This is a genomic window from Algoriphagus sp. A40 (assembly GCF_002002735.1).
GTDB lineage: Bacteria > Bacteroidota > Bacteroidia > Cytophagales > Cyclobacteriaceae > Algoriphagus.
Genome location: NZ_MUNY01000044.1, coordinates 57,672 through 115,342, shown reverse-complemented (window position 1 = coordinate 115,342; position 57,671 = coordinate 57,672). Strand labels below are relative to the sequence as shown.

Sequence of the window (57,671 nt, the reverse complement as noted above, 5' to 3'; positions counted from 1 at the left end):
CGGAACTCACTGAAAAAGTGACTCTCTCGCCTCAGGAGCCATTTTTTCCAGAGGAATTTCAACCCTTTCTTTTGGCTCAGTTTGAAAAAACACCAATGGGGGAAGTCCGATTTTTACCTGTAAATCAATGAAAAAGCGACTTGAGCTGACTGCTTACAAAAATGGAATCCTATCTGGAGACAGGGTAATTCTCAGTCAGGCCATCACTTTGGTGGAAAGTACGCTAGAGTCTGATCAGGATTTGGCCACTGAGCTTGTCCAAACCCTGATGGTCCATTCAGGCAATTCAATCCGAATCGGAATTACCGGAGTGCCTGGGGTGGGTAAAAGCACCTTCATCGAGGCTTTTGGGAAAATGCTTTTGGACCAAGGGAAAAAAGTGGCAGTTCTGGCTATCGATCCCAGTAGTCAGCTGACCAAGGGAAGCATCTTGGGAGATAAAACCCGCATGGAAAATCTGGCTTCCGACAAACGGGCCTTCATCCGTCCAAGTCCTTCAGGAACAACCTTGGGAGGTGTTAGCGGAAAAACAAGAGAGGCGATGCTGCTTTGCGAAGCGGCAGGTTTTGATGTGATTTTGGTAGAGACCGTCGGCGTAGGACAAAGCGAAACAGCAGTCAAAAACATGGTGGACTTTTTCCTATTGCTCATGTTGGCAGGCGCTGGCGATGAACTTCAGGGAATCAAAAAAGGAATCATGGAGATGGCAGACGCCTTGGTCATTCACAAAGCCGATGGCGATAATTTCGAGCCAGCAAAAAAGGCCAAAGTCACTTATCAAAATGCCCTGCACCTTTTTCCTGTTTCTCAGAAAAACTGGATTCCAAAGGTCCTGCTGGCTTCCTCTACGACAGGTTTGGGTTTGGAGAAAGTCGCTGAGCTGGTTATCCAATACGAAACACAAATGAAAGAAAATGGCTTTTGGGAATCCAACCGGGCTGCTCAGCGGCTGAATTGGTTGGAGGATCAGATTCAGTTTTTGCTGGGGCTTGCCTTCCTGAAAAATCCGGAGGTAAAGCAGGTATTGGAATCGGAAAAACAAAATATTCAATCCGGGAAACTCAATCCCGGAACATTGGCTAAAAGCTTGATCTCATTGTTTCATTCCAATCATAAATCTTAATGAGAAACCTGATTTTACTTCTTTTTTTTGCTGCTATTTGTTGCACTCCAAAAGCTCAAAACACAGAAAATACTTTTGAAAATCCGCTCACTTTCCAAATGGATTCTTTACAGAAAGAAACCTGTGTCGGCGAAAACTGTGCAAAATTGAGACTTTCTTGGCCAGTAGCGTCAGGTCCAGAATCTGCAGAAAAAATTAACCTGGCAATTCGGGATCAAATGGCCTTGCTGATTCAAACCGGAGAAGATCCAGCTGAATTTGATTCTTTGGTTCAGAGGTATTTCAAGTCCTTTGAAGATTTCAAATCTGAATTTTCGGATTCCCATGGAGGATGGGAAATAGAAGCGGAGGGAAAGGTTTCCTATGAATCCGACAGTACCTTGAGTATTTACTTTACTCAATCCAGTTTTCTTGGAGGAGCTCATCCCAACAGCACCGTTTCATTTATGAATTTTAACGCTAACTCTGGGGAGTTCCTAAGTTTGGATCAGTTGGTCTTGGATGAAGATTCACTTTTGGAACTCGCCGAGAGGAAATTCAAGGAATTTCACGAGGTAGCAGAGGTAGTTTCCATTCAGGATGACGGTCGTTTTTTTCTCCCTGAAACCGGATTTTTTCTACCCAATGCCATGGGATTTAAAGACGGGAAGTTTTGGATAATCTATGTGCCTTATGAAATCGGGCCGTACGTGATGGGATACACGGAATTGGAATTTACACCGGAAGAGCTTAAGGGTATTGTTAGGTGGTAATAGAAGATTTGAGATTTGAGATTTGAAATTCGAGATTGCGTCGATTTCAAATCTCAAATCTCAATTTTCAAATCAATACGATCTCATTTTGAATTTCTTCTTCAGTTCGTTGACTGAATTGCGGAATCCGGAGTCGGTTTCGATCATGTCATTCACAGTTTGTACCGCATGGATTACCGTGCTGTGATCCCTGCCGCCAAAATGGTAACCGATGGATTTGAGCGAATGATTGGTGAATTCCTTGGAAAAATACATCGCTACCTGACGCGCAATCACGATTTCTTTCTTGCGTGTTTTTGCCTTCAGCTCGTCGGTGTGGATACCGTAGTATTCTGAAACTGATTTTTGGATAAACTCAATTCCAACTTCCGTCTCGATGTCCTTGATAAAGTTCTTGATAACGGTTTTGGCAAGCTCCAGGCTGATTTCGACCCGATTGAGGGAAGCGTGAGCAATCAGTGAAATCAGGATTCCTTCCAGCTCCCGGACGTTAGTGTCCACAGAATAAGCCAGATATTCGACCACATCGTCGGGAATCAAAATTCCTTCGGATTGCATCTTTCTCCGAATGATCGCTACTCTGGTTTCAAAGTCCGGCATCTGCAAATCCGCAGTCAGGCCCCATTTGAAACGGGAAAGTAAACGTTCCTCAAGTCCTTTCAAATCCCTTGGAGGACAATCTGAAGTCATGATGATCTGCTTCTTGTTCTGGTGCAAATGGTTGAATATGTGGAAAAACATTTCCTGGGTCCGGTCTTTTCCGGCCAAAAACTGAATGTCATCGATAATCAGTACATCCACCTGCATGTAAAAATTGGTAAAACTCTTCACGTTGCCATCTTTGATGGAGTCCATGAATTGGTTCACGAATTTTTCGGAAGAAACATAAAGCACAAATTTGTCTTCAGGACCGTTTTTAATTTCGTTGCCGATGGCCTGAACTAAGTGTGTTTTTCCCAGTCCTACACCCCCGTAAACCATCAGGGGATTAAAAGAGGTGATACCCGGCTTGGTGGCAACAGCAAATCCTGCCGATCGGGCAAGTCTATTACAATCACCCTCGATGTAAGTACTGAAAGTATAATTCTGGTTCAGGTTGCTTTTGGTAAGCATATCTGCATCCAAAGATTGCATTTCAAACGGCGTTCTTACCTCGGAAGGAGGTAGCGGCTTTTTGCCGGAGGCATTTCCCTGCGGGAAAGAAACCACATAAGGCTGATTGTTGGAATTGCCCTTGTCAACCACCACAGCGTATTCCAGGCGGCCGTTTTGACCCAGGGTATTTTTTATAGCCAGTTTAAGAACCTGCACGTAATTGTCCTCCAGCCATTCGTAAAAGAACTGACTCGGAACCTGGATCGTCAAACTGGACCCTTCTAACTTGACAGGATTGATCGGTTTAAACCAAGTTGAAAAGCTCTGCTCGTTGACGTGTTGTTCTATAACACGCAAACACTCATTCCATACGGCGCTAGCTTCCAAACTCATTTAGAAAAGATTTGCTGGTAATTCTGTACACCCTGAGCGAAAGCAGGGGCGTCAAATTTGTGGAAAATTAACTTAAATAAAAAATCAATTTGGGCTTGAAAAAGTCAATAATTAGAGAATTTTAGCCAGCAGCCGAATTAAATTTTGTCACGAAATTTATTCCGAAACCATTCAATTTTGCACAGATCAATCGAAGAAATTTTCTACCGGGGAATCATCCAAGGCCTTCATTTTCATTTAGCTGCTGAATGCCAGTCGATTAGAATAGTTGACTTTGATGTTTATTTTCATGTGAATTTCCAAAGGCATTTCCCAAGGCATTCCTTATTTTTGATCTTACCTCATTTTGAGATTTTCCCAGCCCTACGATGACCCCAAAAATTTTTAGTGAGTTTTCACCCTCAAATAAGGAGGCTTGGAAAAAACAGGCGATCTGGGATTTGCGGGGAAAAGATTTTGACGAAAGTTTAAAGTCTCTGCTTTGGGATAAAATAGAAATTGAGCCTTTTTATACCCGGGAGGATTTAATTGATCTTCCAAAGCTGCCCCAATCCAGCTTTGAAACCCCGTCGAGTTTACCTGGTTTTCCTCCCAGAAACTGGGTGAATTTTGTTGCTGCATTTCCGGATACCGCCAATAAAGAAATCCTGAATTTCCTTCAAAACGGAGCAACTGGGCTGATTTTGCACCTGAGAGGAGATGAAAATCTGGATGAAATGCTGAAAGGAGTAATGCCGGAATTCATCAGTATTTTGGTCAAGCCGCTCGGAGATCCGGATTTGGTTTTGGGTTCATTTATGGAATGGGTCCGAAAAATCGGCTTGGACAAACAGAATCTAATCGGCGCATTCCTTTGGTCTCCGATGGATATGCTTTTTGAGGAAGGAAAAAGCTGGGAAGAAGCTTTGTCGACCTTCAGAAAGGTAAACGCCATCGTTCAGGATTTTCAAAACTTTCATTCCTTTACATTTCGATTTGGAAGGTACACTGATTCGGGAGCTACAGGATTGGAGGAGTTGATTTTTGGATTTGGAGAAATCATCGACCTGATCGCTAATTCGGGAATTGAACCGGAAGTGATCCTCAGGAAAGGTGCTTTCTATTCTTCTGTTGCAGAATCCCATTTTCCTGAAATTGCCAAACTTAAAGCCCTGAGGTTTTTTGCTTCAGACCTAGCATTTCAATATGGGGTCATTCTGGAGCCGGCTGAACTAACCGTTTATGCCCAAACATCCGATTGGTCAAAGTCGATTTTGGATGCAGATACCAATCTCATCGGCCAAACCTACGAAGCGATGGCTGCTGTCTTCGGTGGAGTAAACGGACTTTGGATAAAGCCATTTCAAATAGAAATAGCAAGTGATCTTGAGCTGAGGATCGCCCGAAATGTTTCCTCCATTTTAGTCCATGAATCCTATTTGGACAAAGTCGTTGATCCTGCTGCGGGTTCATTTTACTTGGATAAGTTGATTTTCCAAATCATGGAACAAGTCAGATTAGGACTTCAGAATTTGGAGGAAAAAGGGGGCTGGCTGGCTGCCTTTGATTCCCGTGAGATCCACGGCATAGTCCGGGAAAGCCGGCTTAAAATACAAAATGCGGTGCTTGCTGGCCAGATTTCCAAAATCGGAGTCAATAAATATCCGACCGATGAAAAAGTGAAAAACAGCATTATGTTTTCTCCGATTCAGGAAAATGAATTCGAATTGAAACCCAGCCGAGCGGCTTATTTGGTAGAACTTCAAAACCAAGCAAAAGCATGAAGCCGGACTTTAAAAACTGGAAAACGAGAGGAGTTGATTCTTCGAAAATTAAAGAGTCAGCAGTTTGGGAATCACCTGAGCTGATTTCAATTCCGGATAGATTTGACTCAGCTATAATTGCCAAACTCAGTCACGTGGATTTCTCGGCGGGAATTCCTCCATTTCTCCGTGGGCCATACAGCACGATGTATATCCAGCGAGCGTGGACGATCCGTCAGTATGCGGGCTTTTCTACAGCTGAGGAGTCCAATGCCTTTTACCGAAAAAATCTAGCTGGCGGTCAAAAGGGCCTTTCCGTGGCCTTCGATTTGGCGACGCATCGGGGCTATGATTCTGACCATCCGAGAGTGCAGGGAGATGTGGGAAAAGCAGGTGTCGCCATCGACACGGTGGAGGACATGAAGATTCTTTTTGATCAGATTCCATTGGATCAAATGTCTGTCTCGATGACGATGAACGGGGCGGTGATTCCGATTCTGGCTTTTTTCATCGTTGCTGCCGAGGAGCAAGGGGTGAAGCCAGAGCAACTTTCCGGTACCATTCAGAATGACATTCTGAAGGAATTTATGGTGCGCAATACCTACATCTATCCGCCACAACCGAGCATGAGGCTGATTGCTGATATTTTTGAGTTTACTTCGAAGCAAATGCCCAAGTTCAACTCAATCTCAATCTCCGGCTATCACATGCAGGAAGCTGGGGCGACGGCAGATTTGGAGTTGGCTTATACCTTGGCAGATGGATTGGAATATCTGAGAACTGGAATTAAAGCCGGATTGGATATTGATGATTTTGCACCGAGGATTTCCTTCTTCTGGGCGATTGGTATGAATTACTTTATGGAAATCGCTAAGATGCGGGCAGGTCGTCTGCTCTGGTCCAAGATCGTAAAGCAATTCAATCCCAAAGATCCCAAATCCCTAGCTTTGAGAACTCACTGTCAGACTTCCGGTTGGTCTCTGACCGAGCAGGATCCATTCAATAACGTCACCAGAACAGCCATCGAGGCTTTGGCGGCAGCAATGGGACATACCCAGTCTTTGCACACCAATTCTTTGGACGAGGCCATTGCTTTGCCGACTGACTTTTCAGCCCGAATTGCGAGAAATACCCAGTTGGTTTTGCAGGAAGAAACTGGGATTACGGCTGTGGTAGATCCATGGGGCGGATCTTATTATGTGGAATATCTGACGGATCAGCTTGCGCAAAGAGCCTGGTCTTTAATCGAAGAGGTGGAAGGTTTGGGAGGGATGGCCAAAGCCATAGAAACAGGACTTCCTAAACTGAGAATAGAAGAAGCTGCCGCAAAAAAGCAAGCCAGAATCGACAGCGGACGGGATGTTATCGTTGGCGTAAACCGCTATCAGGTGGAGGAAGAAAATCAATTTGAAGTCCGGGACGTGGACAATCAGGCCGTGCGAAATTCCCAGATCGCCCGCCTGAATGCAGTCAAATCCTCCAGAGATCAAACAGAAGTGGACAACAGCCTGAAAGCAATCACCCAAGCCGCCCAGTCAGGTCAGGGAAATTTGCTGGCCTTGGCGGTGGACGCAGCCCGAAAAAGGGCTACTTTAGGTGAAATCTCCGAAGCAATGGAAAAGGTGTTCGGTCGCCACAAGGCCCAAACCCAGGCCATTTCGGGTGTCTATGCAGCAGAAGTGAAAAATCAGGATTCATTCAAAAAAGCTCAGGAACTTTCAGATCGATTTGCAGAATTGGAAGGACGTCGACCCAGGATTCTTGTTGCCAAAATGGGCCAGGATGGCCATGACCGGGGAGCCAAAGTCATTGCGACCGGTTTTGCCGATCTGGGTTTTGACGTGGATATCGGGCCGCTTTTTCAGACACCACAGGAAGTGGCCGAGCAAGCTGTAGAAAATGACGTCCATATCGTCGGTGCCTCTTCTTTGGCTGCAGGCCACAAGACCTTGGTTCCCCAGTTGATTCAGGCATTGAAGGAATTGGGACGGGCAGATATCATGGTCGTGGCTGGAGGAGTGATTCCCCAAAAGGATTATGGCTTTCTGTTTGACGCTGGAGTGACCGCTGTTTTTGGGCCCGGAACTGTTCTTTCCGAGGCGGCGATTCAAGTTTTAGAAAAGTTGATGAAATCCTCTTTATGAAAAACCGCCAGATTTTTGCCTTGCCAATTGCGCTGTGGACACTTTTTTCCTGTCAAGAAAAAGATTCCGAACCTATCCTAGCTGACCAAATCGAGCATCACCTCAGAACAGAAGTTTTGGATAAATGGTACCCAATGGCGATGGATACGGTGGACGGAGGCTTTTTGAGCTCTTTTACTTACGACTTTAAGCCGGTGGGAGATCAGGAAAAGATGATTGTGACCCAATCCCGGCATGTATGGACCAATGCCAAAGCCGCCCTTCGATATCCTGATCAGGAACACTTTGCCCGAGGTGCTGCACATGGTTTTGAATTCCTGAAAAACAAGATGTGGGATGCCAAAAACGGCGGATTTTATTGGTTGGTTGACAAGCAAGGAAATGTAAAAGGAGATTCGACCAAGACTGCGTACGGCAATGCCTTTGCAATTTTTGGGCTGGCGGCATATTATGGGCAATCGGATGATCCCGAAGCTTTGGAGCTGGCAAAAGCCGGATTTTATTGGCTGGATTCCAATGCCCACGACCCTGTTCACAAGGGTTATTTCCAGCATCTGGATGTGAGGGGAAATCCGATAGTCAGACCTTCGGACATCGAGACCACCTCTGAAATTGGATACAAAGACCAAAATTCATCCATTCACCTGCTGGAAGCATTTACCGAACTCTATCAGGTTTGGCCGGATTCCGTGGTGAGGGCTAGATTGGAGGAGATGCTTTTGTTGATCAGAGATCAAATCGTTACCGAAAAAGGGTATTTGACGCTGTTTCTGCTCCCTGATTGGACTCCGGTGAGTTTTGCAGATTCCTCCGAAAGTGTGATTGAATCCCATCATCGCCTGGACCATGTATCTTTTGGGCATGACGTGGAGACTGCGTTTCTGCTGCTGGAGGCTTCCCATGTTTTGGGTTGGGAAAATGATACCACGACCCATCGCATCGCAAAAAAGATGGTGGACCATGCCTTGGCCAAAGGCTGGGATGAAGAGAAGGGCGGATTTTACGATGAAGCCTACTATTTCAAAGGTGAGCCGGATATCCGCGTGACGCATGATACCAAAAACTGGTGGGCTCAGGCGGAGGGGTTGAACTCACTTTTGCTGTTTCATGAACTTTATCCCGAAGACCCAATGGATTATTACGGCAAATTTCTGAAACTCTGGGCTTACACGGATACCAATCTCATTGATCATACTTATGGCGACTGGTATTCAGGCGGAATAGACCGGCAGCCCGAATTACGTCAGGCAAATAAGGGAAATATCTGGAAAGGAATATACCATCACTACAGATCCTTGGATGCTGTAATTCAGCGGCTCAGAGAAATGGAAGAGCTAAATAAACACTAAACTCCCTCACCGATTTCCATCTCAAGCAAGGCATAACTCAGACTTTTTCCATGGGCATCCATCGCTAGCGAAGTGGTCACTCCGCTGGTCAGTGCTTCAAAACAGGTGAACTGAAGGGCTTTCAATTCGGGCAAGACATATCGGATGATCTCCCCTTTTACTTGGAAACCGAAATGAGCTTTTACTTTTTCCGCCGTGATGTTTTCAACCAGAAAATCAAAATCACCTTCTTGAAAAGGAATCAGAGAAAGGATCAGCGTATTTCCTTTATCCCCTGCACGGCTGTGGGCGATGTCTGCAAGTTTTCGTTTCATGATTCCAGGATTTGAACGGTGGATTTTATCAAGTTTCGATCCATCAAAATCGAAACAACTCCGATCACTTCATGGACATACTTTCTGGCACCTCCTCCTCCGGCAGGTCCATTGGTATAGAGTGCTTCCACTTCTTCGCCGACCAGTTGCGCAAGAGATTGGTCTTTGGTTTTTGCGGCTATTCTTAGTCGGATTTCATAAGGTTCGGATTCATATGAAAGTGTTGTTCCGTGGAGCGAACTTAAACCGATGTAGTCGATTCGGAATTCTTCAAACCGATCTGCAATCCGTTTTTCAATAATTTCCCCGGCCAGCTTTGCACGTTCCTTAGCATTTGCTCCGGCATAGGAGATTTCTCCTTCTCCGATATATCCTGCTTCATAGCCGATGCTGACTTTCAGGGTTTCTGGCTTTGGATTTCCTGAACCTCCATTTACCTGAATTTGATTTTTTCCAAGCTCCTGAAATCTCACCGATCGGAAATCAGCGACTACATCTGGAGTGTAATATTTTCCCGGATCGATCACTTCATAGAGAAGTTGTTCTTTGGCGGTCTGGACGGTGATGGCTCCTCCTGTTTCATGAACTTTGGAAATCACTCCAGATCCGTCCCGGTTAATGTCTACCATGGGATGTCCCAGAATGTGCATGTCGGGGATTGGCTTGCTGACTGGATCGGCGAAATAGCCTCCGGTGATCTGTCCGGCGCATTCCAGCAAGTGGCCGATGACGGTGCCTTTTCCCATCAAGTCAAAATCCGTCGGATTCCAACCAAATTCATTGATCATGGGAGCCAAAAACAAAGAGGGATCAGCCACTCTTCCGGTCAAAATGATGTTGGCGTCAGTTTGTAATGCCGGCAAAATCGCATCAATCCCCAGGTAAGCATTTGCAGAAACCAGCTTTCCGTAGGAACTGAGAGGCTTTTTCCCTTCCATCGAAAGCTCCTCACCTGAAATCCGGTCGAAGACATCGTCTCCAAGAATCACGGCCACTTTTACTTTCAGTCCTTGGTTGCGGGCGATTTCGATGATTTTCTTGGCACCTTCGATGGGGTTGGCAGCACCCATATTGGTGATCAATCGTGTCTTGTTCCTGAGCAATAGCGGGAGCAAGCCTTCGATTCTCCGCTCCAACAGGACATCGTAGCCCTTGTTCGGATCTAGTTTTTTTCTTTTTTGTGCCAAAGCTATGGTCCGCTCTGCCAGGCATTCCAGAACCAAATAGTCCAGATTTCCCTTTTCGCACAGGATCAATGCCGGTTCGATCCGATCCCCCGAAAACCCCGCACCGCAGCCAATTCTGATTTTTTCCTTCATGCTAAACCGTGATTATCCCCATCAAAACGGATACAAATAGAATTATCATTGTGACCAAGAATGCCAATGGAATGGTCTTTTTTTGATGCTCTCCAAGATCCACTCCGGCAAGTCCGATCAACAGAAAAGTAGAACCAGTCAGCGGACTTATCGGAAATCCGGTGGTCATCTGTCCCATAATTGCTGCTTGCCCCACTTCCAAACTGCTCACGCCAAAATGTCCTGCCGTGGAAGCCAAAAGCGGCAGAATCCCGAAATAGAAAGAATCCGGATCAAATAGCAGGCTTGCCGGCATCGCCAAAATCCCAGTCAAAAGCGGTAGCTGTTTTCCCAGTTGTTCCGGCAAAAAGGTTGTAACGGTTCCTGCCATAGCTTCCATCATTCCAGTTCCTTGAAGGATCCCGGTGAAACATCCTGCCGCAAACAGAATGCTTGCCATCAGCATGGCTTCTTTTGCATGGGCGTCAATCCGGTTTTTCTGGTCTTCTACCTTGGGGTAGTTAATCAGAAGAGCCAACGCAAAAGCTAGCATAAAAATAACAAAGGGAGGCGCCCAACCTAAAACCATGATGGTGATAGCCAAAAGGATCAAAAGAATATTTACCCAGAAAAGCCTCGGTCTTGTAAGTTCACTGAATTGGGTTAACGCTTCATTTTTGAATTCAGAAGCAATGGTGCCGATTCTGCTTTTTTCACCTTTTCCCAGAAAAAAAGCAATCAGCAAAACAGTACCCAGTCCGAATAAGAAGGGGATTATAATTGGATTGAAAAGTTCTGTAACCGAAACATTGAGAGCTGTCGCTGCACGGATGGTGGGCCCGCCCCAAGGGAGAATATTCATGGTGCCGGCAGCCAAAGCCACAATGCAAGCAAGGGTAATCCTTCGCATCCCCAATTGATCGTAAATCGGGACCATTGCGGGAATTACCACCAAAAATGTCACCGCCCCCGAACCGTCCAAGTGGATCATCATGGCCAAAACGGCTGTTGCAATGGCGATTTTTACAGGGTCATTTCCTGCAATTTTCAAAAGTTGGTTAATGATTGGCTGAAAAGTACCTGCATCCAACAAAATCCCAAAAAAGAGAATTGCAAATACAAACATCACTCCCGTAGGAGCGATAGCCAAAAGTCCTTCGCTGATCATTCCTGGAAGTTCTGTGGTTTTTCCGGCTGCTATACCCGTCATTACGGGTACTAAAATCAAGGCTACTACAGGAGAGGACTTTTTGGTGATAACCAGGAAAAGCAACAAAACGATGGTGAATAGGCCAAGGAATGCCAGCATTGCTTATCGATTAAGGCTTTCCATAAATTTCATCTGCTCCCAGTAAGGCAAAGCCCGGGTTTTGACCTCTGCTCCCAGCTCGATTACGAGCGGATTTTCCGGATCAAAAACCGGCCATTCCGGAATGCCTTCGCCATTTGGATTTCCTGTTTTCACAAAGTTGACCCAATAGCTAGACATGGTTTTTTCCAGCGCATAATCTGCCTGCTCAAAGGGTCGATTCCAGTTTCTCAGGGTGTGAAAAGCATAGCTGAATTCTGCAGAATGGAATGCCCCGTAATTGGGTTCACCAGGAGGAACTCGCGTGAAATAATAGACATAGGCCTTGTCTTGTCCTTTTTCGGATTGCATCCTGGCCCAAGTGTAATTCTGAAATCCGAAACCCAACACACCGATGGTTTTCAGGGTTTCTTCCAGTTCGACCTCATTTCCGGCAGGGAAAAGCTGCAGGTATTCCCCGGCCCTTCCTCCATATTGTTTTTTGGCATTGGCCTTGAATTCTTCCGGTGTGTTGGGTTGATTTCCGGAGACCCGATCATCTGCATTCCAACCGGTCAAAAGCGGTACATCGGAGAATTTCCCTTCTTCAAAAGCTTGTCTTACACTCGGTAAAATCTTTCCATCCACCACTGGACCAAATCGACCCTGGATTTTCAAAAGGCTGTCTGCTGGGATTTTACGCAATTCACCAAGGGAAATACCCAAGGTGTCGGTCAGTTGTTTTCCCCTCTCTTCAGCACCCTGAAGCCCGGATACCAAACCCGAACCACGGTTAAACATGCCCCCGCTTTGTGCGATGGCTTTGTGAAAAAGTCCCTTTGCCTTCGGTGAGACTACCAAAGCGTTGACACTGAAAGCACCGGCAGACTGGCCTGCGATGGTAACATTTTCCGGATCACCTCCAAAAGCTGCAATGTTCCTTTTTACCCACTCCAAAGCGGCAATCTGATCCAGTATTCCGTAGTTTCCGGAGGTTTGGTCGGGGCTTTCCGCAGTCAGTTCGGGATGGGCCAAAAAGCCCAGCATCCCGACCCGATAATTGAGATTAACCACCACGATCCCGGCCTTGGCAAGGTCCTCTCCGTCATAAAGCGGAACAGTATTGCCCCCTGAATTGAACCCTCCGCCGTAGATCCAGACCATCACGGGGCGTTTTTCGTCGGCCTTTTCCGCCGCTGTCCAAACATTGAGGTAGAGGCAATCTTCTGAAATAGGTTCCGCCGGAATGAGGAATTCGGCAGACCAGGCAAAGAATGGAACCGGAGGTTTTTGCATCGGAGCGGCAGGATTTTCGGTGCAGGCTTTGACTCCTTCCCAAGCAGCAACCGGCTGAGGAGCTTTCCACCTGAGTTCTCCCAATGGTGGTGCCGCGAATGGAATACCTTTGAAGATTTTCACCAGGCCGCTCGAATCTGTTTTTCCGGAAATCAAACCGGAATCTATCCTTAGGGATTCAATGGAAACAAGGTTTTCGGCTTCTTTTTTTCCGCAGGAAAAAAGGGAGGAAATAGAGAGGAGAAGGAAAAAATAATACGGTTTTATCATGGGTTAATGGGTTTTGAAGCTGTATAAAAAGGGAGCTTTGTGGCTTTTGCCGGTGAACAATTTTTCGTGTCTTTCCAAAATATCCAAGCTGAGCATCTTGCGTTGGAAGCTTGTGCGGCGGAGTTTTTCACCCAAAATGGCTTCATACACTGCCTGAAGTTCATTCATGGTAAACCGAGGGGGAAGCAGGTTTCCGCCGATCAGGTTGCGGTCCAGGTTTTCACGGAGTGTTTGCAGGGCTTTTTTGACAATTTTACCATGGTCAAAAATCAGTTCAGGCAATTGCTCGATATCGTACCAAGCGATGGAATCCGAGAGGGTATCGGGAGTTAAATCCACCTTTTCGTGGTCGATCAAGGCGTAATAAGCGATTGAAAAAAAGCGGTCCAGCATCCAATAGTTTTCCGGAACGGCATACCCATTTGCTTCAAGAATGGTTTTCATCACTTCAGGTCGATATCGGGCAACATCTCCAAATGCGTGAAACTGCTGTAAATAGATTTCATTAAGTCCTGTTCGCTCAAAAAGGCCCCTTTTCACCGCATCTTCCAAGTTTTCAGTCCTTCCCACAAAGCCTCCCGGTAGCGCTTGCCAGCCAGTTGCATGGTATTCCATCAGGAGAATTTTGAGTTTTCCCTTGGAAAAGCCAAAGACTACAGAATCAAAAGCGATATGGGGTATGAATTGGGATTGGTCAGGTAGAGGCATGCTGGATGATAATTCTGGTCTAAGTAAATAGGATTTTTCGGTAAGAGCAATTATTATTGTCTCAAAGTGATACAATAGGACCTAAAGTTAAATTACCCATGAAACGTCTATTCCTCAATTTGGCCCTGGTTTTCTTCAGTGCCACCCTCGTTTTTTCCCAAAGTGACAATTCCATGCCAGTCCAAACCACCCTCAAAAATGGGGTAATCGAAGGAAATTATAACGTGACAAACGGAATCTCCACCTACTTCGGGATTCCTTTTGCCAAGCCTCCGGTAGGAGATTTACGCTGGAAAGCACCTGTGCCAGCTGCATCTTGGAGCGGGGTAAAAGAAACAAAGGAATTCGGGCCAAGACCCGTCCAGGGATTGGTCTTCGGAGATATGAACAGCTGGTCAGCTGGCGTGTCTGAGGACTGTCTGACACTGAATGTGTGGACGCCGGCCAAGCGAAACTCAAAAGATCTTCCTGTTCTGTTGTATTTCTACGGAGGCGGATTTGTAGCTGGCGATGCTTCTGAGCCTAGATACAATGGAGAAAGTATGTCCAAAAAAGGAGTAGTAGTCGTGACAGTAAACTACCGATTGGGGATATTTGGATTTTTGGCACATCCCGAGTTGAGTGCTGAGGCATCTTATAAAGCCTCCGGAAATTATGGTTTATTGGATCAGGCTTTGGCCTTGCAATGGGTGAAAGATAACATCGCCGCCTTTGGAGGTAATCCAAACCAAGTGACTATCGCAGGGGAATCGGCGGGTTCGATCTCTGTTTCCTACCAAATGGCCTCCCCAATTTCCAAAAATCTGATCCATGGAGCAATCGGTGAAAGTGGCGCTGGGATCCATCCAACTTTGGCTCCTGTGTCTCTGGCTGAAGCAGAGAAAACCGGGAAGGAATTTATTGAAAAGGCTGGCTTAGGCTCCATGGCAGAGTTGAGAAAAATGTCAGCGAAGGACCTTCTGGAAATTTATCAGGAAGACGGAAGATTCGGATTTCCGGTTGTAATTGACAATTATTTTCTACCCAAATCCCTTCCAGAGATCTTCCGTTCAGGAGAACAGGCGCAGGTTCCGTTGCTTTTGGGCTGGAATTCAGCTGAAATTCCCGGACAGGCCTTTATGCAGGGACAGCCTTATACTAAAGATGCATTCATCACTAAAGTGAAAGAGGCGTACCCAGATCAGGCAAATGAGGTTTTGGCTTTGTACGCCCACGAGACGCCTGAGCAGGTGGAGATTTCCGCGACGGAATTGGCTTCGGACCGCTTTATTTCCTACAGCACCTGGAAGTGGTTTGACCTGCACAGAAACCACAGCAAGCTACCGGTTTATCGGTATTTGTTCAGCAAACTTTCCCCGCCTTTAGTAGATAAAAACCTTACAGCAGGACTGGCAGGAGGGACCGTTCGAAGTGAAAATCCAAGTCCGGCACCCAAGCAGGTCGGTGCCCGTCATGCTGCTGAAATCGAATATGCCATGGGAAATCTTCACTTGGTCAAGGAGTTTGCCTGGACTCAGGAAGATTTCAAAGCTTCTGAAACGATGCTAAATTACTTTACCAACTTTGTGAAAACCGGGAATCCAAACGGAGAGGGCGTTCCTGCCTGGTCTGCAGCCAAGCCTGGAGATCAAAATCCGCCTGTGTTGATTATAGATACTGGATCCAAGGAAATAAAATCGGCTACAGATGCCAGATATAGATTCCATGACCGATTTTACAAGAATAGCAACTGATAGTTGTTGATCATCCAAACAGTAGATTTAAGCTTAACACGCATTTCTGTTTGTTTAAAAGGCCAGGAAACTGGCCTTTTTCATTTTTCTAGTTGAAATACTTTTTTTCCATCGACGATGGTCTTTTCCACTTTTACTTCATGGATTCTCATTGGATCCAGGGTGAAAATGTCCTCCGAAAGCACGATTAGATCTGCCAAAAAGCCAGGTTTGATGAGGCCTTTTTTGTTTTCTTCAAAGGAAGAGAAGGCTCCCATTGAAGTATAGGCCTTCATGGCTTCATAAATGCTGATCTTTTCTCTTGGAATCCATCCCTCCTCCGGGAAACCGGATGGATCCCGTCTGTTGACCGCAACATGGATGCCCCTGATCGGATCCAAACTGATGCAGGCAGGCCAGTCAGAACTGAAGACCAATTTGGCTCCGCTGTTCAGAATCGAATTCCAGGCAAATGACCAAAGAAGCCGTTCCTCACCGATGGCCTTGGACCAGACTCCCACTGTTGCAGGATCTGCGTGAATGGGCTCCATGCTAGCCAAGATTCCTGATTTTGAAAATCTTGGAATGTCGTCAGGGGAGATAGTCTCGATATGCTCGATCCGGTGCCTTCTTTCCAGGGTAGGGTTTTCTTTGACAGCATTTTCATAAGCCGAAAACACTTCTCTTACTCCCCGGTCACCAATTGCGTGGGTGTAAAGCCGGAACCCCTCAGCGTCCAGTTTTTTTACCAAAGCATTATATTTTTCGGAGGGAATATTGAGCAATCCCAAGGCAAGCTCATCCTCTGGTAGCAAATCAGAATAGTGCTCCAGCATGGCAGCAGTGTGGGATTCTATGACTCCGTCGATCATGAATTTGATGGCGTCGGCGCGGATCCAGGGATTTGCTGTACCGATGCTGTCTTTCAAAAAGTTGAAGCGGTCAAGCTCTTCGGGAGTAGTATTTTCTCCGACAGAAAAGCTGGCTGCATAGCGGATGGTAAGTTCGTTTTTGGCCAACAAATCCAGGAAAAGTTTCAACTCTTTCTCGCTTCCGCTGGCATTTTGCATGCTCGTGATGCCGAGGGAAGCAGCGAGTTCCATTCCTTTTTGGAGAGCCTGAATCTCGTCCTCGTAGCTTGGTTGTGGTACCAGATTTCCAACTAGACTCATCGCTCCTTCCTTCAAAGCTCCTGTCGGATTGCCCGAGGCATCTTTGACTACTTCTCCGAAACCTTCAAAAACTGTGGAGGAAGTAATTCCCGCCATTTCCAAAGCTTTTGGATTGGCATAAGCGCTGTGACCGTCGTAAGCTTTGATAAAAACCGGTTTGTCGATGTCAAGCGCTTTCATGGTTTGGTGATCTGGAAGGCCGGTTTCAAAGTAAGTGTACTGCCAACCGCGGCCTGTGATCCATTCCTTTTCTGGGTTATTCTGGATGAAACTGGCAGTAATTTCAAAGACCTCTTCCAAAGAGGTAGTGGCAAGTAAATCTACTTGGGTCAAACCCATGGATCCGCTCAGGAAATGTATGTGGGCGTCATTGAATCCTGCTGTCACCAACTTGCCCTGAAGGTCAATTATCTCTGTTTCAGGTCCCGCCAAGGCTGAAATGGTTTCTGAATTTCCGGTCTCTGAAATTACATTTCCTTCGATTGCCAAAGCTTCCACAAAAGTGTCCGGGCCTTCCCCAGTCCAGATTTTGCCATTTATCAGAATCAGGGACGGAGGGTTTGTAGTGGGATTGCAACTCGAGAAAAAGAGAATGAGCAGAAAAAGGAGCAGAAGGTTTCGCATAAGGTAAAATAGGGGATTCATTCCAAAGTCGGGAAATAAAAAAAGTGCAGAAAATCCTGCACTTTTCATTTTTTTGGATGGGTTTACTCCGCCGTGACCGGGTCAATAATGGTGGCGACTTCTGCAACGGAATTGGCCGGAAATCCGCCCTGCTTGGCATGTTCTCTGACCATCTCTTCGTTTGGAGCGATGTAAACGCAGTAAATTTTATCCCTGGTGACATAGCTGTGAAGCCATTGAATCTGGGATCCCATTTTGCTCAAAACTCCACAGGAAACCTGTGAAATTCCTTTCAATTGTTCAGCGCTGAGTTTTCCCGCACCGGGAATTTCTCGCTCGATTACATACTTTGGCATTTAGGTGAAATTTTGGAATGCCTACTCGTTTGGCTTTTCGGCTTCGCCCCGTTTTTTAAAGTGGTTTCTGGGTTCCACTTTGATCAAAAACTTAATGAAAGTAGTTAAAACTCTGTAGGTTAAAAAGTGGATTTTCTAATTCCCCCTTGTGGGGTTCATGTTCCGAATTGCGGAAATTTTCCATGATTTTTTGATGAAAACCACTGTAAAGCTGCTCCAAAGGTTTCGCTCGCTTCCATTTGGATCGGTCAGGACGTACCTACAATCCACTAGGGCGATTTCATCACTGAGGTATTTGATCTTTTCGACATGGAGTTTGCGGATTCCCGGATTTGCGGTGGAGCTTCGCAGCATGCCGTCCACAGCTTCGCGGATGCCATTTCTCCATTCCCCGTTGGAGACGAGTTGATCCACATCTTCGGTCAGGATTTCTTTGAGAAGGACGGTATCGCGGGTTTCCCTGGCTTGGGAATATTGCTCGATCAGCTGGTGGATTTTGAGAGCGTCCTCTTTTTCTCCTGGTTTTATTTGGGAGAAAGCAAGGGTGGGAACGAGGAAGAGAAGAAAGGTCAGGATTTTCATTTTTTGGAGCTTGAGACAGGATTTAAAGTAAGGATTATTTTGTGAAAAACACCTGATTTAGCCCATTTAGGAACTTTTGATTTGCCAAAATTGTCGATTTTGGTTTTGATAAAATGTAAATTAGGCTGAATGACCGGCGCAATTAATGTAAATTAGGCTGGTTAACCAGCGCAATTAATGTAAATTAGGCGGTTTGTTTGACGCAATTAATGTAAATTGCGACGGTCAAAGGAAGTGTTTCCTGATTAAGAAGTAATAAGGAGTATGGAAATCCCAAGATTTGTAGCGAAAAAGATCTTAAGTCAGATCGGTAAACAAAAAGTGCTGATGCTCTATGGAAGTAGACGCACTGGGAAAACTACGATCATTCAGGAGATCCATAGACAGCATCAAGACCAGACATTATTTCTATTGGGCGAAGATGCTCAGGTTGCCGAAGTTCTTCAGAATCGAACCGTGGCGAACTACAAACAGCTGATTGGTGAAAACAAACTGGTGATTATCGATGAAGCACAGGCGGTTCCGAATATTGGTAAAATACTGAAACTCATGATTGATTCCATTCCGGGAATCACCATCATCGCTACGGGCAGCAGTAGTTTGGATTTGGTAAATGATGCGGGCGAACCTTTGGTTGGAAGGCAGCTTATCCATCAGCTTTTTCCTTTGGCGCAGGTCGAGTTTTCTCAAAAGGAAAATATGCTTGAAACTCTAGGCCAATTAGAAAACCGGCTGATTTACGGGGGATATCCGGAGTTGATTCACTTACCAAGGCTGGAGGAAAAAGAGGAATACCTCAAGTCTCTGATCAATTCCTATTTGCTGAAAGACTTGCTGGCATTGACCAATATCAAAGGGGCGGACGTGCTGTTTCGCCTGCTGAAATTGCTTGCATTTCAGGTGGGAAGTCAGGTCAGTACCGTTGAATTGGGGAATAGCTTGCAGCTAAATAAAGAAACTGTGGATCGCTATTTGGATTTGCTTTCCAAGGTCTTTGTGATTTTTCCGCTCAATGGATTCAGTCAGAATCTCCGAAAAGAAGTCAGTAAATCCAAAAAGTGGTATTTCTATGACAATGGCATTCGAAATGCTTTGATCAATAATTTCAGTCCGATTTTATTCCGAAATGATATCGGCCAACTTTGGGAGCAGTGGATGATCACCGAGCGGATGAAGTTTAATTCTTCGCAGAATTACTTCCCTCAATATTACTTCTGGAGGACCTATGACGGACAGGAAATTGACCTGCTGGAAGTAAACAGTCAGCAGCAAATCCAAGGCTTGGAATTTAAGTGGGGAACGAAAAAATCAAAAGTACCTGCGGCATTTGCAAAAGGCTATCCTGATGCAAAATGGAATGAGGTTTCTAAGGAGAATTTTTGGGAGTGGGTGATTGGATAAGGGTTTAAACTAGTGATAAAAAATAAAACCTCCTCTTAAACAAGAGGTTGTATTTAAATGCTCAGAAAAGGAATTGGTAAGTTTTGGTAACAGAAATAGAAATCAACCCTATTTATAACTAAATTTAGCTATGAGAAAAATTGCTACTCTTTTTGTTCCTATCCTGATTTTTCTGAATGGATGTAAGGAAGAGGAAAGGCCTAATGTTCCTTATGGTTTGTACTTGGCAGAATCCGTCACTACGCCAATTCCTTTAGATTTCACGAATTCAGGTCAGCAAACCACCGAGCATATAGATAGAATGCCTTTTGGCGGCAAGGATGGTTATAGGATTAATTGGCGTTTAAACAAATCAACGCCAGTAATGGACTTCGATTATTTTTCAGTGATAGAACAAGTGGACAAAGTTTCAATGGAGAGAGAAATTATTTGGCTTTGGGGGAATATTAGGAAAATAGTAGGTTCTGGAGAGGGAAATAACTTAGAATTGACGTGGTACGGAGGCGATCAAGGTTTTACAAATGACCCAAAGCAATTTGATTACAAGTTTGGAGTAAAAAGTTTAGAATATTTTCAAGAAAACAGAATGATCCGCCTTGTAGCCCAGCAGGAGGTGTATGACTTTTTTTTAGAGAAATTTGTTGAGGTCGAAATAACCTACTCGTTTACCTACAGCGGCCCCTTAAATTACTTTTCAAATTAGTGCAATGAAAAAACCACCCGTCTCCAGGTGGTTCGAATTTCAAATTTCAAATCTTTATGCTGAGCGAAGTCGAAGCATCAAATCTCAAATCAAACTACATCTTCTCCCCTCAGCTTCACTACAGCACCTTCAAGAATGTCGCTGATGCGGATCTGGCAAGATAGGCGGGAAGTAGGGTAGTATTCCGGCAGGTTTTCGAGTTGGTCCAGTTCGGGATCGGTGGCATCACCCAGACCGTCCTTTCCCTCCAAAACTTCAATGTGGCAGGTGCCGCAAAGCGCCATGCCTCCACAAGTCGCCAAAACTGGGAAATCCGAAGCTTTCAGGATCTCCATGAGATTGAAGCCCATATCGTCCGGAGCTTCGACTTCCTGTCTATTTCCGTCGTGATCTTCTACAGTGAATTTTACCATGATGCAAAGATAGGTTTTAGAAGGCGTTGACTCCGTTTACAGTGGTGTATTTGAAGCTCAGTTTCTGATCTGGATACACATATTTGAAAGCCGAGTGCATCATAATCGCTGCCTCGTGGAATCCACAAAGAATCAGCTTCAGCTTGCCCGGATAAGTGTTGATATCGCCGATAGCATAAATTCTTTCCACTCCTGTGGAGTAGTCTCGGGTATCCACTTCTATGGCGTTTTTGTCAATGCTCAGACCCCAGTCTGCGATTGGACCCAACTTTGGACTCAGCCCGAAAAGTGGAATCAGGTAATCCGCATCGATGGTCAAATCCTGCTTCCATTTGTCCTCGAGGATTACTTTTTCCAATTTTCCATTACCGTTTACTTCCTTCAGATTGGCGGAAAGGATCAGATCCAGTTTACCTCTGTTTGCCAGGTCAAATACTTTGGCAGCAGAATCAGGAGTGCCGCGGAAAGTCTCGTTTCTGTGGACCAAAGTGACTCTCTTGGCCACTTTTGCAAGGAAAATAGACCAGTCCAAAGCAGAATCACCACCGCCTGCAATCACGACATTTTTGTCACGGAAAGTTTCCGGGTTTTTCACCATGTAGTTGATGCCTTTGCCTTCAAATTTCTCCAAGTTGGTCAACACGGGCTTTCTAGGCTCAAAACAACCCAATCCACCGGCAATGATAATCACCTGTGCATGAACATGCGTTTTGTCACTTGTGGTGACAATGAAACTTCCGTCTGCCTGCTTGTCCAGATGATCCACGCGCTCGCCGAGGGTAAAAGTTGGCTGGAAAGGCTTGGCTTGCTCCATCAGGTTATCCACCAAGTCCTGCGCATTTACTTCCGGATAGCCGGGAATATCGTAGATCGGTTTTTGGGGATAAATCTCCGAAAGCTGACCTCCCACCTGCGGTAGGGCATCTATCAGGTGGCAACGCATCTTGAGCAACCCTGCTTCAAATACAGCAAAAAGTCCCACCGGACCAGCTCCGATGATGCAAAGGTCAGTATTGATCGTGTTTGTGTTCATGGCTTTGGGAGCTTAAACTCCGATAAATTCCAAAATGTTCGTACAAATATAATTAGTATACTAAATACTTTTACTCTTCAATAACCTGGCCATCCAAATTTTGGTAAATAGTGTCCAGGATGCGTTTGAATTCCTCAAAATCCTTGGCTGTCAGGTTTTCCCAAGCCTTTTCGCGAATCTCCAGAATCTTGGGTCTCAGCTCGCTGACTTTGTCAAGTCCGGATTCGGTCAGATGAAGCTGGAAGCTCCTTCGGTCTTGGGGATGCGCAATCCGCTCCACGTATCCTTTTTTGCAGAGCAAATCAATAATCCGGGTGAGCGTAGGGTTGTCTTTAAAAACCAAGTTTGCAAGCTCAGTTTGGCTCAAAAGTTCGTTTTCAGAAAGATTTTTAAGCACCAGCCATTGATCGACTGTCACGTCAAACTCACCGGTTTTGAACTGATGCTGAGCGTACTGCTTCACCTTTCGGGCCGTTCGGTCGAGAAGGAATGAGTAGCGTGCAAATAGTTCTTGTGTCATACCAATAGTTAGTGTGACAAATATATAAATAAAATTTATCTGCAAATAAATAGCCTATAAAAATTATAGGGAAAGTTGGAATTGTTTTTCAAAACCCTTTAAGGCAATCTGGCTCTCACAATTTTCAAGGTCCGTTTACCATCCGGAATTGGGAAGCCATTTCAATTATCAAAAGGCAATTGTCGGAGTGGATGGAATTCTAAAAAGCGACCATTAAAAGGTGGGTCATTTTACGGAAAAGGTTTTCCCAGGAACATTCAAAAATCCCCTTTTATAGCATTTGGGGTCAGTTTATCGGAAGCTCCACCTGAAAAGTGGTTTTTCCTGAAATCGAATTCACACTGATATTTCCTCCGTGGCGGCTGAGAATTTGGCTGACCAAATCGAGCCCAATCCCTGTTCCTTTTCCCATTTGTTTTGTGGTAAAATAAGGTTGAAAAATTTTCTCCCTGATTTCTTCCGGAATCCCCGAACCATTATCTGTGATGGTGGTAATTGCCATTTCTTTATTGGGAGTGATTTTTATTTCCAGTTTGGGATTCGGTGCTTTTTCCATGGCATCCACTGCATTGTCGATGAGGTTGGTCCAGATTTGATTGAGTTCACCCGGAAATCCCATTATGGTGATGGGCGGATCTGAAATTGTGAAGTCAACTTCTACCCGGGAAGCTTTTATTTTATGAGCCAAAAGGGAAAGTGTCTCCTCTATGCCTGTAGAAAGATTTAGGGATGTCTTCACAGGAGCCTGATCCAGGTGGGTGTAAGATTTTACCGCTTTGATCAGGCGGTTTATCCGTTCGGTTGCATTTTTAATATTGGCAACTAAAGCCTGGGATTGGAGTAAAAACTGAACCCATCCCAACCATGTTTCCACTACCTGTGGGTTCAATTTTTTGATCCAAAAGCTGATTTCCTCTGGATCAATTCCAAAATCAGTAAAAACCTCTGCAGCTTCCTCCGGGTTGGTCATCCCCCAAGTTTTTAGCTTTTCCTTCCAGTCATTTTCGAGAGTTCTGGTATCGGCAGGATTCCAGCCTGCAGGCCGGACTGAATGTTTCCATTTATCAATTGCTGCCAGAAGTTTAGGTTTTTCTTCCGCAACCAAACCCGAATAGGAAACCACCAGTTCATTCAGAAATTCTGAGCCTAAAAGGCGGGCGATTTCGTCATTATCCCGATGGATCGACGCAATCGGGCTGTTCAGTTCATGGGAAAGTCCCGCAGAAAGCTTTCCCAAGGTCAGGATCTTTTCATTTTGTAGTGCTTGGGAGGTGAAATTTCCTGTCCGGGAAACCAAGATTTGAACCAATTCTTCCGTCAGTTCAGGATTTTGGAGAATTAGCTCTCTGATTTTGGATTTTGGGAAGGATAAGACTTCAGTCTGAGAGGTGGCAATACAATATGAAACGGATTTCTGGATACGGGAATAAGGTAAATAGCCCAAAATTCCCCCTTTTTGATAATTGAGTATGGTTTTTCGATTTCCGCCCTGAACAAAAAACAAATCTACTGCCCCTTCTAGGATAATGAACAGCCGGTCAGCCTGCATTTCCGGTTCAAAAAGGTACTCACCTTCCTGAAGGGATCGAAATTCCGAGTTTTTCAAAAGCCATTCAACCTGGGAATCAGGTACAGGTAAGAGCTCAGGGATTGACCGAAGCGTTTCGAAAGCCGATTTTATATAGCTGCCCATGGGAATAAAATATAGTTTGTCAAAATTCCGAAATGAGCCTTCAGAGTTGGTTCATCTCCGGGTTTTAAAAGGGAGAAAAGTTCTTCAAAATAATGAATTGTCTATTTTTATCCTGATCTTACTAACATTAAGATTGGTATTTTTTACTAGTGTTAGGTATATACCCTCTATTTAATAGGAGAACTATATTAATTTTTTATTTTGGATTGGCTTTTTATCTTTAGACCAAATCACCCAACCTAAATAACAAACCAATGAAGTGGAATTCTGTAATTGATAAAGCCCTTGAAGTTTTACGAACGTCTGACCGAGGTTATGTCCTGATGGACATGTATAACAATATCCTGACTCCAGAAGAGGCGGCCTTCAACAAAGTACAAGTCACACCTTACAACGCCCTGAAGTTTATCCAAACTCAGTTTTCAGCAATGGGCTTAGATATTTCAGATAAAAATGTCCGAGTAAAACTTATTGCCTTGTTGGAGGAGTTTGACAGACTTCAGAAGGAAAGAATAAAAAGTTGAAATTTGGAATGCGGCAAAAGTGGAGGACTCCTTCCCAATAGTTCGAGGTTTAAAATTCGATTTGTGAAGTTTGAAATTCCTGTCTCCTGAAGGTGGGTTTGTTTGAAGGAAATGGGCTTGTTTAAAGCCTATTAAATCCAAGATCAAAAATCGCAATTGTTAGCTTTCTGGCTTAAATTCCAGAATGAAAAAATACACCCTGTTTTTAATTCTGCTTTTTGGCTTTCTACCCTTCGCATTTTCCCAAAATGATCCCCTAAAAATCGGTGTTGCAGGGCTCCATCATGGTCACGTGGGCTGGGTATTGGAAGCAAACCAACGACCTGATTTCGAAATTGTCGGTATTGCCGAACCCAACCGGGAATTGGCCGAGCGGTATGCGAAGCAGCATGGGATTTCCATGGATATTGTCTTTGATACGGTGGAGGAAATGGTCGAAAAGACCAAGCCGGAAGCAGTGACCGGCTTTGGAGCGACTTTTCATCATCTGGAAATCGTCCGGGTATGCGCACCCAAAGGCATCCACGTCATGGTCGAAAAGCCTTTGGCAGTCAGTCTGGAGCATGCGACAGAAATGGCTGCACTTGCCGAAAAGCATCAAATCCACCTACTCACCAATTACGAAACCAGCTGGTATTCCAGCAATGAAAAGGCCAATGAACTGCTGCACTCTGGACAGATCGGCGAGGTCCGCAAAATAGTCGTAAGAGACGGCCACCGTGGACCCAAACAAATCGGTGTCGGACCGGAATTTCTCGAATGGCTAACCGATCCGAACCTGAACGGAGCTGGAGCTTTGATGGATTTTGGCTGCTACGGCGCCAACCTCAGCACTTGGCTTTTGGACGGGCTGCGGCCCATCTCAGTCACTGCCATCACACAGCAGTTAAATCCCTCCGACAATCCCAAAGTGGACGACGAAGCCACGATCATTCTTGCCTATCCCAATTCCCAAACCATAATCGAAGCTTCCTGGAACTGGCCCATTGGTCGAAAAGATATGGAAGTCTACGGGCAGACCGGGGCAATTTTTGCCGATGACGGCAGCCATCTTCGAGTTCGAATGGCTGAGGGGTACAGCGGATTTGAGGAGGAAAAAATGGATCTGCCTGAGCGAAAAGCCCCATTCGACGATCCTTTTTCGGTCCTGTTCGCGGTGGTCCGGGGTGAGCTTCAATTGGAAGCTTTTGATCCCTATTCTCTGGAAAATAACCTGCTTGTAATGGAAATTCTTCAAGCCGCCAAGGAAAGTGCAGCTTCAGGTAAGATTGTTTTTCTACCCAAAAAATAAGCCCATGAAAGCCCTGAAAATCTTATGCTTGCTGCTGTTTTTTGCCGGTTCTGCCGCAGCGCAGCAGCAGACTTATTGCAATCCCATCAACCTGGATTACGGCTACACGCCCATTCCCAATTTTTCGGAATGGGGGCGACACCGGGCCACTGCTGATCCGGTGATTGTCAATTACAAAGGGACTTTTATCCTTTTTTCCACTAACCAATGGGGCTATTGGACGAGCGAGGACATGTACAATTGGGAGTTTCATTCCCGACTTTTTCTCCAACCCTGGAACAAAGTCTATGATGAACTTTGCGCTCCGGCAGTTGGAATCGTGGGCGACACGGTCTTGGTGATGGGATCAACTTATGAGAAGGATTTTACCATTTGGATGAGCACTGATCCAAAGGCCAACGAATGGAAACCTTTGGTTGAAAAGTTTGAAATCGGAGGCTGGGATCCGGACTTTTTCACGGACGATGATGGCCGTTTGTACATGTACAATGGCAGCTCCAACCGCTATCCACTCTACGGGGTCGAGCTCGATCGGAAAACCATGCAACCCATCGGCACACGCAAGGAAATGTACCTGCTCGAACCCGACAAATACGGTTGGCAGCGTTTTGGGGAGCACATGGATAATACCTTCCTCGATCCTTTTATGGAAGGAGCCCATGTGACCAAGCACAATGGGAAGTATTACTTGCAATATGGCGCACCGGGTACGGAGTTTAGCGGCTATTCTGATGGGGTGGTGGTTGGACCAACTCCTTTAGGGCCGTTTACACCGCAATCAGATCCCCTGAGCATGAAGTTGGGGGGATTTGCCAGAGGGGCTGGGCATGGCAGTACGTTCAAAGACAATCAGGGATTATACTGGCATATCAGTTCGATCATGATTTCGGTAAAAAATACCTTCGAAAGGAGACTGGGAATCTGGCCGACAGGCTTTGACAAAGACGATGTAATGTGGAGCAATCTGGCTTTTGGGGATTATCCCCACTACCTCCCTGGCACGGAAAAGGCCGGTCAGTTCACGGGCTGGATGCTGCTGAACTACGACAAACCACTGCAAGTATCCTCAACTTTGGGTGGCTTTTCCCCCAACAAAGCCAATGATGAAGACCTTAAAACCTACTGGAGCGCTGCTTCAGGCGACAAAGGTGAGTGGATCCAAAGTGACCTCGGACAGCTTAGCACGGTCCATGCCGTTCAGATCAACTATGCCGATCAGGATGTGGCGGATGATAGGTTGGGAAAAAGAACGGATCAGTTTCACCAGTACATTCTTTATCATTCCTTGGACGGGAAAAAGTGGGAAGTCTTGGTGGACAAAAGTAAAAACCTCACTGACATCCCACACGAATATGTGGAGTTGAAAAAACCGGTGAAAACCCGATACCTCAAGCTGGAAAACATCCACATGCCGACTGGAAAATTTGCACTTAGCGGATTCCGGATTTTCGGAAATGGTGGTGGAGCCAAGCCGGAGAAAGTGAAGCAGTTTATGGTCTTTCGTACCGAAAAGGACAAGCGCAGTGCCTTTATCAAATGGTCACCCATGGCCGATGCCTATGCCTATCATATTTCCTACGGTGTAGCACCTGACAAGCTTTACAATACGATCATGGTCCTTGGAAACAACGAATACTGGCTGAAAACCATGGACCGAACCAAGCCTTACTATTTCACCATCGAAGCCATCAGCGAAAACGGAGTTAGCGAAAAGTACGAAGTGCAGCGGGTGGAGTGAGGGATGAAATTAGAACCAAGAGCCAAGAACCAAGAGCCAAGTATCAAGTACCAAGAACTAAGTACCAAGAGACAAGGATCAAGGATCAAGGATTAAGAAACAAGAGCCAAGAACCATGAGCCAAGATAGAAGGGAATGGAACAAAGAACCTGAACTCGACAACCGGACAACATGACAACCAGACACCCTTAACCCTTAACGCTTAACCCTTAACGTTTAACCCTTAACCCTTAACTTTACCCTTCCATGAAATACTGCCTGTCACTATTTCTCCTGCTGTGTTTCGGATTTGGGTTGCAAGCCCAAAACCAGACCGAACAGCGCATCATTCAGTTGATGGAGACCTATCCGGTGATGGGCCTATCGGTAGCGGTGGTCAAAGATGGGGAGCTGGTTTATTCCAACGCTTTTGGATGGAAAGAAGAGGGAACCAGACCGCTTCAAACCACGGATATTTTCCGGATTGCTTCCATTTCCAAGTCCTTTTCCGCCACCTCGATTATGCAACTGGTAGAAAATAAAAAGCTCAGTCTGGACGATGAGGTGAGTGATTTGGTTGGCTTTGAGGTTCGCAATCCCAAATTCCCGAACACGCCCATCACCCTGAAAATGCTGCTGTCCCATACCTCCAGCATCAATGATTCCGAGGGTTATTTCACACTCGATGTCTTCAATCCCGCCAAGAACCCAAACTGGCAAAAAGTTTACAACGACTACGAACCCGGCAAAGGCTACCAGTACTGCAACCTGAATTTCAACATGACTGGGGCCATCATCGAAAGGGCTTCGGGAGAAAGGTTTGACCATTACGTGAGAAATCACATTCTCGAACCGCTGAATTTGTATGGGGGTTACAATGTCAGCGAACTGGATGCCTCCAGTTTTGCCGGGATTTATGCCTATTTGCCGGATTCGTCCAAGTTTTCTTACTCTCCGGCAGCTTATGCGCCGAGGAAAGAAGAGATCGCCAACTACGTTTTGGGATATAGCGCGCCGATTTTTTCTCCGACAGGAGGCATGAAAATTTCAGCTGAGGATCTGGCAAAATACATGGTCATGCACATGAATTTTGGCAAGGGGGAAAAAGAGCGGATTATCTCCAAAAAGAGCGCCCAGCTCATGCAAACTCCGGTTTCGGTAGATGAAAACTATGGATTGGCGCTTTTGAAAACAAAGACGCTGATTCCCGGTATTGAACTGACCGGACATACAGGTTCGGCCTACGGTTTGTATAGCGCGATGTTTTTTGATCCAGAGGAAAAGTTTGGCTTCGTAGTCATCAGCAATGGCTGCGATCCGGCATACCAGGATGGCTTCAATCGGGTCATCCGTCAGTCGGTGGAAATTCTCTATGAAGAATGGATCAAGCCATGATTAATTGCTGACCCCAAAAAACGAGCTCAGGGATGGCAGAATATCAATGGCCCAGTGCACCAAAATCAGCAAAGGAAGGTTGCGGTACCTCGCCCAATGCCATCCGAAAAAGCAACTGACGAGAAATACCGGCAGCCCCGTCCCCAACAGCACCGAACCGAGGTCTCCGGCTTGACCCTCCACACCATTTGCCAGAAAAAACCGGCTCGGGAGGTGCCATGCGGTAAACAGCAATCCTGAAATGACAACGGCCAATTGAGCATTCCAGATCTTTTCCAAGCGCGTCTGAAGCATGCCCCGAAAAAACAATTCTTCCGGCAGTCCGGCGATCAGTAGGGGCAAAAAGGTCCCGACGAACAGCCTCAGTCCTGCATCTTCAATAACGGGCAGCTGCTCTGTGATTTTTGAAATATACCTGAGATTCAGAGAAAAACCCAGGGCAATCAGGAGGCCTCCTTTTATCAGGACCGAAGGTTTGGGACGGATGCCAAGCAGCAAATCCCGCATGGAATAGTTCCAAATGCGAAAAAAGAGAAAAGCAGGTAGGAGTAACAGGAAACCGAATTTGAATACCGCCGAGTACCAAAAATCCTGGACAAAATCTTTGGCTCCCAGGAGGGGCAGTGGGAATTTTAAAATCAAAAATCCAATCCCAAATGCCAGAATCACATAAAATATGGCATACGCTAACAAAAATTTGCTTTCCTGTCTGAGGTTTCGAAATGCAATCTCCCGGGCTGGTACCCGCTGCCAAGTCAGGAAGGAAAGAATTTTACTCATCGTTTGTAAGGGTATTTTTTCTTCAACTCCACCAGGATTTCCTCCAATCCATTGAGCCTGATTTCATAGAGTGTATTGAGCCACATACCCAGTTTGCCCTCGGGAAAACCTTTTCCCTTTAGCCAGACCAAGTAGTGCTCAGGGATATCGGCCAGCAGGCGACCTTTGTATTTTCCAAAGGGCATGGTTTTGGTCACCAGATCGATGAGGATTTCAGGATTCATGGGTCGAATTTAGAAGGATTCCTATTGAAATAGCCTGGGCAATCCCAACCTGAATGAGCAAAATCTTGTATTATTTTTTGGGATTAGAAAAATAACTAATCCATCTCGCTTGGAACTAATTTGGGAATTTGAGTTACTTTGGGGATTAATCACCCTTTTTAGTTATTACGTTGAAAAATACCGTTTCCCCGGTTCAGGACAGGTTTGGAAAATATATTTCGCTCCTGGTATTCGTCCTGTTCATTAATTCGCCTGTATTTGGGCAGGTTCCCGCCAAGAAAGACTACATCGTCGTCGGAGACAGTGCCCTGAGTCAGGGCGTTATTCAGGACATACCCTCCGAATCCAATACATCAATCTACTTTGCAAGGACAAAGAAGCTTGGCTTTACCAAATTTACCATTGAGGAGCTGACGGAATTTAGAGTCTCGGAGCGTTTGTTTTTCAGGAAAGAAATCCCGCAAAACAACGGTCAACATGTGGTTTTTTTGGAAAAATTGCCTCATCCGGTAACCGATGCTGTTTTCTGGAAGCTAAACGGAGACAAGCCCATTTTCTATATCGAGACTCCCGCCGGTATGGAGATTCTGGGAGATTCCTATCGTGCACAGCTTTCCAATCGGTTGGGGAATCCAAGGCTGGATCCCTTGCTTGAAATCACGCAACTGAATGACCTTTCGCTCCAGTATCTTGCCCGCACGGCCAATACGATCAAAAAGCCACGGACTTTTTCGCGGATTTTTGTAATCACTCCCTTTGTGGGATACATCAGCCAGACTGTCGGCCTGACCATTCCCGATTCGGATCATGAAGGAGAGATTTCTTCCTCTTCTCCGGTTTTTGGACTGAATGGGGAGGCTTTTTTAACCTTCAAAAGAAACCTGTCCCTAAACGTGGGAGTCACCTGGAGCCAGTTTGATGCTCAGAAATACTTCGTATATGAATATGGGGCAAACCGCTATGAGTCGGATGTGTTTCTGGATTTTAGTCTGATCCAGATTCCTGTCACTGCGAAGTATTACTGGGATCTCAGCCCCAACCGATACCGGCTTTATGTGGAGATGGGGTATTCTTATGCGATTCCTGATTATGAAAAGCTTGGGGTCTACCAAGGCAAATTCGAGCGCGATGAAGTGGTGACTTCGGTGAGAAATTTTGAGATGTCTGATAGTTTTTCAGGATTTACCTGGGGGATAGGGGTCGAAAAATACCTCAACAAACATCAGGGACTCGTCTTCGGTCTTCGCGGGTTCAAAGTAGACGGCGCATCTGAGGAATTTGTAAAAGGTTTGACTTTTCACCTGGGATATAAATTTTAATCGGACATGAGAAGAGCGAGTTGGATTTGGATGGTTGCGATACTGGGGATCTTTTCCTGCGAACAAGAAGAGTTTATTACCGACAGAACCTATCCGTTTTTGGAAAGCATCAGCGTAAGTGATGTGGATGAGACTGGGGCTACGGTCAATTTTGAAGTAAAGGCAAACGCCGGGGCAATAGATGAATATGGGCTGGAGTACATAGAGACCGAAAAACTGAAATACAACCAGGACAACCCGGTCTATTATACAGTTTCGGGGACCGGATCTCCGGGAGAGGCTTTGGTGGCGATCCGGCTTGAAGATAGATTGGTCAAAGGAATCAATTATTCAGTCAGGCCTTTCGCCCGCTACGGAGACAAGACGGTCTATGGCGATGTTTTGCTTTTTGACAGCCAGGGAGTTCGCCCACCACTCATTACTGAAGTTTCAGATTCCGAATTGACCCAATTCCATACTCTGACCATTTCCGGTAAATATTTCAATCCCTCTCCGGAATACCTGGAGGTAAAGATTCCCGAACTGGAGGGGATATTTACAGTGGAAATACTGGAGCAATCATCTACGCAAATCAAAATCAAGGTTTGGCTCAGCGCTTCGGAATATACCCTTCCCCAGGGAAAATTTGATTTGATTGTCACCAGCGGAGGGAAATCAACAGTTTTGCAGGACTACTTCAGCATCGTGCTTCCCAAGATAGAAACCCTGTCTGACGTAGAGGGATTTGTCGGGCAATCTTTTGATGTATATTTCAATAAACTGACTTCTTTATCGATTTTGGAGTTTCGTCTCCTGCTGCCTGGTTCCGGATATTATCCGCTACATCCTACCGAAATAGCTCCAAATACTCTTCGTTTTTCTATTGGCAATTTGCCTCCCGGAGACTATACGTTTTCGCTGTCAGGAAGAGGTTTTTCGGACGAGTACCCACAAAAAATCAAGGTGGTTAATTCCTGGGCGCCATTTAAGGACCGTTTTCCTATTTCCACACTTTACGATTGGAACTGGGTAGGTGTTGGCGATGAAATGCTATTCTGGAAAAATGAGATTGGGGACTTTCAGAAATTCTATTCCCTTCCACTGAATGCGGAGGAATTCGAGCCCTTGCCTCCATTGCCAAACAATCAGGGCTTTCGGGGAAATTACCTGATCCAGGCAGTTCAAAACAGGTATCTGTATTTTGGTCTAGGGCCGACGAAAGACTTCAGCAGATTTGATACCCAAACCAGGCAATGGGAAACGCTTTCGGATTTCCCCTTTGGATCCATTGGCGTGGAAAAGTCCTTTTATTTCCAGGGTAAAATCTATATCCAACCTTATGGAGGTTCTAATTTTGTGGTGTATGACACCAACTCCAATGCCTGGACATGGACATCCATCGAAATTCCGGAGGACTTTAAAGGCACTTTATACCAGGATTCCAATGGGGAAGGAGTCTATTATGTGCCCCGAGAGCAAAACCAATTGATAAAGTATGTACCGGGGGTTTCCCGCGAGGTGGTTGCTGACCTTCCGGGTTATTCTTCCAGCGGAACCCACTATGTATCGATCATGGGAAATGAGGTTTTCCTTTTTCACGGAGCCTATGAATATTTCAGGGTAAACCTCGGTAGCCGTGAAGTATTTCCTGTCCAAACCCTCAACGGACAGCAAAATTTGGTTGCCAGACCTTGGGTGACCTCTAAGGGAATGATGATGGCCTTTCCAAAATACCAGCATGACAACGAAATGATGGTTTATAATTGGATTGGCAGATACTGATTTTGGAAGTCAAACTTTTTTAGGAACCTGGAACTTGGTTTTTGGAATCATTTCCACAGCCATTCGGTTTTCCCTACAATCCTAAAAAAAGAAGGGAAAAAAATCGATGGAAATCGGAATTGACAGTTTTGCGGCTTTTGTGACCGACTCGGAAGGTAATCCGGTAGGCAGGGCACAGGATGCTATGGGTGAATTGCTCCAGCGGATCAAACTGGCTGATGAAAAAGGCTTGGATGTATTTGCGATAGGGGAGCACCACCGCAGGGAATTTTTGGACTCTGCTACTTCGGTGATCCTAGCGGCCGCTGCAGGAATGACTAAAAACATCCGCCTCAGCAGTGCCGTGACGGTACTCAGTGCTGCAGATCCGGTTCGGGTATTTCAGCAGTTTGCCACCCTTGATCTGGTGTCTCAGGGTCGGGCCGAGTTGGTGGTGGGGAGAGGATCTTTCACAGAAGCTTTCCCACTTTTTGGGCTGAATCTCCAGGATTATGACAAATTGTTTGCGGAAAACCTCGGGCTTTTGCTCCAGATCCGGGAGCAGGAAGTGGTCACTTGGTCGGGCAAGTTCCGACCTGCTCTGAACAAGCAGCCTATCTATCCACGGCCTGTTCAGGAAAAACTTCCGGTTTGGTTGGGAGTAGGCGGGACTCCTGGTTCATTTGTCCGCGCAGGATCTTTGGGACTTCCACTTATGGTGGCGGTAATCGGCGGTGAGACTCATCGTTTTCGGCCCTTGGTGGATTTGTATCGGGAAGCAGGAGACAAGGCTGGATTTTCACAGGATCAGCTCAAAGTGGGCCTCCATTCCTTGGGCTATGTGGCCAAAACCCACGAAGAGGCCGTTGAAAATTACTATCCTGGGTATGCCGAGACTTTTACCCGGATAGGTATAGAACGGGGTTGGCCTCCCGTGACCCGGGGCCATTTTGAAGCTCAAAACTCCAGACGAGGGGCCTACCTAGTCGGCGAACCTGAGGAAGTGGCAGAAAAAATCCTTCGTCACAGCGAGTCCCTGGGAGGCATCGACCGCTTCACTTTTCAGATGGACAATGCCGGGCTCAGTCACCAGGAGCTTTCGGAAAGTATTGCGCTGATTGGGGAAAAAGTAATTCCACTTGTAAAAGGCAGCTAAGTAAATCAAAATGAGGTCAAATAGGGATCGGAGGTGCTTCGATCCCTGTTTTTTTGGTGCTAAATGACTTCAGCAGTCCGTTCACTTTGCCTATCTTCGAACAAAACCGCCCATCCTTTTAAATCCATGTTTGACAGTCCTGACTTTCCCCGATCCCTTGATGAAGCACTTTTTGAGTCCTGGTTTGAAGTCGGCCGGGAAAGCAAAATTCCCTACGCCTATTTGTTGATCCTTTGGGATGAAGTTGAGGGGAAGTATTTTCCTGTTTTTGCCGAAAATCGTGGGGAAATCCAAGGCTACGAAAAATATGGCGATTCACCTGTACGGCAGGTGCTCGTGGCAGCCTATGATCTATATTCGGAGTCGCGGGTGGGGTAGTGAGAAGGATCAAGTTTGACGAAAATCAATATCTTTAGAATTGATTTTTAAAAAACCCTTTTATGCTAAATACTATTATCGCTCCAGTGGATTTTTCAGCCGAGGCTGGCACAGCACTGAAATTTGCCGCTGAGATTTCCAAAAGGGCTTCTGCAAAACTTACAATCCTTCACGCGCTCCAAGTCAAGGAAAATGAAACCGATGCTAATCAGCATCTTGCCCAACTTGTGGCTGAACTTCATCAGACTTTTGGGGCAGACCTAAAATGTGAATCCGTGATCGTGGAGGGGGATTTTATTGCTGCTTTGGAAAGTCAAATCGAAAGTCAACAACCTGACCTGATCGTGATGGGGACAAAGGGAGCAAGTGGCCTGAAAAAGATTTTTATAGGCAGCAATACGGTAAAAGTAATTTCACATACCAAAGTACCGGTACTGATTATTCCTGAAACAGCCCGCTTTGAGGAATTTAACCGGACCGGAAAAAACCGGGTGGTATTTGCCACTGACTTGGAGGAAGTGGGAAATGAAGCCAGCTTTGACATGCTGGCAGAGGTCTTGTCCTTGATGATCGAACCCAAGCTTAGGATTTTGAATGTACGGCCGAAAAATACCATGCTCAGTTTTCATCAAAACATGGAGCGAGCTGCATTGGTCTCCCGATTTCGGGATGATATTGAAACCGAACGTATCACGGTGTTCAGCAGCAAGGTGTTGGAAGGGATTAATTTTTACCTCGACAAGCACACCGACACCGGGTTGATCGCGATGATTGCCCGGGATTCTGGTGGGCTTTTCCAACATAATTTTACCCAGGAGATGGCGTCTATTACCCGCTATCCGCTGTTGGTTTTGAGTGATTCATAAGGAAAATGAATCGGATTTCAAGCCTAAAAATGAAAAAGCCAAGCTCTTGCTTGGCTTTTTTGATGCAGAGGAGGACTGACCGTTAAGAATTGCTCCTGTGGAGCAATTTAGGTCAGGGCCAGATTGCAGGGTTGGCCTCCTTCAAAAAAAAAACCAAGCTATTTTGCTTGGTTTTTTAGATGCAGAGGAGGAGGGATTCGAACCCCCGGTACCTCACGGTACAACGGTTTTCAAGACCGCCGCGATCGACCACTCTGCCACTCCTCTATTGAATTTTGATTCGTTTCAAGACCGCCGTCCCGATGGATATCGGGAAGCACTCTGTCACTCCTCTTTGCTGTGATCTCTCTTTAAGAGTGTGCAAAAGTAAGCGGATTCTGATTTTTTGCAAAACCACCACCCGCTTTTTCTTTTAACTCGCTGATTTCTTTCCGCTTAAATTTTTAAACTGTGCACTGTGACCGACCACTGATCACTGCCCACTGGCACCCTTCACTTCCTCAATCCATCGCTTCACTTCTTTCTCCAGGATTTCCAATGGCAATGCCCCGCTTCCCAATACGGTATCATGGAATCCCTTCAGGTCAAATTGGTCTCCCAGTTCGGTCTCTGCCAGCTTTCGAAGTTCCTGGATTTTGAGCATCCCGATCTTGTATCCGGTAGCTTGGCCCGGAATGACCATATATCGGCGAACCTCAGCCTGAATGGCCCCTGGTGCAATGGACGAGTTTTCTGAAAAATAGGCAATTGCATCCGCTTCTGTCCAGCCCTTGGAATGAATTCCGGTGTCCACAACTAAGCGGATTGCTCTCCAGATTTCATTGACCAATCGGCCAAAATCATAATACGGGTTTTTGTATCCGCCCATCTCTTTAGCAAGGATCTCGGAATACAAGGCCCAACCTTCCTGATAGGCATTGAATCCGATCTGTGTTCTGAATTTGGGAACTGTTTCCAGTTCCTGGGCAATGGAAACTTGCATATGGTGGCCGGGATTTCCCTCATGATAGGCCACTCCTTCCATTGTGGATTTGGGCATGGCGGTCATGTCCGAAAGGTGGACATAATAAGTGCCTGGACGCGAACCGTCAGGTGTGCCCTGATTGTAATGTTGCGGTGCTCCGGGCTGCTCACGGAAGGCTTCCACGCGCTTTACCACCAAATCAGCTTTTGGCAATATCCCAAAATACTCTGGCAATTTGACTTTGATCGAATCCAGAAATGCAGTGGATTCGTCCAGATAGGCTTGTCTTCCCTCGTCGGTATTGGGATAAAAGAACTGAGGATCGCTGTTGATGAATTTGAAAAACGCAGGCAAATCTCCCTCAAACCCTACCTGATCCTTGATGGCCAGCATTTCCTGTTGAATTCTTTTCACTTCATCCAATCCGATTTGATGAATTTCATCGGCACTGAGGGATGTGGTGGTGGAGGATTTCAATCGGTGGGCATACAGAGCAGCACCATTCTCGTGACGGCTGACTCCGGTCGGTTTTTCTTCCAGATTGGGAAGCTCAGAATCCAGCCAGGCAATCAATTCCTCATAGGCGGGTTTGAATCCGTTGATTAAGGCATCTTTGGCATCAGTTCTGAATTTTTCGGCTTGTTCAGCGGTAATCTTTCCATCTTTTTCGAGCTTCTCGATTTTCCCGAGTGCGTCAGTCCAGAGTGGTGCGCTGTTTTTGTCAGTGGTAAAGGGTTCCCCGGAAATCAGTGCCGTGGATTGCTGAATAACGTATTCATAAGCAAATTTTGGAGGCCGGATCCCAGATTCAGTTTGTAGTTTAGCCTTTTCCAAAAGTTGGGAGATCGCCCTGCCAGTGGCTTTATATCTGGAAATCAATGCCTCCATATCGGCAGCTTCATCTACTTTGTGAAAATTGATCAGCATATTGGGCAGCATGGTATGTACTCCTCCCATCTGATTGAAGACATAGTTCATTCTTCTAAACTGAACGTCTCCTTTTTCCATTTCAAATTGGTATTCCCAAAGGTCATAGGATACTTTGGAATCAGGACTCAGTTGATCATAAGGGAATTTTTCATTCATTTCTTTCACACTGGCTTCCATCCAGGCAAGACGCTTGTCCTCTGCTGCTTCACTCATGTCATCAATTTCCCCATATCGGTCTTTTCTTCCCTGTGTGGTCATTTGCAAGGGGCTCATCTGGAGCAGTTCTTCGTATTCGCTGTCAAACCAGGCATTTATTTCTGTATCTGGAATGGACTTTGGTTCGGGTTCGCTGCACGACAGGAAGACTGAAAGGCTCAGTAGGAGAAATAGGGGCGACAAGAATTGTTTCATAATTTTTGATTTTAGGACGGAGGAATACTAAAAATAGGGATTTAACCCTTACAAAAAATCAGGGACAAGGAAATCGCTTTTGGATTCCTTTGATTAAAATGGCGCGATTGGAGAGCAATTCAGCTATGCCCATCCACTGCAAAAGTTTTACCACAGAGAAAAAAGAGATGCTGATATTGGCCCTTACCGGTCGTATGAAGTACTTCAATCCTTATTTCGGTTTTTTGCGTTTTTTGAGAGCTCAGAGAAAAAAGCCAAGGCTTTTTTGCCAAAACCGATCAAACCGCAATTGTCAGAAGCGAAGCTTTTCCCTTTGTTTTCCTTCGGGGTCTCACAGTCTCCTGTTGTCCTGCTTCTCCAGAAGCAGGACCATTCACTACCCTTCGGATGCTGCTTCAGGAGAAGCAGCATAGCGGGAATTTTCCCCAATGAAAAGCCTTGGCTTTTCTCCTTAGTGCTCTTGAGAAAGGTCAAAATAGAAGAAAAGGAATGCCGTTCCCTGAGGACAAAAATCCAAATCTCCTCTTTTCTCTGTGAGCTTTGTGGTAAAAAAACGCTGTATTCCTTCGTAGTTAAAAATTCCGTTGTCCCGCTTCTCCTAAGAATTCCCAAATACTTTTCTGCGGTTTTCCCGCTCTCTCTGTTTTTCCTCTGCCAAGTCCAGGCTCACATTGACCTCAAAGCAAACCAGGACAATCAGAGAAGTGATCCAAAGCCAAAGCATCAGAGCGATCAGGGTTCCGATAGATCCGTAAAGTTTGTTGTAGCTGGCAAAATTGTCCAGGTAAAAAATGAACACATAAAAGGCAAGCGTGATCAACAAACCCGCCATCTGTGCACCTATTGAGAAAAAATTCCACTTGTCGTGCACCGCAGGAGCAAAGCGAAAGATGTAGGCAGAAGTGATGTAAAAGACGAAAAGCAGGATCAAAAACTTGAAGGTATTGAACAGAAAAATCATGAAATTACTGTTGAACACATGCATTTCATCCAATGCACTGATCAGGAGGCTCCCGATGATCATAACCGAGCTGGCTGCGATCACTGTCACCACCAATGCGAACACAATACTGATTGCGATAAGTCGGGATTTCAGGAAGCCCCGGTTTTCCTTGGTTCGGTAAACTGAATTGAAAGAGGTCATCATAGACATCACGCCCTGTGTAGAGGCAAAAAGTGCAAAGAAAAAACCGAAGGAAAGCAGACTTTGCCGCGGTTTGGAGACAATGTCCATCAGTGTTGTTTCGATATTGTCATACATCCCTATGGGAATGACATTCTGCATAAACCCCAGGATGTTTTCTGTGGTGACCATCGGGAAAAAATCCTGCAGGTACGGAATCATGTTAAGCAGAAAGAGCAACAAAGGGAAAAGTGCAATCGTGTAGCTGAATGCCATGGATCCGGCCCGCTCGCTGATGTCATCCTTTTTGAGCTGTTGGAAAAAGATCCTGGCGACATCGTACAAATTCTTGTCCGGGTGACCGAAATAGATCTTCTTCAAATGCCTTGCCTTGAGTTGCAGGCGTAATCTCCATTTGAAAATTTTCCTTCTGATCACAATTTCAAGGTTTTACTCAAAAATAGGGTTTCAATAAATCTAACAAATTCCGGGGAGGCCGAGTGGGCTGATGGCTTTCTTTTTTGAGAAAAGTCAAGGTAGTCCAGCCCTCGGTGATCAGTTCGCCTAGCTCGTTGATGACCTGATATTCAAAACGGATCCGAACACCAGGAAGCTCGGGAATGATGGTTTTGATGGTCAGCAATTCATCGTATTTTCCCGGTTTGAGGTATTTGAAGTGACTCTCCAGCACTGGCATCATCACTCCATTATCTTCCATTTCCCGATAGGAAAAACCTGCCGAACGCATCGCTTCCACCCGCGCCACTTCAAAATACATGGCGTAGTTGCCATAGTACACATAGCCCATTTGGTCTGTTTCGGCATATCGGACGCGGATTTGAGTTTCTGCGTTAAACATCCTAGAAAATGTTTGCCGCGTTCAATGCCCGCTGATAGCGTCTTGCATTGGCCATATGATCATCGTAACTGCTGGCAAAAGCGTGGTAGCCTGAAAAATCCTCTTTGGCGCAAAAATAGAGGTAATCGTGCTTTTCGGAATTCAGGACTGCATTGAGGGAATTGATATCCGGCAAGTTGATTGGGCCGGGAGGAAGGCCTGTGTATTTGTAGGTATTGTAAGGGCTGTCAATTTCCTTGTGAACATTCAGGATTCTTTTCAAGGTGAAATCACCCGTAGCATAAACCAAGGTGGGATCGGCCTGAAGGGCCATTCCGATTTTCATTCTGTTCAGGTAAACACCTGCAATTTTTGGACGTTCGTCAGACTTTTGACTTTCGGCCTGAACAATTGAAGCAAGTGTGCTCACTTCTTTTTGAGAAAGTCCCATCGCTTGGGCTTTTTGCTTTCGCTCTTCCGTCCAAAAGGATTGATATTCCTTGTGCATTCGATCAAAAAGTGCCTCAGGACTCGTATTCCACCAAAACTCATAGGTATTGGGGATAAACATGCTCATGATCGTCTCCTCTTCAAAGTCAAACTTCCGGATGAAAACCGAGTCCTGGATCATTTTCAGAAACTGTTCCTGAGTGACTTCCAGATTGGCTGTGATCTTTTCTGCCAGATCTTCTTTGGTTCTCACATTGTTGAAAGTCACCTTGACCGGAACCTGCCGACCAGATCTGAGCATCCTCACCAAATCAAGGTTACTCATTTTAGGGTCAATTTTGTACAAACCTGGTTTGACATCATCCTGATAGCCCAAAACCTTAGCAACAAAGCCGAAACTCAGGGCATCGTTGATCACTTTGTCATCATAGAGTTGGTTGGCCACTTGCCTATAAACCCCATTGCTGGGGATTTTCAGCATATAGGTTTGGTCCGAAACCACCATGGTATTGGGACTGAAAAAGACCTGATAGAAATAGAAGGTCAGGGAAATAGCCAGTACCGAAGAGGAAATCAGGAGAATGAGCAGGAGTTTTTTGCGCTTTTCACTTTGCATAGAAGGCAAAAATAAGGAAAAAACGCTTCGTGTGGGAAAGGCTTTGGTGAGATATGCTGCGCAAGAATAGCTTCTCGTCATCGAAGCGAAATAGGCTTCGCGAAACAATATCCCGAATTTTGCTAATTAGCTTGACTCTTTCCGAGGACTTAGTTCAAGATATTTCTATTTTGTGATTATCCGCTTCTTTGCCAGTAGGTCAAAATGGCCTCGACTTCGCTCGGCCACCGAATTTTGGGTTAGTAAAGGGAGGGGAGGAAAATGCGGCGCAGCCGCATTTTCCTCCCCTCCCTTAAAAACTAACTTACGGACACCGAGCGAAGTCGAGGTGATACCATATAAAATTTGGTTACTGGTATGATAGCTGATATACATATTCCATTTTATTTCGATTGTATTTCAATTGAATTTCTATTTTTAAAAATGAAGCTAGTCCCAGTAACCTGCGCAATAATCTTCCATCAGGGAAAAGTCCTGGCTGCACAGCGATCGCTCGCCATGGACTTGCCGGGCAAATGGGAATTTCCCGGAGGAAAAGTGGAAGTCGGCGAAGACCCAAAAGCCTGCCTGATTCGGGAAATCAAAGAGGAGTTGGCCGTTGAAATTGAAATTTTTGATTCTCTTACTCCTTCAGAATTTGCCTACCCATCCAAAACAATCCGGCTAATTCCTTTTGCAGCAATCTGGAAAAGCGGAGAAATTCGTTTATTGGAACACGAGCAGGTCATTTGGCTGGATAAAAAAGACCTGCTTTCTGTGGATTGGGCTGCGGCAGATTTGCCGATTGTGCATGAATTGCAGGAGAAATGGGTTAAGCTTGTAACTAAAATCAAACTGGAAAGGTAATGGCAGCTGAATTCATCCGGCTATATGAGCAAAATCCCGATCCCAAACGTGTAAGACAGGTGGTAGATGTCCTCCGAAACGGTGGCATAATTATCTATCCAACCGACACGGTTTATGGGATGGGATGCGATATTACAAACCAGCGGGCGGTAGAAAGAATCTGCAAAATCAAGGGTATCAATCCCAAGAAGCACAACTTTTCTTTTATCTGTGCGGATCTGAGCAATATCGCCCAATACACCCGGGTGATCCACAAGCCGGTTTTTAAGATGATGAAAAAGGCCTTTCCGGGCCCCTTTACATTCATTTTGGAGGCAAGTTCCTTGGTGCCAAAGATTTTGCACAGCAATAAAAAGACCGTCGGAATTCGTGTCCCTGACCATTCCATCCCAAAGGCAATTGTGGAGGAATTGGGTCAGCCGATTCTTTCTACTTCCATCTATGACGAGGATGAGGTCATCGAATACAGCACAGATCCCGAGCTGATTTTTGAAAAATACCAGAATCTAGTGGATCTCGTGATCGATGGGGGGTATGGACAAAATGTGGCCTCAACTATCCTGGATTGTACCGGAGATGAAGTGGAAGTGGTCAGACAGGGATTGGGGCAACTTGAAGACATCAGCTGATTTTTTCCAAAAGCAAGAATCCGAAACTTGCACTGACTTCATCGAAGCATCCGAAATCCGAAATCCGAAATCCAAAATCCGAAATCCGAAATCCGAAATCCGAAATCCGAAATCAAATAATCGCCTCCGCCTCCATTTCCACCAAATATTCCTCACCGATCAGATCAGCCCTAACCATGGTATTGGCGGGTTGAATTCCTGCAAATCGCTGTCCATGGGCTCGGGAGATCGGTTCCCACTGATCCGCATTTCGGATAAAAATCCTTGTTCGAACCACATCTTCCAACCTTCCACCTAACGATTGGATCGCTCCTTCGAGCTTGTCCAGGATGAAGTGAGCTTGGGCACCGGGATCCTTGCCACCCATCGCTTTCGAGCCGTGAGTTGCAGTGGTACCGGACACGAGGATCCGATTACCTTTTCTCACCGCTCTACTGAATCCCGCGATGTCCTCCCAGATCGTTCCGCTCAGGGCTTTGGTTCGCCCATCAGATCCTGATTTAGTCGGATAGGGGGCGGGGAAACTTTCCACATGATGACTCAAATCCCCAGAGGCTGTCAGGAAAGGAGGTTTCCGGTATTCATCTCCGCAGTCACCAGGAATCTGAGTTAGTTCGCCTTGGATTTTGCGGATGGATTCCCGGTCTGAGTCATCCAGTTCGAATGAAAAAAGCTTCTGATTGTCGGTAATATGAGCGCTTTGACCCAATCTGGCTCCAATGATCACTCCGCCAACAGCAGGTTGATCCATGATCCATTTGCTGGCGACGTTGGAAATACTGACCTGATGTTTTTGGGCGATATCTTCCATGGTGCGGAGCAGGACCTGAAACTTCTCCCAACCTCCGGCCGCATCGATGAAGCGCTTGTATTTCATTTGGGACCAAGTCAGGGTTTCGTTCAGGACTGGCTCGGGTTTTCCCAACCATTTTTCAGATAGAAATCCCCCGGCCACCGTTCCGAAAGCCAATAGTTTCACCTTGTGCTTTATGCAAAGTTCGGTCATGGCACCGGCTGCCCGTTGATCCAAAAGCGAAAAGCAAACTTGATTGGAAACCACCTCAATACCAGAATTGACCACGATACTTAGGTGAGCAGTGTCGAAATTGGTCAGGCCGAGATGCTTGATCAGCCCTTCTTCCCTGAGTTCCTGCAGCCAAAACATACTGTCCACCCAGCTCGGATGGGAATACTGCCAAGCATGAAATTGCATCAGATCAATCACTTCCGATTGCATCCGGGTCAAAGCCAATTCCACTGCTTCCCGCACTTGAGCTTTGGTGATTCGATCGGGAGAAGGCACCCATTTTGTAAAAAGCTGAGCGGCATTTTTCCCGTATTCCTTCCGAAAAACACCCGCGATTTCTTCCGAAGAACCATAATGGTCTGCCATGTCAAAAGTGCTAAACCCTCCATCCACATAGGCTTTCATGGCTTTGGCTCCTTGAATAGGATCGACTTTTTTTCCGTTACGCTCTATATCGGCAATCTGCCAAAGTCCGGTCAAGGCCCGGCAAATGGTCAATCCCTGCGCGAGTTCGGTGTATTTCGAAGTGTTCATAACAAAGGTTATTCAGAAGGAAGAGTTGAAAATCGGGTTTTTAGATCCACCCCGGAGGACTTCAGTTTTTTCCATTGGAAAAGAAAAAGCACCGAGGCCAAACTCATCACAATCAGCCAAACGGGAGTGGAGTGAAAATACCAGGCCGAAACGCTGGCATTGAGGTCTTTCAAGGTGTGGATGAAAAGGAAAGCAGTCAGCAGGAAAGCTCCCCCGATGCCGATTAGAAGTTGAACTGGCCTGTACCGGAAGATGCTGATTTGGGAAGCTAAAGCCGGATTTCGAATCGGGAAAAGGATCACCGAAAGACACATCAGGAGGAAATTGACCAGCATGGAAGTCACCATGATGTCAATGCCCAGGAAGATATCTCCGGCAAAGTGGCTGCCCAAAATCCCGATAGTGGAGACTCCTCCGCTGAGAATAATGGCAAGGTGGGGAGTCTGATGTTTGGAATGGATTTTGGATAAACTTTTTGGAAAAACTCCGTCTTCTGCCCAGGAATAAACCAGTCGCGATACCGACAAAATCATTGCAGGGAGGTCATTAACCAAAGCGACAGCAGCTCCGAGCAAAATCAAAACGCCCAATCCGGAGGGGAGTAAGTAGCTCAAAATACCCGCTGCCGTGATGTCTTTTTCCAGCGCTTCCAGAGCGACAAATTGCCAGGGAACGGCATGATAAACAGCATAAGTAAATGCGATGTAAAATAAACCTACACTCAAAATAGCCAAACCAATTGCCCGCGGGAGGTTTTTGATTGGGTTTTTGGCTTCTCCTCCTGCCTGAGCGATGGAGTCAAAACCGATAAAACTGGAAAAAAGCAAAGCTGCTGCAGAAAGAAAGGTTGGCCAGTGAAAGACTGTTTCAGTGAGTTCAAGGTTTCTTCCTTCTTTTTCCATTAAAGCCGAAAGAAAATCCGAATGGTCAAAACTTAACCCGGAAATGATCACAATTCCGCCTAAGATAAACATCAGAATCATCAGCGGAATCAGCGTACGCTCGTAGAATTTTGCCCCCAGAATATTCACATAGACAAAAAGCCAAAGTAAGGTCAAAGCCAGACTTACCCGAATCCAAGGTGTATCCAATAAATTGGCTAAACCAGTCCAATTCAGCGCCACAGCCACATCCCGGAAGAAAGGTACCACAACATAAGCAATCACCCCGATCACGATGGAGAGGCCAAACCATTGTGAAAAACTGGCGACAAAACCCAGATAGGGATGAATTGCCCGGCTTGCGTAAAGGTAAGAGCCTCCTGCCCGAGGCATCGCTGAAGCCAAAATCGTGTAGGCCAAAGCGGCGAACACTGCAGGAATAGCGGCAAAAAGAAATGCAGGAAGGACGTATGGACCGATTCCCGGCACATTGCGCTGAATCATAAACGGCACGATGTAGATCGATGCCCCGATCATGGAGCAAATCCCGGTTGCAGTCAATCCAAGAAGTCCAAGCTGGCGGGTGAGGTGGGTGTTTGAGGCGCTCATTTGAATCGAAAGGAGGAAGATAGAAAAAATGATTAACCGCTAATTCGTCTTCTGGTCAAAAGGAAATAAAAGTCCACGGTCGACGGACCACAGTCGACGGCCGGTTAAACTGAATGGGAATTCTCATTTTCCATTCACATGAATTGTATTCGTCCTTAGAACGGTTAATTTTTTAATAATTGAAAAAAAAGAAAGTATCAAATGACCTTTGTCAGGCTTTTTCCAGGCTCTTATTAGCTATTTTGAGGGAAAATCAAATTCATTTAAAAGTCCGCTTTCTTGCGATTAGCATTATCCCAAAAGATTTGAGTTAGGCATGACTAGCTGTGGACTGTCGTCTGTTGACTGTGGACGATTATCCGCAATCAAATTCTTAGGTTTAGCTAATCCGGCCAAAATGCGGATAATCTTTTAATCCATTTTTAACCAGGATCTCACCCGAATCAAAATGACCAACGCCATCTACCTCACCACCACGGAACCCTTTTCAGGGAAATCAATTTTTGCGCTGGGCTTAATGGCCCTTTTGGCCAGCAAAACGGACAAACTCTCTTACTTTAAGCCGATCATTGCCGGAGGAAAAAAGGAAAAGGACCGGCGTCTCGATCTGATCAAAAACCACTTCAATCTCTCCCAATCCTACGAGGAAATGTTTGTTTTCTCCAGGAAGAAAGCAATCAAAGAGATCAACAATGGAAATGAGGCTTTCTTGATCGATTCGATTATTGAAAAGTTTAAAAAGCTTCAGGAATCTTCAGATTTTGTGGTGGTGGAAGGCACCGACTTTCTGGATGCCAACACCAATGTTGAATTTGACGGCAATATTTCCATAGCCAAAAACCTCGGGATTCCGGCAGCGATTATTTTGAATTGCTCCAGGAGATCTATACCCGAAATCGTTGATTTGGCGCAGGCTACGCTTAAAGGTTTTTTGAACAAGGGGGTGCAGGTGTTGGTTTTGGTCGCCAACAAAGTGGAGGAAGGAAAAGAGGAAGAAATAGCAAAGCGGTTAAAATTGGTCATCCCTGAGGAAACCCTGGTGACGACCATTCCCATGCATATGGAATTGAGCAACCCAACCATGGGGGAGATTAAAGAGTCTTTGGATGCCGAGCTGCTTTTTGGAGAAAATCTACTGACCAATCGGGTTGATCATTCGATAGTCGGGGCGATGCAGCTGCCTAATTTTCTGACAAGATTGGGACAAAATACACTGGTGGTGACACCTGGGGATCGGGGAGACCTCATCATTGGGGCTTTGCAGGCCAATGTTTCCAGAAAATTCGGAAAGGTTGCCGGGATTATAGTGTCAGGTGGGATTCATCCCGAACCTTCCATTGTGAAGTTGATTGAAGGTCTGGAAACGATTGTTCCGATTTTGCAGGTCGAACAAGGGACATTCCAAGTGGTGACCGAAGTCAACCAGATCCGAGCCAGAATCGCTGCTGCAGACAAAGAAAAAATTTCAATCGCCATCCGACTTTTTGAAAAATGGGTAGATGAAAAGGCACTCGCAGAGCGGATTGTGGCATTCCATTCCGATTCACTGACACCTCGCATGTTTCAGTACCAATTGGTCAAGCGGGCCAAAGAAAAGAAAAAGCACATCGTATTGCCTGAAGGGGACGATGACCGGATTTTGATGGCTGCTGATATGTTGATCCGCCAAAATGTGGTTGACCTGACCATTTTGGGAGTTAAGGAAACTATCGAAACTGCGGTAAAGAGACTGAATCTGTCCTTTGATCTGGATAAAATAGGAATCGAAAATCCGGAAACTTCCGAAAAATTCGAAGGTTATGCGCAGACCCTTTACGAACTCAGAAAAAGCAAAGGAGTTACTTTGGCAATGGCCAAGGATCTGATGCATGACGTCTCTTATTTTGGCACCATGATGGTGTTCAAAGGGGAAGCTGACGGAATGGTATCCGGAGCAATCCATACGACCCAGCATACCATCCGCCCGGCTCTTCAGTTTGTCAAGACCAAGCCCGGAGTATCCACGGTTTCTTCAGTTTTTTTTATGTGCCTTCCCAGCCGGGTTTCAGTGTTCGGAGATTGTGCAGTCATTCCCAATCCAACTTCCGAGCAATTGGCTGACATTGCCATTTCTTCCGCAGACTCTGCCAAAATGCTAGGCATTGAGCCCAAAATCGCGATGCTATCCTATTCTTCCGGTAGTTCGGGAGAAGGTGAAGATGTGGACAAAGTCAGAAAAGCCACTGAACTGGTACGTGAACGAAGACCAGACCTGAAAGTCGAAGGACCCATCCAATACGATGCGGCGGTGGATCCTGAAGTTGGGAAAAAGAAAATGCCAGATTCCCAAGTTGCAGGCCAAGCCAGTGTATTGATTTTCCCAGACCTGAACACCGGAAACAACACTTACAAAGCCGTTCAGCGGGAAACCGGAGCTTTGGCCATCGGCCCCATGCTGCAGGGGCTAAACAAACCGGTGAATGACCTCAGCCGCGGCTGTACTGTGGCAGATGTTTTTAATACGGTAGTCATCACTTCCATTCAGGCGCAGGAATCAGCCAATTGATTTAGGATTTACGATTTTTGATTTACGAATTACGACCTCAAGCCATCTTTCAACGGTATTGTCCAAAGGGTTAACCACTAGAAATAATGATTGAGGTTCTTTTTCACCTCGTAAATCGTACTTCGTAAATCGTAAATCCAACCCTTTCTCAAATAAGTATTCTCGAATTTTGAAAATTAGCCTAACTCCATAACTTCCACTTTATGAATGTCTTCGTCATCAATTCGGGCAGCAGCTCGATCAAGTATCAACTGATAGCCATGCCAGAAGCCAAGGTGATTTGTTCCGGATTGGTGGACAGGATTGGGCTGGAAGAGTCCGAAATAAAATACACGGCTTTTTTGGAATCAGGTGTGGTGAAGAAAAACGAAAGCAAGCCGATTCCTGACCATGCTGCTGGCCTGAAAGCTGTGGCCAAATTACTGACAGACCCTGAAGTTGGAGTGATTTCAGACCCAGACCAAGTGCATGTCGTCGGACATAGAGTAGTTCATGGAGGAGAAAAGTTTTCCCAAACCCAGCTCATCACCGAAGAAGCCAAGACCAAAATCAAAGAGCTTTTTCCATTGGCCCCACTTCATAATCCGGCTAATTTTCTGGGAATAGAGGTTGCTGAGAAGATTTTTACCAAGGCAAAACAAATAGCGGTTTTTGACACAGCTTTCCATCAGACGATGCCTCCGGTTGCCTTCCGGGTTCCCATTCCCAACGAATATTATGAGAAACACGGCATTCGGGCCTATGGCTTTCATGGCACCAGCCACAAATACGTTTCTGAAAAAGCCATTGAGTTTTTAGGAAAAAAGGACTCCAAAATCATCACCATCCATTTGGGCAACGGCTGCAGTATGGCTGCGGTGAAGGATGGGAAATGCATCGATACCAGTATGGGCTTGGGACCGATGAATGGGCTCATTATGGGAACCCGTGCTGGAGATGTGGATCAGTCGGTGATTTTTTACCTGGTCAATCAGCTTGGCTATTCCCTCGATGAGGTCAATAAAGTGCTGAACAAAAAAAGCGGAATGCTCGGCCTGACGGGATTCAGCGATATGCGGGACATAAAACAGCACTATGACAAAGGTGAGAAAAATGCGGTCTTGGCTTATGACATATACGCCTATCACATCAAGAAATTCATTGGTTCATTTGCCGCAGTGCTGAATGGCTTGGATGCGATTGTATTCACCGCTGGAGTGGGGGAAAACGATGCGCTGAGCCGAAAGCTCGTCTGTCAGGAGATGGATTTTTTTGGAATCAGCCTGGATAGTGCAAAAAATGAATCGAAAAATTCAGGAATCCGTGAAATCAACACTTTTGACTCAAAGGTCAAAGTGTTGGTTATTCCGACCAACGAGGAATTGGAGATAGCCAGGCAATGCTTTGAATTATTGGGATAAGTGAAACTAATACCAGCTAACGCTAAAGATGCCCGTTCCGAATACAAAACGTAAATTAATCAACCCGAAAGCAAAATGGAATCACTCATCAAAACCTGGAAAACCAGCCGAAGGATCTACTTGGATTATTTTGAAAAATACGATCTGGAGCAACTGAATAAAGTTCCAGCAGGATTTAACAATAATCTCATATGGAACATTGGACACATCATCGTGGCGCAACAGTCCTTGATCTACCGCCTTTCTAATCTCCCGATGCACGTTTCTGCGGAGCTTTTTGATACTTACAAACCAGGATCGAAACCCACCGGAAACATCTCTCAAGCCGAAGTCAATGAACTGAAAAAATTATTAATCTCGCTGGTGGAGCAAACCGATGCGGACCTGAGCAGCGGCGTTTTCCAGACCTTTACCGAGCGGCAGACCGCGACAGGTTTTTTATTGAATACTTTAGAAGATTCGCTTCATTTCAACAATTACCATGAAGGGTTGCATCTAGGGTATATGATGAGTATCAGTAAGTTTGTCTGACAGATTCAGCGTCTGCATCCATTCCGTTCGTTTACTGCCCAGACCAAGGTGAGATAAAATTAGGCTAGTGGGGTGAAGGCTTTTGCACCTGCTTCTCTAAATCGTAGATCTCGAATTGGGCGGCATTTCGTTACTTTACAATGTGCTTTCCATGAAAAGGAGCGGAATGTGTGTAATTATGCGACAGTCTGCTCTTCACTGCGATTACAGCTATAGATAAAATAGGCTCCCTCGTAAAGAGACTGCACAGAACTGACACGAAAAAGGATGTATTATCCCAAAAGAAAAATTGATTGTATGAAGTTGTTTTCCAGGTGCTATCTCATTATCACATTCGTATTGCTAGCGGTGATAGTTCAAGCCCAAGGCTTGCCTCAAGAGCAGTTTTTGATTTATAATGCCCAGATCGTAGATGTTTTGACAGGCAAGATAAAAAGTGAAATGGCCTTGCTGATCGAAGGGGACCAAATAAAAGCGTTGGGAGATTTCAACCAGCTGAGCAAAGACATACCCCAATCGCAGCAGCTAGACGCTAAAAATAAGTTTATCATTCCCGGTCTTTGGGATATGCACATACACTTGGAAGTGCAGGGACTAGAGGAAGACAACCAGGCGCTGCTTCCGCTGTTCATTGCCTTTGGCATTACGACCGTGAGAGACTGTGCCAGCGACCTGGGCGAGACGGTTTTAAAGTGGAGAGATGAAATCAATGCGGGGAAATTGTTTGGGCCGAACCTTTTTACCGCCGGATTAAAACTCGAGGGCAAAAACTCATCCTGGAAGGGGGATCTTGAAATTGAGAATGAAACCGAGCTTAACCTCATGATGGATAAGCAGGATGTCTGGGCTCCGGATTTCATCAAGATTACTGACAACAAGTTGCACGGAGAATTATTTCTGAAAAGTATCCAAGCTGCACATGAACGGGGCTACGTCGTTTCAGGTCACGTGCCAATCGATCTAACGCTCGAGGAAATGGTGGACGCCGGTTTTTCCAGTGTTGAGCATGCCAGTTACCTGAATAGGTTGGGGTACGATCAGGAGGAGATTGTAGCGCAATTGAAAGCGGGTACGCTGACCAATGCTCAAGCCGGTGCACTGTACAAAGGTATTTTTGACCAGCAAAAGGCGGATCGAAATTATAAAATACTGGGTGACAAAGGGCTTTACGTGACGCCGACCTATATCGGAGGACGGCAGATCGCCTATGGGGATGAGGAGAACCATCTGCTGGATTCGATGATGACGAAATATCTGACGAAAGCCTTTACTGCTGAATATCTAAAAAGGATTGAGCGGTTGAAAAATGAAACACCTGAACAGATGAAAGAGCGAAAACAAACCTATCAATTCAATATTTCTCAGTTAGTCCACTATCAAGATGCCGGGATCACGATACTAGCCGGAAGCGATGGAGCGGTGCTAAACGCCTTGGTTTACCCTGCCCAGTCCCTGATTCAGGAACTTCAGATATTCCAGGACGCCGGTCTAAAACCGATCGATGTACTCCGCGCAGCTACGATCAATGGAGCAAGGTTTCTGAAAAAAGATAAAGAGATGGGTTCCATAGATATAGGGAAGCGTGCAGATCTGGTACTACTTGACAGCAATCCACTGGAAGATATCAATGCCACGACCCATATAAGCGGCGTATTCACAAAAAGCAGTTACCTGGGTAGGGCGGATTTGGATAAAATCCTTTCAGATGCGAGGGAAGCAAAAGTAAGACTGGATAAGTCGAGAGAAAAATAGCGGATCATTTCCGCTTAGGTTCGAATCGTCAAACCGAAACCGGTTTGAAAAAATCACCTACGTGTTCCGGTTCGCATAGGCGGAACCTGTCCTGAACTTCCTCATTCTATTGCAAGCAGGGTTCCCCATTCTCCTGGGAGCGGTGAGAATTAGGGGGCTGCCAGTCAAAAGGTAGTTGCCGGAATATTCAATTGATTCAGTTTTTAATTACCAATTATTATATGGGACATATTGCTTTCGGATACTCGAAAAAAGTGCCTGCGGTTCGGATTTGAGATTTTTTAACGCACTAATTTTTATCCGTACCTTTGTGCAAATTCTAAAGAGGCATCCATGAAGCGGATAAATGAATACAAGAAACTTTTTAATATCGAAGGTCCTATTGACTTGAAGCAGCTGAAAACCACCTACAGAACACTGGTAAAGGAATGGCACCCGGACAAGTTTCTTGAAGGAGACGAAAAAGCCAAGGAAGCTGAAGAAAAAAGCACTAAAATCATTGACGGCTATCATTTTTTGGTGAGCATCGCTCCTGAAACCGCAGAAGCCAATATGGAGGAATATACCCAGACCATCACCCAATCCGGAATCGGAGACTTCCAATATAAAAATCAGGTTCTCGAGATCACCTTCCTGGACGGGAATACCTACGAGTATTTTGGTGTGTCAAAAAATACCTACACCAAGTTTATCAACGCTGACAACGCCTACCGCTTTGCCAGAAGGAATATCCTAAGTGATCACCTGTATCGGAAGTCTAAGAAGACGTTGGAGACGGCCTAATGCCTTATTTTAAGTTCTGGAATTCATCCAGGTAAAATTTCTCTAAGCCTCATTTCGAGATTCTTAGGTAGAGAAGCTGGCACATCTCCAGAGAAACAACGGATGGAAAGGGCACCCGGATTATTGTCTCGCGGATCTCAACCCGAAATGCGATTCGTGAATTAGATGCATCGCAATTATATTTCCTTGTAAAAAATTAATGACTTGATTGATAGTCTTTCTCTCCTCGTTTTGTTTGAGATTGTCAACATCATCTAGTGATTCAAATTCAAGGAGATGAAATTCGAAAAGCTGGATCAAAGACAGAAAGTCACCTTGATTTCCAAACTTTTTGACGGGCTATTGAGCCGAAATCCTAAAAAACAACCCGAATCGCATTTTGGAATTTATCAATGCAAGAGGTCAGGAATGACCTCTTTTGTTTTTTTTTGGGATTCATTTTGCAGAAATTGAAATGAATAGGGAAGGATTTAACTATTTGATAATTTTTTGGGATAGGCCAGATCCACAAGTTGGCAGTAGTATAGGAGAATAATTATTCCCCATTGCCGAATTTGCGGTTCGGGCAATCAAAACGTATCCCGATAGCCTTCTTTTTCAGAAAAGGTACTTTGGGAATTGCCAGAAATAGAAATATCAAAAAATTCAAAAATCGGTTCACAAATTAATGAAGACTCTCAAAAACCTAAGTTTAGTCCTGGCTGTTATTCTTGCTTTTTCCTGTAAATCAGGCAATGAAGAAGCAGAATCACTCCCGAAAACTATCGTGATTTTCGTAGATGGGCTGAGACCCGATTACATCACGGAGAAGCAGATGCCCCATCTGCATCAGATGATGAAAGAAGGAACCCAGTCTTTGAACCATCACCCGATTTTCCCATCGGTGACCCGGGTCAATGCGACTTCTTTTGCCACCGGAAGCTATCCTCATCGTCACGGGATTTTGGGAAATACCATCTATTTGCCCCAGGTAAATCCCAGAGAAGGAGTGGACACCGGCGAGGCCCTAGAGTTGATCCATGCAGATTCAGTTTTGGGAGGGGGATTGGTGCAGGTTCCGTCAATTGGAGAAATCCTTTCTGAAAATAACCTGAAGTATGCCGTATTCAGTACAGGGTCCACAGGTTCGGCCTGGTTACTGAATCATCGTGTAAAGGGCCTTGGAATCATCAATGCGGATACCATCCTTCCGGTTTCCTTGCAGGATCGGATTTTAAAAGAATTTGGATATGCTCCGGCATCTGAGGATCCAAACGGAGCAAGACATGCTTGGCTTACGGATATCCTTATCCAATATGCGCTTGCCGGGGATGGGCCGGATGTTTCGGTGGTTTGGTTTTCGGATCCTGATGGTACGGCCCATGCCCATGGGGTGGGAGTTCCCATAACTTTGCAAGCGATCGGGAAAGTAGATGAACAAATCGGCCGGATTGTCCAGGCAATCAAGGACAAAGGGCTGGAAGATAAAGTTAACCTGATGGTCACTGCAGACCATGGCTTTGTCACCCGCAAAGCCAGCCCCGGACTTTCTTCATTTTTGGTAGAAAAGGGCTTTAAGGAATCCCCTGAATCCGAAGATATGATTTCAGTCGCTGGGGCAGTTTACCTTTCTGAGGAAAATAAGAGCAGTCTGAATCCAATCATACAATCCCTGCAAAAAGAAGAATGGGTTGGTGCGATTTTCACCAAAGAGGGAATTGAAGGAACTTTGCCCTTTTCATCCGTCAATTGGGATTTTCAGGAGCGGGTACCAGATCTGTTTGTGGATTTGAATTGGACCGATGAGACCAATGAATTCGGGTATTCGGGATTTAGCTACGGCGGTGGTGTTGCCGGACACGGCACTTCCAGTCCCTATGAAATGTCTATTCCATTGGTTGCCTTTGGTCCTGCGTTTAAAAAAGGCTATCAGAATGGACTTCCTTCCGGTACAGTGGATCTGCTGCCTACGATTTTGAAACTCCATGGAGTAGAATCTGCGGAAAAATTTGACGGAAGAGTAATTGAAGAAATTCTGGCTGGTGAAGCTGGTCCCGGCAAGGAAAATATCAGAATAGATACGCTGGGGGCAAAGGGCATTCAGGGGGAAATAAACTATCAGGTAAAGCTGGTGACCGAATCTGTTCCGGGATCCGGAAAGTATATCATCAGGTCTGAAACCCAAAGAACAGGGAATTAGTCAGGATCAGATTATTCCTAAGGTGATTTCGCTTTGGTTGGTGGCCCAAAATCAAAAATTTCCTCAATACTTTAGCGTTGCACACAAAGAAAAAGAGGCTGTTTCAAATCTGAAACAGCCTCTTTTGGGCTTGGCTTTTTCGGCCTTTGGATTAATGTAGGTATTGGTCTCCCAGACCAATATTTGAAGGTTCGATATTGTCTTTTTCGATGTCTTTGAAGTACTTGTAAGTGCCCACTTTTAGCTCCATGGTGGCGTCCTCATCGCAGACAATCATGGATTTGTGGTGGAGTTGCAGGGCACTGATGGTCCACATATGGGAAACCCCACCTTCCACAGCCTTGTGAAGTGCCCGTGCTTTTTGATGGCCGTTGACAATAATCACCACTTCTCTCGCGTCCATTACTGTTCCCACGCCGACTGTCAGAGCCAGTTTGGGAACTTGATTCAGGTCATTATCAAAAAACCGTGAATTGACCATCCGGGTTTCGGTATTTAGGGTTTTCACCCGGGTTCGGGAGGTCAGCGATGAACCCGGCTCATTGAAGGCGATATGCCCGTCAATTCCTATTCCGCCCAAAAACAGATCAATTCCACCCACCTGCTTGATTTTTTCCTCATATCTGCTGCATTCCGATTCCAGATCTGCAGCGTTTCCGTCCAGGATATTGATGTTTTCCTGAGGGATATCGATATGTGAAAAGAAGTTTTTGAACATGAATGCATGATAGCTTTCCGGATGGATTTCGGGTAAGGCCACGTATTCATCCATATTGAAGGTGATGACATTCTGAAAAGAAACTTTACCGCCTTCATAGAGTTTGATCAGCTCCCGGTAGGTCCCCAAAGGAGATGATCCTGTGGGAAGTCCAAGCACAAAAGGCGAAGAGCTCTTTTCCTGATGAGCCTTGATTTGGCCGACAATGTAGTGTGCTACCCATTTGGAAAGCAAATCATAATTGTCCTGAATGAGCAGTCTCATTGCTAGAATAGTTTAGAGTTGAATATCAGAGTTTGGTCGAGTTTTCGATAAAAAACCCCTGTTTTAAAGGAGTGTTTTCATCCAATGGAAGCCCAAAAACAGAACCCTGAATTGGAGAGGCTGATGTTTTTTGAAAGCTCCTGGATGAATACCCCGAATAGGTGAAATAGTACTACCTGAAATGCAGGATTGCCCAGATTTTTTCATACCCCAATTCCCTCGAATTTATAGGATTGGAATTTTTGGAAAGGAAAGACAACCCGATTCGGGGAAAAACGAAATCCCGAATTTCCCCTCAAATGGCTTTACTAAAATGGATATTTGGTTTCCCAGGGCTTCCTTTTTCTCAGGAAAGCGACTCTCCATGTTGGGAAAGGTCCAACCCGATTTCCTCATATTCTTCCCTTACCCGAAGCGTCACAAACTTGTTGAGCACAAAGAAAATTGCATAGGACATGCTGAAGGAGAAAACAATCACTCCAACTAATACAAGCATGTGTGATCCAAAAACTGACCAGCCGCCGTTCATCAAGCTTGAGCCTTCTTTTCCTGCAAAAATCGCCGTCAGGATCATTCCCATGATCCCGCCGATCCCATGGCAGGCAAAGACATCCAGGGTATCGTCTATCTTTTTGAGGAACTTGGCATGCATCGCCATATTGGAAACGATAGCCCCGATTGCTCCAAAGAAAAAGCTTTGAGGCACGGTGATAAATCCAGCGGCGGGAGTGATGACAACCAACCCGACCACCGCACCGATACAGGCTTGGAGTGCAGAGATTTTTCTCCCCTGAATCCGGTCAAACAAGACCCAGGTCATCATGGCTGTGGCAGAACAGATCGTGGTTGTTGCAAAAGCCAGTGCTGCAGTGCCATTGGCTGCCAAAGAAGATCCGGCATTGAATCCAAACCAGCCAAACCAAAGCATTCCTGTGCCTAGAATGACATAGGTAATATTGGAAGGTTCGTGGTTTGGCTTTTTTCTTTTACCCAGGAATAGTGCCCCAGCCAGCGAGGCAAGACCGGCACTGATATGAACTACAGTACCACCCGCGAAATCGAGTACTCCAAAATAAGATCCAATCAAGCCCTGGGGATGCCAGACCATGTGGCAAAGCGGAGCATAGACAAAGACACAGAAAATGCCGATGAAAAACAGGTAGCCGATGAATCGCACCCTCTCTGCAAAAGATCCGGTGATAATCGCCGGGGTGATCACAGCAAACTTCATCTGAAACAATGCGAAGAGAATAAATGGAAGGGTACTTCCCAAAGCTTTGTGAGGCAGTGTGCTCACCTGATCAAAAAACAGGTATTGGAATGGATTGCCGATTATTCCATAGGTTTTGCCGTCAATCTCGATCCCGATAGGGTCGCCAAAAGCAAGGCTAAAGCCGACTACAACCCAAAGCATGGTGACCACTCCCAACGAAATGAAGCTCTGCAGCATGGTGGAAATCAGGTTTTTCTTCCCAACCATTCCTCCGTAGAAGAGAGAAAGTCCGGGGGTCATTAGCAACACCAGGCAGGAAGCCGTCAAAAGCCAGGCGATATCGGCATAGACCAATTGCTCCTCAGTGCCGAAATTTTCCAGAACAGGCTGGCTTTGCGTCCAAAATAATCCCAATACGGGAGCAGCAATAGTGATCAGAAAAGCTACTTTCCACTTGAATTTCATTCCGTTTTTTTCCATTTGGCAAAAGTATAAGAATTAATGTTTTATTCGATTTGGGTTGTGAAATACAGGATGAAAATTTACCCATTTTCAATAAAAATGTATCAAAAACGATTGAATTCGGGTTTCAATTAGGTGTTAGGCTGCTAAATAATGTCTATTTTCAGTTGCTCAGACAGAAAACAAAGGGATTGACCCTAAATATTTGTCTTTCTAAAGCGGTATGCATATATATTCCCCGGATTTTGGGAAGGTGCCGAGTCTTCAAACACGGGAGTTTCTGGGTCTTTAGCTTACGATGCGGATTTCCGAGGTCTTCTTCGTATCTTTTTCAATGCTTTGAAATGGGGTAAAGTCCCGTGATTCTCAAGCTTATTTTTAACCCATTTGGCAATGATAATACACCCAATGACCAAGAAGTATTGGTTTCCAATTTTTCTGATTGGCCTGTCCTGCGGCCTTATTAGCTGTGTTAATTTGAAGACCGTCCGCGATTTTTCGGAGACTTCCCATGTAAGTATTCAAAATTTTGAGCAGATAGATTATACCTTTTTGGACCATTGCCTGGATCGCTGTGAAGACGAGGCAATTGGAA

General features: G+C 45.6%; 50 protein-coding genes and 1 tRNA gene (2 of these 51 cut by a window edge). 27 read left to right on the top strand and 24 right to left on the bottom strand.

The window, feature by feature from the left end:
- The 3 genes from B0E43_RS28290 to B0E43_RS28280 form a co-directional block, all read left to right on the top strand.
- Positions 1-131: the 3' end of a hypothetical protein gene (locus B0E43_RS28290; RefSeq protein ID WP_139352694.1), read on the top strand. It extends 274 nt beyond the left edge of the window; only the last 131 of its 405 coding nucleotides appear in the window; the start codon falls outside the window, past its left edge; the stop codon is at positions 129-131.
- The gene (gene meaB / locus B0E43_RS28285) at positions 128-1,123 is read left to right on the top strand and encodes a methylmalonyl Co-A mutase-associated GTPase MeaB (protein WP_077348158.1); all 996 of its coding nucleotides are present in this window, start codon (positions 128-130) and stop codon (positions 1,121-1,123) included. The genes B0E43_RS28290 and meaB overlap by 4 nt, the downstream gene beginning before the upstream one ends.
- A 98-nt stretch (positions 1,124-1,221) precedes the next feature.
- Positions 1,222-1,875 carry a DUF3298 and DUF4163 domain-containing protein gene (locus B0E43_RS28280; protein ID WP_168171909.1) on the top strand — a complete coding sequence of 218 codons (654 nt, stop codon included), beginning with the start codon at positions 1,222-1,224 and terminating at the stop codon, positions 1,873-1,875.
- Between the two features lie 72 nt (positions 1,876-1,947).
- Here the strand turns inward: B0E43_RS28280 and dnaA are convergent, their stop codons facing one another.
- Positions 1,948-3,363 carry a chromosomal replication initiator protein DnaA gene (gene dnaA / locus B0E43_RS28275; protein WP_077348154.1) on the bottom strand — a complete coding sequence of 472 codons (1,416 nt, stop codon included), beginning with the start codon at positions 3,361-3,363 and terminating at the stop codon, positions 1,948-1,950.
- 368 nt (positions 3,364-3,731) lie between these two features.
- Here dnaA and B0E43_RS28270 point away from each other — a divergent pair, with 368 nt between their 5' ends.
- From B0E43_RS28270 to B0E43_RS28260, 3 genes are read left to right on the top strand one after another with little or no spacing between them, the layout of a single operon-like run.
- A complete protein-coding gene (locus B0E43_RS28270; RefSeq protein ID WP_077348152.1) occupies positions 3,732-5,126 on the top strand; it encodes a methylmalonyl-CoA mutase family protein in 1,395 nt (464 codons plus the stop codon).
- A complete protein-coding gene (scpA, locus tag B0E43_RS28265) occupies positions 5,123-7,249 on the top strand; it encodes a methylmalonyl-CoA mutase (protein WP_077348150.1) in 2,127 nt (708 codons plus the stop codon). The genes B0E43_RS28270 and scpA overlap by 4 nt, the downstream gene beginning before the upstream one ends.
- Positions 7,246-8,598 (top strand): AGE family epimerase/isomerase, encoded by a 1,353-nt coding sequence (locus tag B0E43_RS28260; RefSeq protein WP_077348148.1) that lies wholly within the window; start codon positions 7,246-7,248, stop codon positions 8,596-8,598. Before scpA ends, B0E43_RS28260 begins: the two co-directional genes overlap by 4 nt.
- On the opposite strand, the gene B0E43_RS28255 is transcribed toward B0E43_RS28260, so the two are convergent.
- From B0E43_RS28255 to B0E43_RS28235, 5 genes are read right to left on the bottom strand one after another with little or no spacing between them, the layout of a single operon-like run.
- Complete coding sequence (locus tag B0E43_RS28255; protein ID WP_077348146.1) at positions 8,595-8,912, bottom strand: hypothetical protein; 318 nt, start codon at positions 8,910-8,912, stop codon at positions 8,595-8,597. The two genes, B0E43_RS28260 and B0E43_RS28255, sit on opposite strands and share 4 nt — an antisense overlap.
- The gene (locus B0E43_RS28250; protein ID WP_077348144.1) at positions 8,909-10,231 is read right to left on the bottom strand and encodes an acyclic terpene utilization AtuA family protein; all 1,323 of its coding nucleotides are present in this window, start codon (positions 10,229-10,231) and stop codon (positions 8,909-8,911) included. The genes B0E43_RS28255 and B0E43_RS28250 overlap by 4 nt, the downstream gene beginning before the upstream one ends.
- 1 nt (position 10,232) lies before the next feature.
- Positions 10,233-11,519 (bottom strand): CitMHS family transporter, encoded by a 1,287-nt coding sequence (locus B0E43_RS28245; RefSeq protein ID WP_077348142.1) that lies wholly within the window; start codon positions 11,517-11,519, stop codon positions 10,233-10,235.
- A 3-nt stretch (positions 11,520-11,522) separates the two neighbouring features.
- Positions 11,523-13,064 (bottom strand): carboxylesterase/lipase family protein, encoded by a 1,542-nt coding sequence (locus tag B0E43_RS28240; protein ID WP_077348140.1) that lies wholly within the window; start codon positions 13,062-13,064, stop codon positions 11,523-11,525.
- Positions 13,065-13,067: 3 nt separating this feature from the next.
- Positions 13,068-13,772: an NUDIX domain-containing protein gene (locus B0E43_RS28235; protein WP_077348138.1), complete on the bottom strand. Its 705-nt coding sequence runs from the start codon at positions 13,770-13,772 to the stop codon at positions 13,068-13,070.
- Between the two features lie 98 nt (positions 13,773-13,870).
- Here B0E43_RS28235 and B0E43_RS28230 point away from each other — a divergent pair, with 98 nt between their 5' ends.
- On the top strand, positions 13,871-15,505 hold the full coding sequence (locus B0E43_RS28230) for a carboxylesterase/lipase family protein (RefSeq protein ID WP_077348136.1): 1,635 nt from the start codon (positions 13,871-13,873) through the stop codon (positions 15,503-15,505).
- Between the two features lie 80 nt (positions 15,506-15,585).
- Here B0E43_RS28230 and B0E43_RS28225 read toward each other — a convergent pair whose 3' ends face one another.
- The 3 genes from B0E43_RS28225 to B0E43_RS28215 form a co-directional block, all read right to left on the bottom strand.
- Positions 15,586-17,280: an amidohydrolase gene (locus B0E43_RS28225; RefSeq protein WP_168171908.1), complete on the bottom strand. Its 1,695-nt coding sequence runs from the start codon at positions 17,278-17,280 to the stop codon at positions 15,586-15,588.
- Between the two features lie 83 nt (positions 17,281-17,363).
- Positions 17,364-17,636, bottom strand: a complete 273-nt coding sequence (locus B0E43_RS28220) for a DUF4242 domain-containing protein (RefSeq protein ID WP_077348132.1) — start codon at positions 17,634-17,636, stop codon at positions 17,364-17,366.
- 135 nt (positions 17,637-17,771) lie between these two features.
- Positions 17,772-18,218, bottom strand: coding sequence for a DUF4440 domain-containing protein (locus B0E43_RS28215; RefSeq protein WP_077348130.1), 447 nt, complete (start codon positions 18,216-18,218; stop codon positions 17,772-17,774).
- 264 nt (positions 18,219-18,482) lie between these two features.
- Here B0E43_RS28215 and B0E43_RS28210 point away from each other — a divergent pair, with 264 nt between their 5' ends.
- The gene (locus B0E43_RS28210) at positions 18,483-19,619 is read left to right on the top strand and encodes an ATP-binding protein (protein WP_077348128.1); all 1,137 of its coding nucleotides are present in this window, start codon (positions 18,483-18,485) and stop codon (positions 19,617-19,619) included.
- A 130-nt stretch (positions 19,620-19,749) separates the two neighbouring features.
- The gene (locus B0E43_RS28205) at positions 19,750-20,322 is read left to right on the top strand and encodes a hypothetical protein (protein WP_077348126.1); all 573 of its coding nucleotides are present in this window, start codon (positions 19,750-19,752) and stop codon (positions 20,320-20,322) included.
- Positions 20,323-20,411: 89 nt separating this feature from the next.
- Here B0E43_RS28205 and B0E43_RS28200 read toward each other — a convergent pair whose 3' ends face one another.
- The 4 genes from B0E43_RS28200 to B0E43_RS28185 all read right to left on the bottom strand — a co-directional run bounded on the left by B0E43_RS28200 (position 20,412) and on the right by B0E43_RS28185 (position 23,981).
- Positions 20,412-20,735 carry a 2Fe-2S iron-sulfur cluster-binding protein gene (locus B0E43_RS28200; RefSeq protein WP_077348124.1) on the bottom strand — a complete coding sequence of 108 codons (324 nt, stop codon included), beginning with the start codon at positions 20,733-20,735 and terminating at the stop codon, positions 20,412-20,414.
- A gap of 16 nt (positions 20,736-20,751) precedes the next feature.
- Positions 20,752-21,768: an NAD(P)/FAD-dependent oxidoreductase gene (locus B0E43_RS28195; RefSeq protein WP_077348122.1), complete on the bottom strand. Its 1,017-nt coding sequence runs from the start codon at positions 21,766-21,768 to the stop codon at positions 20,752-20,754.
- A 70-nt stretch (positions 21,769-21,838) separates the two neighbouring features.
- Positions 21,839-22,288 (bottom strand): MarR family winged helix-turn-helix transcriptional regulator, encoded by a 450-nt coding sequence (locus tag B0E43_RS28190; RefSeq protein WP_077348120.1) that lies wholly within the window; start codon positions 22,286-22,288, stop codon positions 21,839-21,841.
- 286 nt (positions 22,289-22,574) lie between these two features.
- Positions 22,575-23,981 (bottom strand): sensor histidine kinase, encoded by a 1,407-nt coding sequence (locus B0E43_RS28185; protein ID WP_077348118.1) that lies wholly within the window; start codon positions 23,979-23,981, stop codon positions 22,575-22,577.
- A gap of 254 nt (positions 23,982-24,235) precedes the next feature.
- On the opposite strand from B0E43_RS28185, the gene B0E43_RS28180 reads away from it, so the two are divergent.
- The 4 genes from B0E43_RS28180 (at position 24,236) to B0E43_RS28165 (ending at position 28,908) form a co-directional block, all read left to right on the top strand.
- Positions 24,236-24,505, top strand: coding sequence for a hypothetical protein (locus tag B0E43_RS28180; protein ID WP_077348116.1), 270 nt, complete (start codon positions 24,236-24,238; stop codon positions 24,503-24,505).
- Between the two features lie 184 nt (positions 24,506-24,689).
- Positions 24,690-25,796: a Gfo/Idh/MocA family protein gene (locus B0E43_RS28175; RefSeq protein WP_077348114.1), complete on the top strand. Its 1,107-nt coding sequence runs from the start codon at positions 24,690-24,692 to the stop codon at positions 25,794-25,796.
- Between the two features lie 4 nt (positions 25,797-25,800).
- Positions 25,801-27,534, top strand: coding sequence for a family 43 glycosylhydrolase (locus tag B0E43_RS28170; RefSeq protein WP_077348112.1), 1,734 nt, complete (start codon positions 25,801-25,803; stop codon positions 27,532-27,534).
- A 246-nt stretch (positions 27,535-27,780) separates the two neighbouring features.
- Complete coding sequence (locus B0E43_RS28165) at positions 27,781-28,908, top strand: serine hydrolase (protein WP_077348110.1); 1,128 nt, start codon at positions 27,781-27,783, stop codon at positions 28,906-28,908.
- Here B0E43_RS28165 and B0E43_RS28160 read toward each other — a convergent pair whose 3' ends face one another.
- Positions 28,909-29,688, bottom strand: a complete 780-nt coding sequence (locus tag B0E43_RS28160) for a CPBP family intramembrane glutamic endopeptidase (RefSeq protein WP_077348108.1) — start codon at positions 29,686-29,688, stop codon at positions 28,909-28,911.
- Positions 29,685-29,912 (bottom strand): DUF3820 family protein, encoded by a 228-nt coding sequence (locus B0E43_RS28155; RefSeq protein WP_077348106.1) that lies wholly within the window; start codon positions 29,910-29,912, stop codon positions 29,685-29,687. The genes B0E43_RS28160 and B0E43_RS28155 overlap by 4 nt, the downstream gene beginning before the upstream one ends.
- Before the next feature lie 170 nt (positions 29,913-30,082).
- On the opposite strand from B0E43_RS28155, the gene B0E43_RS28150 reads away from it, so the two are divergent.
- The 5 genes from B0E43_RS28150 to B0E43_RS28130 all read left to right on the top strand — a co-directional run bounded on the left by B0E43_RS28150 (position 30,083) and on the right by B0E43_RS28130 (position 35,371).
- Positions 30,083-31,231 carry an outer membrane beta-barrel protein gene (locus tag B0E43_RS28150; protein ID WP_077348104.1) on the top strand — a complete coding sequence of 383 codons (1,149 nt, stop codon included), beginning with the start codon at positions 30,083-30,085 and terminating at the stop codon, positions 31,229-31,231.
- Between the two features lie 6 nt (positions 31,232-31,237).
- Positions 31,238-32,992: a hypothetical protein gene (locus B0E43_RS28145; RefSeq protein ID WP_077348102.1), complete on the top strand. Its 1,755-nt coding sequence runs from the start codon at positions 31,238-31,240 to the stop codon at positions 32,990-32,992.
- A gap of 106 nt (positions 32,993-33,098) precedes the next feature.
- Positions 33,099-34,127 (top strand): LLM class flavin-dependent oxidoreductase, encoded by a 1,029-nt coding sequence (locus B0E43_RS28140; RefSeq protein ID WP_077348100.1) that lies wholly within the window; start codon positions 33,099-33,101, stop codon positions 34,125-34,127.
- Positions 34,128-34,253: 126 nt separating this feature from the next.
- Entirely contained in the window at positions 34,254-34,505 is a 252-nt protein-coding gene (locus B0E43_RS28135) for a hypothetical protein (RefSeq protein WP_077348297.1), read from the top strand.
- A 62-nt stretch (positions 34,506-34,567) separates the two neighbouring features.
- A complete protein-coding gene (locus tag B0E43_RS28130; protein ID WP_077348098.1) occupies positions 34,568-35,371 on the top strand; it encodes a universal stress protein in 804 nt (267 codons plus the stop codon).
- A gap of 182 nt (positions 35,372-35,553) precedes the next feature.
- Here the strand turns inward: B0E43_RS28130 and B0E43_RS28125 are convergent.
- From B0E43_RS28125 to mltG, 5 genes are all read right to left on the bottom strand, one after another.
- Positions 35,554-35,638, bottom strand: a tRNA-Ser gene (locus tag B0E43_RS28125).
- Between the two features lie 205 nt (positions 35,639-35,843).
- Entirely contained in the window at positions 35,844-37,676 is a 1,833-nt protein-coding gene (locus B0E43_RS28120; RefSeq protein ID WP_077348096.1) for a DUF885 family protein, read from the bottom strand.
- A 598-nt stretch (positions 37,677-38,274) separates the two neighbouring features.
- Positions 38,275-39,237 carry a YihY/virulence factor BrkB family protein gene (locus B0E43_RS28115; protein ID WP_077348092.1) on the bottom strand — a complete coding sequence of 321 codons (963 nt, stop codon included), beginning with the start codon at positions 39,235-39,237 and terminating at the stop codon, positions 38,275-38,277.
- 16 nt (positions 39,238-39,253) lie between these two features.
- Positions 39,254-39,658 carry a thioesterase family protein gene (locus tag B0E43_RS28110; protein WP_077348090.1) on the bottom strand — a complete coding sequence of 135 codons (405 nt, stop codon included), beginning with the start codon at positions 39,656-39,658 and terminating at the stop codon, positions 39,254-39,256.
- Between the two features lies 1 nt (position 39,659).
- Positions 39,660-40,703 carry an endolytic transglycosylase MltG gene (mltG, locus tag B0E43_RS28105; protein ID WP_077348088.1) on the bottom strand — a complete coding sequence of 348 codons (1,044 nt, stop codon included), beginning with the start codon at positions 40,701-40,703 and terminating at the stop codon, positions 39,660-39,662.
- A gap of 423 nt (positions 40,704-41,126) precedes the next feature.
- On the opposite strand from mltG, the gene B0E43_RS28100 reads away from it, so the two are divergent.
- Both B0E43_RS28100 and B0E43_RS28095 read left to right on the top strand, forming a co-directional pair.
- Positions 41,127-41,549, top strand: a complete 423-nt coding sequence (locus B0E43_RS28100; RefSeq protein WP_077348086.1) for a (deoxy)nucleoside triphosphate pyrophosphohydrolase — start codon at positions 41,127-41,129, stop codon at positions 41,547-41,549.
- The gene (locus B0E43_RS28095; RefSeq protein ID WP_077348084.1) at positions 41,549-42,178 is read left to right on the top strand and encodes an L-threonylcarbamoyladenylate synthase; all 630 of its coding nucleotides are present in this window, start codon (positions 41,549-41,551) and stop codon (positions 42,176-42,178) included. Before B0E43_RS28100 ends, B0E43_RS28095 begins: the two co-directional genes overlap by 1 nt.
- A gap of 112 nt (positions 42,179-42,290) precedes the next feature.
- Here B0E43_RS28095 and B0E43_RS28090 read toward each other — a convergent pair whose 3' ends face one another.
- Positions 42,291-43,739, bottom strand: a complete 1,449-nt coding sequence (locus B0E43_RS28090) for an aldo/keto reductase (protein ID WP_077348082.1) — start codon at positions 43,737-43,739, stop codon at positions 42,291-42,293.
- Positions 43,740-43,747: 8 nt separating this feature from the next.
- On the bottom strand, positions 43,748-45,229 hold the full coding sequence (locus tag B0E43_RS28085; RefSeq protein WP_077348080.1) for an APC family permease: 1,482 nt from the start codon (positions 45,227-45,229) through the stop codon (positions 43,748-43,750).
- 448 nt (positions 45,230-45,677) lie between these two features.
- Here B0E43_RS28085 and pta point away from each other — a divergent pair, with 448 nt between their 5' ends.
- The 6 genes from pta (at position 45,678) to B0E43_RS28055 (ending at position 54,419) form a co-directional block, all read left to right on the top strand.
- Positions 45,678-47,774, top strand: coding sequence for a phosphate acetyltransferase (gene pta, locus B0E43_RS28080; protein WP_077348078.1), 2,097 nt, complete (start codon positions 45,678-45,680; stop codon positions 47,772-47,774).
- Positions 47,775-47,977: 203 nt separating this feature from the next.
- The gene (locus B0E43_RS28075) at positions 47,978-49,174 is read left to right on the top strand and encodes an acetate/propionate family kinase (RefSeq protein ID WP_077348076.1); all 1,197 of its coding nucleotides are present in this window, start codon (positions 47,978-47,980) and stop codon (positions 49,172-49,174) included.
- A 75-nt stretch (positions 49,175-49,249) separates the two neighbouring features.
- Positions 49,250-49,705, top strand: coding sequence for a DinB family protein (locus B0E43_RS28070; protein ID WP_077348074.1), 456 nt, complete (start codon positions 49,250-49,252; stop codon positions 49,703-49,705).
- A gap of 297 nt (positions 49,706-50,002) precedes the next feature.
- Complete coding sequence (locus B0E43_RS28065; protein WP_168171907.1) at positions 50,003-51,457, top strand: amidohydrolase family protein; 1,455 nt, start codon at positions 50,003-50,005, stop codon at positions 51,455-51,457.
- 333 nt (positions 51,458-51,790) lie between these two features.
- The gene (locus B0E43_RS28060; protein WP_077348070.1) at positions 51,791-52,240 is read left to right on the top strand and encodes a KTSC domain-containing protein; all 450 of its coding nucleotides are present in this window, start codon (positions 51,791-51,793) and stop codon (positions 52,238-52,240) included.
- A 667-nt stretch (positions 52,241-52,907) separates the two neighbouring features.
- The gene (locus tag B0E43_RS28055; protein ID WP_077348068.1) at positions 52,908-54,419 is read left to right on the top strand and encodes an alkaline phosphatase family protein; all 1,512 of its coding nucleotides are present in this window, start codon (positions 52,908-52,910) and stop codon (positions 54,417-54,419) included.
- Positions 54,420-54,570: 151 nt separating this feature from the next.
- Here the strand turns inward: B0E43_RS28055 and nagB are convergent, their stop codons facing one another.
- Positions 54,571-55,401, bottom strand: a complete 831-nt coding sequence (nagB, locus tag B0E43_RS28050) for a glucosamine-6-phosphate deaminase (protein WP_077348066.1) — start codon at positions 55,399-55,401, stop codon at positions 54,571-54,573.
- Positions 55,402-55,747: 346 nt separating this feature from the next.
- Positions 55,748-57,094 carry an ammonium transporter gene (locus B0E43_RS28045; RefSeq protein ID WP_254423378.1) on the bottom strand — a complete coding sequence of 449 codons (1,347 nt, stop codon included), beginning with the start codon at positions 57,092-57,094 and terminating at the stop codon, positions 55,748-55,750.
- A gap of 459 nt (positions 57,095-57,553) precedes the next feature.
- On the opposite strand from B0E43_RS28045, the gene B0E43_RS28040 reads away from it, so the two are divergent.
- Positions 57,554-57,671 carry the 5' portion of a hypothetical protein gene (locus B0E43_RS28040; protein WP_139352692.1) on the top strand. 671 nt of this gene lie beyond the right edge of the window, so 118 of the gene's 789 nt are visible here — the first part of the coding sequence; it begins with the start codon at positions 57,554-57,556; the stop codon falls past the right edge of the window.

Coding starts and splice junctions, on each gene's coding strand:
- scpA (WP_077348150.1), top strand. CDS start 5,123: ATGAAGCCGGACTTTAAAAACTGGAAAACGAGAGGAGTTGATTCTTCG.
- B0E43_RS28060 (WP_077348070.1), top strand. CDS start 51,791: ATGAAGCGGATAAATGAATACAAGAAACTTTTTAATATCGAAGGTCCT.
- B0E43_RS28230 (WP_077348136.1), top strand. CDS start 13,871: ATGAAACGTCTATTCCTCAATTTGGCCCTGGTTTTCTTCAGTGCCACC.
- B0E43_RS28160 (WP_077348108.1), bottom strand. CDS start 29,688: ATGAGTAAAATTCTTTCCTTCCTGACTTGGCAGCGGGTACCAGCCCGG.
- B0E43_RS28175 (WP_077348114.1), top strand. CDS start 24,690: ATGAAAAAATACACCCTGTTTTTAATTCTGCTTTTTGGCTTTCTACCC.
- B0E43_RS28270 (WP_077348152.1), top strand. CDS start 3,732: ATGACCCCAAAAATTTTTAGTGAGTTTTCACCCTCAAATAAGGAGGCT.
- B0E43_RS28090 (WP_077348082.1), bottom strand. CDS start 43,739: ATGAACACTTCGAAATACACCGAACTCGCGCAGGGATTGACCATTTGC.
- nagB (WP_077348066.1), bottom strand. CDS start 55,401: ATGAGACTGCTCATTCAGGACAATTATGATTTGCTTTCCAAATGGGTA.
- B0E43_RS28250 (WP_077348144.1), bottom strand. CDS start 10,231: ATGAAGGAAAAAATCAGAATTGGCTGCGGTGCGGGGTTTTCGGGGGAT.
- B0E43_RS28120 (WP_077348096.1), bottom strand. CDS start 37,676: ATGAAACAATTCTTGTCGCCCCTATTTCTCCTACTGAGCCTTTCAGTC.
- B0E43_RS28110 (WP_077348090.1), bottom strand. CDS start 39,658: ATGTTTAACGCAGAAACTCAAATCCGCGTCCGATATGCCGAAACAGAC.
- B0E43_RS28100 (WP_077348086.1), top strand. CDS start 41,127: ATGAAGCTAGTCCCAGTAACCTGCGCAATAATCTTCCATCAGGGAAAA.
- B0E43_RS28055 (WP_077348068.1), top strand. CDS start 52,908: ATGAAGACTCTCAAAAACCTAAGTTTAGTCCTGGCTGTTATTCTTGCT.
- B0E43_RS28140 (WP_077348100.1), top strand. CDS start 33,099: ATGGAAATCGGAATTGACAGTTTTGCGGCTTTTGTGACCGACTCGGAA.
- B0E43_RS28195 (WP_077348122.1), bottom strand. CDS start 21,768: ATGAACACAAACACGATCAATACTGACCTTTGCATCATCGGAGCTGGT.
- meaB (WP_077348158.1), top strand. CDS start 128: ATGAAAAAGCGACTTGAGCTGACTGCTTACAAAAATGGAATCCTATCT.
- B0E43_RS28215 (WP_077348130.1), bottom strand. CDS start 18,218: ATGAAAATCCTGACCTTTCTTCTCTTCCTCGTTCCCACCCTTGCTTTC.
- B0E43_RS28190 (WP_077348120.1), bottom strand. CDS start 22,288: ATGACACAAGAACTATTTGCACGCTACTCATTCCTTCTCGACCGAACG.
- B0E43_RS28240 (WP_077348140.1), bottom strand. CDS start 13,064: ATGATAAAACCGTATTATTTTTTCCTTCTCCTCTCTATTTCCTCCCTT.
- B0E43_RS28070 (WP_077348074.1), top strand. CDS start 49,250: ATGGAATCACTCATCAAAACCTGGAAAACCAGCCGAAGGATCTACTTG.
- B0E43_RS28130 (WP_077348098.1), top strand. CDS start 34,568: ATGCTAAATACTATTATCGCTCCAGTGGATTTTTCAGCCGAGGCTGGC.
- B0E43_RS28165 (WP_077348110.1), top strand. CDS start 27,781: ATGAAATACTGCCTGTCACTATTTCTCCTGCTGTGTTTCGGATTTGGG.
- B0E43_RS28045 (WP_254423378.1), bottom strand. CDS start 57,094: ATGGAAAAAAACGGAATGAAATTCAAGTGGAAAGTAGCTTTTCTGATC.
- B0E43_RS28255 (WP_077348146.1), bottom strand. CDS start 8,912: ATGAAACGAAAACTTGCAGACATCGCCCACAGCCGTGCAGGGGATAAA.
- mltG (WP_077348088.1), bottom strand. CDS start 40,703: ATGCAAAGTGAAAAGCGCAAAAAACTCCTGCTCATTCTCCTGATTTCC.
- B0E43_RS28085 (WP_077348080.1), bottom strand. CDS start 45,229: ATGAGCGCCTCAAACACCCACCTCACCCGCCAGCTTGGACTTCTTGGA.
- B0E43_RS28200 (WP_077348124.1), bottom strand. CDS start 20,735: ATGGTAAAATTCACTGTAGAAGATCACGACGGAAATAGACAGGAAGTC.
- B0E43_RS28180 (WP_077348116.1), top strand. CDS start 24,236: ATGAAGTGGAATTCTGTAATTGATAAAGCCCTTGAAGTTTTACGAACG.
- B0E43_RS28185 (WP_077348118.1), bottom strand. CDS start 23,981: ATGGGCAGCTATATAAAATCGGCTTTCGAAACGCTTCGGTCAATCCCT.
- B0E43_RS28220 (WP_077348132.1), bottom strand. CDS start 17,636: ATGCCAAAGTATGTAATCGAGCGAGAAATTCCCGGTGCGGGAAAACTC.
- B0E43_RS28065 (WP_168171907.1), top strand. CDS start 50,003: ATGAAGTTGTTTTCCAGGTGCTATCTCATTATCACATTCGTATTGCTA.
- B0E43_RS28075 (WP_077348076.1), top strand. CDS start 47,978: ATGAATGTCTTCGTCATCAATTCGGGCAGCAGCTCGATCAAGTATCAA.
- B0E43_RS28235 (WP_077348138.1), bottom strand. CDS start 13,772: ATGCCTCTACCTGACCAATCCCAATTCATACCCCATATCGCTTTTGAT.
- B0E43_RS28210 (WP_077348128.1), top strand. CDS start 18,483: ATGGAAATCCCAAGATTTGTAGCGAAAAAGATCTTAAGTCAGATCGGT.
- B0E43_RS28260 (WP_077348148.1), top strand. CDS start 7,246: ATGAAAAACCGCCAGATTTTTGCCTTGCCAATTGCGCTGTGGACACTT.
- B0E43_RS28205 (WP_077348126.1), top strand. CDS start 19,750: ATGAGAAAAATTGCTACTCTTTTTGTTCCTATCCTGATTTTTCTGAAT.
- B0E43_RS28225 (WP_168171908.1), bottom strand. CDS start 17,280: ATGCGAAACCTTCTGCTCCTTTTTCTGCTCATTCTCTTTTTCTCGAGT.
- B0E43_RS28155 (WP_077348106.1), bottom strand. CDS start 29,912: ATGAATCCTGAAATCCTCATCGATCTGGTGACCAAAACCATGCCCTTT.
- pta (WP_077348078.1), top strand. CDS start 45,678: ATGACCAACGCCATCTACCTCACCACCACGGAACCCTTTTCAGGGAAA.
- B0E43_RS28280 (WP_168171909.1), top strand. CDS start 1,222: ATGGATTCTTTACAGAAAGAAACCTGTGTCGGCGAAAACTGTGCAAAA.
- B0E43_RS28095 (WP_077348084.1), top strand. CDS start 41,549: ATGGCAGCTGAATTCATCCGGCTATATGAGCAAAATCCCGATCCCAAA.
- B0E43_RS28145 (WP_077348102.1), top strand. CDS start 31,238: ATGAGAAGAGCGAGTTGGATTTGGATGGTTGCGATACTGGGGATCTTT.
- B0E43_RS28245 (WP_077348142.1), bottom strand. CDS start 11,519: ATGCTGGCATTCCTTGGCCTATTCACCATCGTTTTGTTGCTTTTCCTG.
- dnaA (WP_077348154.1), bottom strand. CDS start 3,363: ATGAGTTTGGAAGCTAGCGCCGTATGGAATGAGTGTTTGCGTGTTATA.
- B0E43_RS28135 (WP_077348297.1), top strand. CDS start 34,254: ATGTTTGACAGTCCTGACTTTCCCCGATCCCTTGATGAAGCACTTTTT.
- B0E43_RS28170 (WP_077348112.1), top strand. CDS start 25,801: ATGAAAGCCCTGAAAATCTTATGCTTGCTGCTGTTTTTTGCCGGTTCT.